Annotated in this window: 44 protein-coding genes and 1 pseudogene; 31 read left to right on the top strand and 14 right to left on the bottom strand. The window is 69.2% G+C overall.

Annotated elements, in window-relative coordinates:
* Both mycP and eccD read right to left on the bottom strand, forming a co-directional pair.
* The coding region (gene mycP / locus A5730_RS06045) for a type VII secretion-associated serine protease mycosin (RefSeq protein WP_304442314.1) at positions 1 to 1,230 on the bottom strand (1,230 nt) is incomplete at its 3' end.
* Positions 1,227 to 2,597: a type VII secretion integral membrane protein EccD gene (gene eccD, locus A5730_RS06040; protein ID WP_067896959.1), complete on the bottom strand. Its 1,371-nt coding sequence runs from the start codon at positions 2,595 to 2,597 to the stop codon at positions 1,227 to 1,229. The genes mycP and eccD, both read right to left, overlap by 4 nt.
* 126 nt (positions 2,598 to 2,723) lie before the next feature.
* Here eccD and eccCa point away from each other — a divergent pair, with 126 nt between their 5' ends.
* The 11 genes from eccCa (at position 2,724) to A5730_RS05985 (ending at position 15,979) form a co-directional block, all read left to right on the top strand.
* Positions 2,724 to 6,401, top strand: coding sequence for a type VII secretion protein EccCa (gene eccCa, locus A5730_RS06035; RefSeq protein WP_067896957.1), 3,678 nt, complete (start codon positions 2,724 to 2,726; stop codon positions 6,399 to 6,401).
* A complete protein-coding gene (locus A5730_RS06030) occupies positions 6,398 to 7,612 on the top strand; it encodes a type VII secretion-associated protein (protein WP_067896955.1) in 1,215 nt (404 codons plus the stop codon). Before eccCa ends, A5730_RS06030 begins: the two co-directional genes overlap by 4 nt.
* Positions 7,613 to 7,661: 49 nt before the next feature.
* Positions 7,662 to 7,979 (top strand): WXG100 family type VII secretion target, encoded by a 318-nt coding sequence (locus A5730_RS06025; protein WP_067896953.1) that lies wholly within the window; start codon positions 7,662 to 7,664, stop codon positions 7,977 to 7,979.
* A 15-nt stretch (positions 7,980 to 7,994) separates the two neighbouring features.
* A complete protein-coding gene (locus A5730_RS06020) occupies positions 7,995 to 8,291 on the top strand; it encodes a WXG100 family type VII secretion target (protein ID WP_055403414.1) in 297 nt (98 codons plus the stop codon).
* A 220-nt stretch (positions 8,292 to 8,511) separates the two neighbouring features.
* Entirely contained in the window at positions 8,512 to 8,955 is a 444-nt protein-coding gene (gene rplM / locus A5730_RS06015) for a 50S ribosomal protein L13 (RefSeq protein WP_066945695.1), read from the top strand.
* Positions 8,952 to 9,440, top strand: coding sequence for a 30S ribosomal protein S9 (gene rpsI, locus A5730_RS06010; protein ID WP_082946722.1), 489 nt, complete (start codon positions 8,952 to 8,954; stop codon positions 9,438 to 9,440). Before rplM ends, rpsI begins: the two co-directional genes overlap by 4 nt.
* Before the next feature lie 149 nt (positions 9,441 to 9,589).
* On the top strand, positions 9,590 to 10,927 hold the full coding sequence (gene glmM, locus A5730_RS06005; RefSeq protein WP_067896950.1) for a phosphoglucosamine mutase: 1,338 nt from the start codon (positions 9,590 to 9,592) through the stop codon (positions 10,925 to 10,927).
* A gap of 111 nt (positions 10,928 to 11,038) precedes the next feature.
* Positions 11,039 to 13,387 (top strand): hypothetical protein, encoded by a 2,349-nt coding sequence (locus tag A5730_RS06000; RefSeq protein ID WP_231994640.1) that lies wholly within the window; start codon positions 11,039 to 11,041, stop codon positions 13,385 to 13,387.
* Between the two features lie 29 nt (positions 13,388 to 13,416).
* Complete coding sequence (locus tag A5730_RS05995) at positions 13,417 to 14,214, top strand: hypothetical protein (protein ID WP_231994639.1); 798 nt, start codon at positions 13,417 to 13,419, stop codon at positions 14,212 to 14,214.
* A gap of 108 nt (positions 14,215 to 14,322) precedes the next feature.
* A complete protein-coding gene (locus A5730_RS05990) occupies positions 14,323 to 14,652 on the top strand; it encodes a type VII secretion target (protein WP_067896946.1) in 330 nt (109 codons plus the stop codon).
* 1 nt (position 14,653) lies between these two features.
* A complete protein-coding gene (locus tag A5730_RS05985; RefSeq protein ID WP_067896944.1) occupies positions 14,654 to 15,979 on the top strand; it encodes a hypothetical protein in 1,326 nt (441 codons plus the stop codon).
* Positions 15,980 to 15,983: 4 nt separating this feature from the next.
* Here the strand turns inward: A5730_RS05985 and A5730_RS05980 are convergent, their stop codons facing one another.
* The 5 genes from A5730_RS05980 to A5730_RS05960 all read right to left on the bottom strand — a co-directional run bounded on the left by A5730_RS05980 (position 15,984) and on the right by A5730_RS05960 (position 19,375).
* Entirely contained in the window at positions 15,984 to 17,027 is a 1,044-nt protein-coding gene (locus A5730_RS05980; RefSeq protein ID WP_067896976.1) for an LLM class F420-dependent oxidoreductase, read from the bottom strand.
* A gap of 52 nt (positions 17,028 to 17,079) precedes the next feature.
* Positions 17,080 to 17,430 (bottom strand): nuclear transport factor 2 family protein, encoded by a 351-nt coding sequence (locus A5730_RS05975; RefSeq protein WP_067896935.1) that lies wholly within the window; start codon positions 17,428 to 17,430, stop codon positions 17,080 to 17,082.
* Positions 17,431 to 17,456: 26 nt separating this feature from the next.
* The gene (locus A5730_RS05970) at positions 17,457 to 18,296 is read right to left on the bottom strand and encodes a dienelactone hydrolase family protein (protein ID WP_067896931.1); all 840 of its coding nucleotides are present in this window, start codon (positions 18,294 to 18,296) and stop codon (positions 17,457 to 17,459) included.
* 23 nt (positions 18,297 to 18,319) lie between these two features.
* Positions 18,320 to 18,535: an Rv1535 family protein gene (locus tag A5730_RS05965; protein WP_067896928.1), complete on the bottom strand. Its 216-nt coding sequence runs from the start codon at positions 18,533 to 18,535 to the stop codon at positions 18,320 to 18,322.
* Between the two features lie 408 nt (positions 18,536 to 18,943).
* Positions 18,944 to 19,375, bottom strand: a complete 432-nt coding sequence (locus tag A5730_RS05960; protein WP_067896925.1) for a DUF2510 domain-containing protein — start codon at positions 19,373 to 19,375, stop codon at positions 18,944 to 18,946.
* A gap of 83 nt (positions 19,376 to 19,458) precedes the next feature.
* Here A5730_RS05960 and glmS point away from each other — a divergent pair, with 83 nt between their 5' ends.
* The 17 genes from glmS (at position 19,459) to A5730_RS05875 (ending at position 36,122) form a co-directional block, all read left to right on the top strand.
* A complete protein-coding gene (glmS, locus tag A5730_RS05955) occupies positions 19,459 to 21,327 on the top strand; it encodes a glutamine--fructose-6-phosphate transaminase (isomerizing) (protein ID WP_067896923.1) in 1,869 nt (622 codons plus the stop codon).
* Positions 21,328 to 21,493: 166 nt separating this feature from the next.
* A complete protein-coding gene (locus A5730_RS05950) occupies positions 21,494 to 22,423 on the top strand; it encodes a DUF4436 domain-containing protein (RefSeq protein ID WP_067896921.1) in 930 nt (309 codons plus the stop codon).
* Between the two features lie 45 nt (positions 22,424 to 22,468).
* A complete protein-coding gene (locus A5730_RS05945; RefSeq protein ID WP_067896919.1) occupies positions 22,469 to 23,308 on the top strand; it encodes a DUF4436 domain-containing protein in 840 nt (279 codons plus the stop codon).
* Positions 23,305 to 24,150: a DUF4436 domain-containing protein gene (locus A5730_RS05940; protein ID WP_067896917.1), complete on the top strand. Its 846-nt coding sequence runs from the start codon at positions 23,305 to 23,307 to the stop codon at positions 24,148 to 24,150. Before A5730_RS05945 ends, A5730_RS05940 begins: the two co-directional genes overlap by 4 nt.
* A 53-nt stretch (positions 24,151 to 24,203) precedes the next feature.
* The gene (locus A5730_RS05935) at positions 24,204 to 24,917 is read left to right on the top strand and encodes a rhomboid-like protein (RefSeq protein ID WP_369829856.1); all 714 of its coding nucleotides are present in this window, start codon (positions 24,204 to 24,206) and stop codon (positions 24,915 to 24,917) included.
* Positions 24,918 to 24,950: 33 nt separating this feature from the next.
* Positions 24,951 to 26,372, top strand: coding sequence for an NAD(P)H-hydrate dehydratase (locus tag A5730_RS05930; protein ID WP_067896973.1), 1,422 nt, complete (start codon positions 24,951 to 24,953; stop codon positions 26,370 to 26,372).
* 14 nt (positions 26,373 to 26,386) lie between these two features.
* Entirely contained in the window at positions 26,387 to 27,769 is a 1,383-nt protein-coding gene (locus A5730_RS05925) for a glutamate decarboxylase (protein WP_067896913.1), read from the top strand.
* A 100-nt stretch (positions 27,770 to 27,869) separates the two neighbouring features.
* Entirely contained in the window at positions 27,870 to 29,036 is a 1,167-nt protein-coding gene (alr, locus tag A5730_RS05920; RefSeq protein ID WP_067896910.1) for an alanine racemase, read from the top strand.
* Positions 29,037 to 29,085: 49 nt separating this feature from the next.
* Positions 29,086 to 30,138: an alpha/beta fold hydrolase gene (locus tag A5730_RS05915; protein ID WP_197506166.1), complete on the top strand. Its 1,053-nt coding sequence runs from the start codon at positions 29,086 to 29,088 to the stop codon at positions 30,136 to 30,138.
* The gene (gene tsaE / locus A5730_RS05910; RefSeq protein ID WP_055404792.1) at positions 30,131 to 30,595 is read left to right on the top strand and encodes a tRNA (adenosine(37)-N6)-threonylcarbamoyltransferase complex ATPase subunit type 1 TsaE; all 465 of its coding nucleotides are present in this window, start codon (positions 30,131 to 30,133) and stop codon (positions 30,593 to 30,595) included. Before A5730_RS05915 ends, tsaE begins: the two co-directional genes overlap by 8 nt.
* Entirely contained in the window at positions 30,592 to 31,215 is a 624-nt protein-coding gene (gene tsaB, locus A5730_RS05905; protein WP_067896971.1) for a tRNA (adenosine(37)-N6)-threonylcarbamoyltransferase complex dimerization subunit type 1 TsaB, read from the top strand. Before tsaE ends, tsaB begins: the two co-directional genes overlap by 4 nt.
* The gene (rimI, locus tag A5730_RS05900) at positions 31,212 to 31,703 is read left to right on the top strand and encodes a ribosomal protein S18-alanine N-acetyltransferase (protein WP_067896905.1); all 492 of its coding nucleotides are present in this window, start codon (positions 31,212 to 31,214) and stop codon (positions 31,701 to 31,703) included. The genes tsaB and rimI overlap by 4 nt, the downstream gene beginning before the upstream one ends.
* The gene (gene tsaD / locus A5730_RS05895; RefSeq protein WP_067896901.1) at positions 31,700 to 32,722 is read left to right on the top strand and encodes a tRNA (adenosine(37)-N6)-threonylcarbamoyltransferase complex transferase subunit TsaD; all 1,023 of its coding nucleotides are present in this window, start codon (positions 31,700 to 31,702) and stop codon (positions 32,720 to 32,722) included. Before rimI ends, tsaD begins: the two co-directional genes overlap by 4 nt.
* Positions 32,723 to 32,922: 200 nt before the next feature.
* Entirely contained in the window at positions 32,923 to 33,225 is a 303-nt protein-coding gene (gene groES / locus A5730_RS05890; protein WP_007167930.1) for a co-chaperone GroES, read from the top strand.
* An 87-nt stretch (positions 33,226 to 33,312) separates the two neighbouring features.
* Positions 33,313 to 34,929, top strand: coding sequence for a chaperonin GroEL (gene groL / locus A5730_RS05885; protein WP_067896898.1), 1,617 nt, complete (start codon positions 33,313 to 33,315; stop codon positions 34,927 to 34,929).
* A 123-nt stretch (positions 34,930 to 35,052) separates the two neighbouring features.
* A complete protein-coding gene (locus A5730_RS05880) occupies positions 35,053 to 35,694 on the top strand; it encodes a methyltransferase domain-containing protein (protein WP_067896969.1) in 642 nt (213 codons plus the stop codon).
* Positions 35,695 to 35,792: 98 nt separating this feature from the next.
* Positions 35,793 to 36,122, top strand: a complete 330-nt coding sequence (locus A5730_RS05875; RefSeq protein WP_156745707.1) for a hypothetical protein — start codon at positions 35,793 to 35,795, stop codon at positions 36,120 to 36,122.
* Between the two features lie 33 nt (positions 36,123 to 36,155).
* Here A5730_RS05875 and A5730_RS05870 read toward each other — a convergent pair whose 3' ends face one another.
* Entirely contained in the window at positions 36,156 to 36,815 is a 660-nt protein-coding gene (locus A5730_RS05870) for a hypothetical protein (protein WP_156745706.1), read from the bottom strand.
* A gap of 214 nt (positions 36,816 to 37,029) precedes the next feature.
* Between A5730_RS05870 and A5730_RS05865 the strand changes: the two genes are divergently transcribed.
* Both A5730_RS05865 and A5730_RS05860 read left to right on the top strand, forming a co-directional pair.
* Positions 37,030 to 37,752 carry a hypothetical protein gene (locus A5730_RS05865; protein WP_231994638.1) on the top strand — a complete coding sequence of 241 codons (723 nt, stop codon included), beginning with the start codon at positions 37,030 to 37,032 and terminating at the stop codon, positions 37,750 to 37,752.
* Positions 37,753 to 37,797: 45 nt separating this feature from the next.
* Positions 37,798 to 39,318, top strand: coding sequence for an adenylate/guanylate cyclase domain-containing protein (locus A5730_RS05860; RefSeq protein WP_067896892.1), 1,521 nt, complete (start codon positions 37,798 to 37,800; stop codon positions 39,316 to 39,318).
* On the opposite strand, the gene A5730_RS05855 is transcribed toward A5730_RS05860, so the two are convergent.
* The 6 genes from A5730_RS05855 to A5730_RS05830 form a co-directional block, all read right to left on the bottom strand.
* A complete protein-coding gene (locus A5730_RS05855; protein ID WP_067896890.1) occupies positions 39,315 to 39,965 on the bottom strand; it encodes a DUF1345 domain-containing protein in 651 nt (216 codons plus the stop codon). The genes A5730_RS05860 and A5730_RS05855 overlap by 4 nt on opposite strands.
* Positions 39,962 to 40,372: a hydrogenase gene (locus tag A5730_RS05850; RefSeq protein WP_067896888.1), complete on the bottom strand. Its 411-nt coding sequence runs from the start codon at positions 40,370 to 40,372 to the stop codon at positions 39,962 to 39,964. The genes A5730_RS05855 and A5730_RS05850 overlap by 4 nt, the downstream gene beginning before the upstream one ends.
* Positions 40,373 to 40,407: 35 nt before the next feature.
* Positions 40,408 to 41,142 carry a superoxide dismutase family protein gene (locus tag A5730_RS05845; protein ID WP_067896886.1) on the bottom strand — a complete coding sequence of 245 codons (735 nt, stop codon included), beginning with the start codon at positions 41,140 to 41,142 and terminating at the stop codon, positions 40,408 to 40,410.
* Between the two features lie 37 nt (positions 41,143 to 41,179).
* Positions 41,180 to 41,659: a hemerythrin domain-containing protein gene (locus A5730_RS05840; protein WP_067896884.1), complete on the bottom strand. Its 480-nt coding sequence runs from the start codon at positions 41,657 to 41,659 to the stop codon at positions 41,180 to 41,182.
* Positions 41,656 to 42,540 (bottom strand): Rieske 2Fe-2S domain-containing protein, encoded by an 885-nt coding sequence (locus tag A5730_RS05835; protein WP_067896882.1) that lies wholly within the window; start codon positions 42,538 to 42,540, stop codon positions 41,656 to 41,658. The genes A5730_RS05840 and A5730_RS05835 overlap by 4 nt, the downstream gene beginning before the upstream one ends.
* 216 nt (positions 42,541 to 42,756) lie before the next feature.
* Positions 42,757 to 43,065: a WhiB family transcriptional regulator gene (locus A5730_RS05830; RefSeq protein WP_055401363.1), complete on the bottom strand. Its 309-nt coding sequence runs from the start codon at positions 43,063 to 43,065 to the stop codon at positions 42,757 to 42,759.
* A gap of 352 nt (positions 43,066 to 43,417) precedes the next feature.
* On the opposite strand from A5730_RS05830, the pseudogene A5730_RS05825 reads away from it, so the two are divergent.
* Positions 43,418 to 43,747 (top strand): annotated as a pseudogene (locus tag A5730_RS05825) (hypothetical protein); the annotation flags it as partial.
* Positions 43,748 to 44,105: the final 358 nt, after the last annotated feature.

Raw genomic sequence — 44,105 nt, 5'->3', positions numbered from 1 at the left:
CCCCCCCCCCCCGGGCGCCGGCCCGCGGCCCGCGCGGCGCAACGCGGTGTGCCGGGGCGGGGGGGCGGGGGGCGGGGCGGGGGGCGGGGGGGCTAGGGGGGGGGGGGCGGGTGCCGGGGTGGGCAGGGACGGGCCGGCATCGGTGCTGACCGCCGCCAACGCGTCGATCATGCCGCTGCCGACGACCGGGTCCCACCCGGCGGGCGGGTGATGCGCCGTCGATTCGATGCGCTGCATCACCTGCCGTGCGGTCAACGTGGGGAAGCGGGCGCGAATCAACGCGGCCAGCCCACTGACCACCGGGGCGGCAAAACTGGTGCCGGACACCGGTTCCGAGCCGAGCGGCGTGACTGCCTCGCCGGGGGCCGCGACATCGACCCACGGGCCGGCAAGGGTGAATGCCGACGGCGCCCCTTCGGGGTTCACCGAACCGACGGTCAGGACGTAATCGTCGTACCAGGCGGGACTGACCGCGACCGTGACGGTCTCCCAGGTGGCGCCTGGACGCTGAGGGGGGCACTGCGCGGCCCCGCCGGTGTTGCCCGCCGCGGCCACGACGACGGCGTTCTTGATGTCGACGGCGTAGGCCAGGGCGGCGCCCAGCGCGCGGTCATCCGGCGCCGATGCGACCGGAACGCACGCAACCGAGGAGATGTTGATCACCGACGCCCCGAGATCGGCGGCGGTGCGGACGGCTTTCGCCATGGTGTCGACGTCGCCAACGCCGCCGCGGGATCGATCGGTCGCCGGGGAGAACTTAGCGCTGGACTGGCGAATGCTGATCAAAGTCGCTTCGGGCGCCATTCCGCTGACACCGGAATCCGATTTGGCGGCAACGATTCCCGCCACCAGCGTGCCGTGCGCGTCGCAATCCTGGGTGCCGTCGCCGTTGGAGACAAAGTCTCCGCCCGCCACCAAGTCCGGCAGCAGGCGGTGCCGCGACACACCGGTGTCGATGACGGCCACCCGTTGCCCGGCGCCGCGGCTCAGCTGCAGGACCCGCGACAGGTCGGGCAGGTCGGCCGGCCGATCCGGTGCGGATCCCGTCGTCATCGTCGCGCAAACCTCGCGTTGCACCGTCGGCCAGGGTGGTGCGGGCCGCGCGGGATTCGGCAGCCATTTGTCATCCACCTGCGGCGGCGAAACCGCTTGCGCCGGAGCGGGTCCGGCCAACGGCGCCCAAACCAACGCCGATACCGCCAGCAGGCGCGCGACGCGCGACGCCCTCACCTGAGATTCAGTCCCCGCGCGACGCCGTAAAGTCCGCAGAGCCAGCATGTCAGGGGCACCAACGCGACGAGCGAAAGCCACTCCAGCGCATCGATGGCTCGGCGCACCAGGAGCGGAGGCGTCACTGCCGGTGCTACGAAGCCGAGATACGTCGCCGCGCCGGCCAGCGTCGCCGTCGCCACGGCGACCCACGGCCCCTGCCCCGGCGCGCCAAAGGCGGCGACACCGAAAGTGACTCCCACGACGGCGATCCCGGCGGCGATGAACGTCACCATCCGGCCGCCGTCAGCGCAACGCGCGCGAAGCAGCAACAGGGCGCCGGTGATGCCGCCGAACGCCATGCACGACGGGCGCGGGGCACCGGCCAGCACGGTGACGATGGCGCCGACCGCCGCCGCGGAGGAAAACCCGGCAAGCAGGCTCGACAGCCAGGCGTCGGCACGCCGCGCCCGTTCCCGCAGGCGCCGCTCACCCGCATCCGTTTCATCCATGGCCGGTGTCTCCGGCAGCCGAGGTGACAGCCCTGCCAACACGATCGACACCCGCGCCGCCGCCGCGACCATGCCGAGCGATGCCAGCCCGGCTGCGGCGCCGATGGCGTGCGGCGGTGCGGCGGTCACCACCCCCACCAACGCGGCAACGGCGACGACCGTCGCCGCGCATGACACGGCGGTCAATGTGACCACGCCGCAGCCCGATACGCGCATAGCCACGACACAGGTGGCGGCCGCCGCCGTCGCGGCCAGCAGCACATTGCAGATGCCCGGCGGCCCCGGCACCGCGAGCAAGCCGGCCACCGCAGCGAACGCGGCGGCCATCGCGCCAAGCGTCAGCCCCGCAACCGCGTCGCGATACGTCCGGTGGGCCACCACGGCTGACAGCAGCGCGACCAGACCCGCGCATGCCAGCACCCCCACAGCGGTGCGCGGCGCGTTGGCCTCCAGGGCATTTCGTGCGAGCGCCAGCGCACCGATGGCGATCACACAGCCCGCCGCCACCGCCCCGGCGAGGCGGGCGGGGAATCCGAACGGTTCGGAAGCCGCTGCCAGCGCCTCGGCCATGGCCTCCGCGGTGTCGTGGTGACGAGGGGCGGGTGGCGCGTCCGGCGGCTGGCTCAGCAGCAGCACGGTGCCGTCCCCGATACCGCTCTGCGCCAGCGACTTCGACGGATCCAGGGGTGAGGAGCCGGGGAGCGACAGGTGGTAGCGCTTCGCGGTCAGACGGTCGTGGGCATGGTTTACCTCCAAGATCTCGACGATGGTCGGGGTGAGGACGGCGAGGGGTATCTCGGCCGGCAGGGCCAGGTCGGCGGCGGCGCTGCCGGCATGGATCGATACGCGGCGAAGCCCTGAATCGGTTGCAGGCAACGACGAAACCCCTTCGGTCGGATTGCCAGAACGTAGCCGGGTTTCCGTCGTCCCGTCTGCGGCTGTCCACAACCGACTTGCCGTGAATGTCGGTGCTACCTAGCGTCGCCGAACTGGAGGGACGAGATGACCCAGAGTTTCGTGCCCGCAGCACGGCGGGGGCCACCGACGGTGGCGACCGGCGATCTCGTCGTCGAGGCGCCGCCGGAGCCGCCGTCGCCGGCTACGGCCGGCTTGCTTTCCCGCTTGCTGCCGGCCGTGCTGGCCGTCGCGGGATGCGGCGTCGTGGCGGCGACGTTGGCGTTGGGGTCGGGCGGCAGCCGCACGCCGATGTTCCTGGCCTTCCCGGTCATGATGTTGACCTCGACGGTGGTGACCGCGATCTCGGCGCGCGCCCGCCAGCGGGGCGGCGGCATCAACGCCGATCGACTCCGTTACCTCGGATACCTCAGTCAACTGCGCGCCACGGCTACCGAAACTGCTGCGGCACAGCACTACTCGCTGATGTGGGCTCACCCGGACCCCGACACGCTGTGGACGTTGATCGGGGGACCCCGGATGTGGGAGCGGCGGTCGACCGACCCCGATTTCTGCCGCGTCCGAATCGGCGTCGGCGCCCAGCTGCTGGCCACCCGCTTGGTAGCCCCGCCGACGACAGAGCCTACGGACCCGGTCACCGCCGCCGCTTTGGACCGGTTCATGCGTGCGCATTCGACGGTCGTCGCGCCCGTCACGGCCGCCCTGCGGGAAAGCCCGTGCGTCAAGCTCGAAGGCGACGCGTCCGCGGCGCGGGGAGTGCTACGCGCAATGATCTGCCAACTCGCCGTTCTGCACCCGCCCGATCAGTTGCGGATCGTCGCCGCGATCCCGGACCAGGGTCAGGGGCATTGGGAGTGGCTGAAATGGTTGCCGCACAACCAACATCCGATCGCGGCCGACGATGCGGGTCAGGTGCGGCTGATGTATCGCAGTGTGGCCGAGGCACGAGCGGCGGTCGGTGAAATCTGCTCGGAGTACACGGTGGTGATCGCCGACGTCGACGAGACCATCGATGTGATCACGGGCGCTACCGTCGTCCAACTCGGCGGCGGCCGCGACGACGCGCCGGTGACGATCAGCCGCTCTGGCGAAACCCGAACGGTGCCGCACCCCGACCGGATGAGCACGGTGGAGGCACTGGTATGCGCGCGCCGATTGGCGATGTACCGGGCCGACGCCGCCTCCCGCGGCGCCGCCACCGATTGGGCGGTCCTGGTGGGAATCGGCGACATGACAGTCTTCGACCCGATCCCGTTGTGGCGCAGCCGCGATCGGCTTCGCGTCCCGATCGGGGTCAGCGCCGACGGGGCACCGGTGGAACTGGATATCAAGGAGGCCGCGGAAAGCGGCATGGGCCCGCATGGCCTCTGCGTCGGGACCACTGGTTCGGGCAAGTCGGAACTCTTGCGGACGATCGCGCTCGGCATGATGGCGCGTAACTCTCCCGCGGTGCTCAATCTGCTGCTCATCGACTTCAAAGGCGGCGCGACCTTTCTCGATTTCGGGTCCGCTCCGCATGTCGCCGCCGTCATCACGAATCTCGCCGACGAGGCACCACTGGTGGCCCGCATGCGCGACGCCCTGGCCGGTGAGATGAATCGCCGACAACAGCTGCTGCGCGCGGCGGGCTGCGTCAGCGCCGCGGCGTACGAACGCGCCCGCCCGGCGGGCGCTACGTCGCCCGCCCTCCCCACGCTGTTCATCATCGTCGACGAGTTCTCCGAGTTGCTCAGCCAACATCCGGACTTCGCCGACATGTTCGTGGCGATCGGGCGGCTTGGCCGGTCGTTGGGCATGCACCTGTTACTGGCCAGCCAACGACTCGACGAGGGCCGGCTGCGCGGTCTTGACGCCCATCTGTCCTACCGGATCTGTTTGAAGACGCTGTCGGCCAACGAATCACGGGCGGTGCTGGGAACGCTCGACGCGTACGAACTACCGAACACGCCCGGAGCGGGTTACCTGCGGACAAGCGGCGGAGACTTGATCCGCTTCTCCGCGGCATACGTTTCCGGCCCGGCACCGTCGCGCGCGCCGGCCGTTGATTCCGTGGGCAATCTTGCCGTACGGCGGTTCGAGCCTTGGAGTGTCGGAGCGATCACCCGCTCCGGCGGCACCAGTGCGCTGTCCGAACCGACGACCCTGCGAGCCGTCCTGGACCGGCTCCGCGGACACGGGCCGCCCGCGCACCGGGTGTGGCTGCCACCGCTGGACCGGGCACCCAGCCTGCACACGCTGCTTCTCGACGTTGCGCCCGCGCCGGATGCCCTGACGGTTCCCGTCGGCATCATCGACCGCCCCTTCGATCAGCTCCGGACACCGCTGATGGTCGATCTGCGTGGGGCAGCCGGCAATGTCGCGGTCATCGGGGCGCCCCAGTCGGGAAAGTCGACGGCGCTGCGCACACTGATTACGGCCTTGGCAGCCACTCACGATCCGGGGCAGGTGCAGTTCTACTGCATGGACTTCGGCGGTGGGTCGCTGACATCGACCCGGGCCGTCCCGCATGTCGGGGCGGTTGCAGGAAGGGCCGAGCCGCGACTGGTCGCGCGGATGGTTGCCGAATGCGAGTCGCTGATCCAGCTGCGCGAGAACATCTTCAGCGACCACGGGGTCACACCGATCGGCGAGTACCGTACGCTCCGCGCGCGGCGCAAGGCGCCAGAGGGCGATGCGTTCGGGGACGTCTTTCTGGTAATCGACGGCTGGGCGCGACTGCGGCAGGAATTCGATGGGCTGGAAGCCTCGATCACGGCCGTTGCCAGACAGGGCCTTTCGTTCGGGGTGCACGTGGTGCTCTCGGCCACGCGATGGGCCGAGATCAGGCCGGCATTGCGGGATCAGATCGGCACGCGCATCGAGCTGCGGCTGGGGGATCCCGCCGATTCCGAACTCGATCGCAAAGCGGCGCAACACGTGGCCCGGGACAAGCCGGGCCGCGGCCTTTGCAGCGACGGATCGCACATGATGATCGCCCTGCCCCTGGCCGAGATTCCTCCCACGGAATCGGTGGCGCCGCCGATCGCGCTTCTGCCCAGATTGGTCGAGCGCGACACCGTTGTGAAGCGGGCGGGTGACCGCGTCCTGCTGGGCGTCGAGGAGCGTCGGCTGGCACCGGTGACGTGCGAATTCGACCAACACGCACATCTTCTCGTGCTCGGCGACAAGGAATGTGGCAAGACAGCGACGCTGCGGACACTGTGCCGCGAGATCGTCCGGACGAAGACCAGCGCGCAAGCCCGCCTCGCGATCGTCGATTTCCGGCGCTCCCTGCTCGGCGTCGTCGCGCCGGAGCGCCTCGTCGGTTATGCCATGTCCGCAGGCGCCTTGTCCGGATTGCTGCCGGATCTGCTTGATGTGTTGCGGCGGCGAATGCCGCCGGCCGATGCGAGCCAGGCGCAGTTGCGGGCCGGCGGGTGGGGTTCGGGGCCGGAAATCTTCCTCGTCGTCGACGACTACGAGCTGGTGGCCGGCTCGGGCGGCAACCCGCTTGCCCCGATCACCGAATACCTGCCTTACGCACAGGATTTGGGTTTACATCTGGTCATTGCGCGGCGCAGCGGCGGCGCGGAGCGCGCGCTTTTCGAGCCTCTGCTGGCGGGAATGCGTGACCTCGGCTGCATGACGCTGATGATGAACGGCTGCCCACGCGAGGACGGTTCGTTCGGCTCCCGTCGCGCGGCGCGGTTGCCGGCCGGCCGCGGTGTTCTTCTCACCCGATCGGGCGACGAGCAACTCGTCCAGGTGGCCTGGAGCGCACCATGAGTGCGCATCGCACCATCATCGAAACCGGGCCGGGCACGATCCGCCGATTATGTTGCGGGACAAGCATCGTCGGCGAGGATGGAAATTCCGAGATCGCCGAGGCGGCACTGCGCGCGATAGACGATCGGGTGGCACTGGTGGGCGATCGCCCGGTCGCCGTTGCTTCCCTGTGGGCTGACGCGCTTCGGTCCGTGGCCTGCCCGCGCGGCGGGGGCGTGGTCGTGGTGCATCCGTCTTGGTGGTCGGCGTCGCGCGTGGGAGTGGTAAGCGGGGCGGCGAAGACCGCGTTCGGCGACGTGCTGGTGCGGCCCCGTTCGTGGTTGTTGGCGCGGGCCGCGGGCGCCGACGCGGAGGTGGCGATCGTGGTGGAGATCGCCGATCGGATGGTGGTGATCGGTGGGCCCGACGTCGTCGCGGTACCGCGCAGGCCCGAACCACATCCCGTCGCCGACGAGGTGGTGGCCGCCATCGTGAGCACCTCCGCCGGTGTCGTGTTGATCGACGCCCCCGGCACGGTCGCCGGGGCGTCGACCCTGGGCAAGTCCGTCGCCGAAGCGGCGCGCGCCAACGGGCGGACGGCGGTGGAAATCGACGACGCCCGGCTGGCCCGGTTGGCGGGCTCCAAGCTCGACGAGCCGCGCGAGCCGGGTGGCCATCGTGTGCGATACGGCGCGCGCACACTCAGCGCGATCGGCGCGGCCACCGTGGCGCTGCTGGTGGCTCCCGCCCTGATCAGCCAGGACCGGCACGGCACGGTCACCCCGCCGGCGGTGGAAGCCGCGCCCACCACCTTTTTGGTGGAAGGCCGGGTGGCGGTGACGGTGCCCGCGGGCTGGTCCACGCAGCGGGTGGTGGCCGGGCCGGGGTCGGCCCGGGTGCAGGTCACCTCGCCATCCGATCCCGAGGTGGCGTTGCACGTCACGCAGTCACCGGTCGCGGGCGACACGCTGAACACCACCGCCGAGCGGTTGAAACGCGCGATCGACGCGGAGCCGGCCGGGGTGTTCGTCGACTTCAATCCCTCCGCGACAAGCGTCGGCAGGCCGGCGGTGACGTACCGCGAAGTCCGCGCCGCCCATGACGTGCGGTGGACGGTGCTGCTCGACGGGCCGGTGCGAATCAGCCTTGGGTGCCAGAGCCGGTCCGGCAAGGAGGAAGCCGTCCGTGGCCCCTGCGAGCTGGCGGTGCGGTCCGCGCATGCGATCGAGTGAACCGAAAATCGGGTGGAACCGAATCAACGGCGCATGGGTCGAACTTGGTATGAACGCACCGAACTCCCTGAGCACCGATTTCGACCTGATGCGGTCGGTCGCGGCCACGACGGACGCCCGCAACGAGGAGATCCGGGCCACGCTGCAAGGGTTCATCGGCCGCATGGGCGCGGTGCCGCCGTCGGTGTGGGGTGGGGTCGCGGCCGCGCGGTTTAAAGAGGTGGTGGATCGCTGGAACGCGGAGTCATTGCGGCTCTATCACGTCCTGCACGCGATCGGCGAGACCATTCGGCACAACGCGATCACCCTGCAGGAGGCCGGCCACGCCCACGCAACCCATATCGCCGCCGCCGGCGGAGACCTGTGATCGGAAGGATGATCCGTGGAATCGGTGCTTTCCTATGACTTCGGCGAAATCGAGTTCTCGGTGCGCCAGGAGATCCACAGCACGTCCGCCCGCTTCAATGCGGCGCTGGACGAACTGAGGTCGCAGATCGCCCCGTTGCAGCAGCTCTGGACCCGCGAGGCGGCGGCCGCCTACCAGGTTGAGCAGCAGAAGTGGCACCAGGCGGCGACGGCGCTCAACGAAATACTGGTCGATCTCGGCAACGCGGTGCGCGACGGCGCGGACGAGGTGGCCGACGCCGATCGGCGGGCGGCCGGCGTCTGGGGACGGTAGCTGCGCCCATAGTCGTCTGTGTGGTCCCGGCGGGGGAGAGCCGCTGGGACCACGCAGTCGTTTTGACCTGCGGGGACGCGCATCGGTAAGCTGCTCGGTTGGCGTGCGGTACGCCGGGGCCTCGGGTCAACGTCGGTCGCCGAGACCAGCCCCACCGCAACCGCCTGACCGGCACCCGGCTCGACCCGGGATCCACCTCGAGAAAGAAAAGGTAAGCGCTGTGCCCACCTACGCGCCAAAGGCGGGTGACACCACGCGGTCGTGGTACGTCATCGACGCCACGGACGTGGTGCTTGGCCGCCTTGCCGTCGCGGCAGCCACCCTGCTGCGCGGCAAGCACAAGCCGACGTTCGCGCCCAACGTCGACGGCGGTGACTTCGTCATCGTCATCAACGCCGACAAGGTCGCCCTCTCCGGCGACAAACTGCAGAACAAGCTGGCTTACCGCCACTCGGGGTATCCCGGCGGCCTGCACTCGCGCACCACCGGCGAGCTGATGGAAAAGCACCCCGACCGCGTCGTCGAGAAGGCGATCGTCGGCATGCTGCCCAAGAACAAGCTCAGCCGTCAGATCCAGCGCAAACTCCACGTCTACGCCGGCCCGGAGCACCCGCACGCCGCTCAGAAGCCGGTTCCGTACGAGATCAAGCAGGTGGCCCAGTGACCGAAACGACCGAGGCCCTGGACCCCACGGCCACCGAAACCCCGGACGTGCCGGCCGAGGCCGCCGCGCCCGCGCCCGCCCCGGAGCCGTTCGTCTTCGACCGGCCCATCCAGACCGTCGGCCGCCGCAAGGAGGCCGTGGTGCGGGTGCGCCTGGTGCCCGGCACCGGCAAGTTCGACCTGAACGGCCGCAGCCTGGAGGACTACTTCCCCAACAAGGTGCACCAGCAGCTCATCAAGGCCCCGCTGGTCACGGTGGATCGGGTGGAGAGCTTCGACATCTTCGCCCTGCTGCACGGCGGCGGCCCGTCGGGCCAGGCCGGTGCGCTGCGGCTGGGCATCGCCCGGGCGCTGATCCTGGCGCAGCCCGAGGACCGGCCGGCGCTAAAGAAGGCCGGCTTCCTCACCCGCGACCCGCGTGCCACCGAGCGCAAGAAGTACGGCCTGAAGAAGGCCCGCAAGGCGCCTCAGTACAGCAAGCGCTGATCAACCATCACTTTCTGGCCGCAACGGGGCCTCAAACTGGGGCGTTCCGCGCTTGTATCGGCGTGTCTGCGCCCAAACGCGCCCCGTTTCGGTCAGAAAAGAACGGGCACGTTAGGTGAACGGCCGCCAACTGTGAGAGGTTTTTCCGCATGGGTCGACTATTCGGCACCGACGGTGTCCGCGGGGTCGCCAACCGGGAGTTGACCGCCGAGCTGGCGCTCGAGCTGGGCGCCGCCGCCGCGCGGCACCTGGCCAGCGCGGGCGGGCCGGGCCGGCGCGTCGCCGTGAGCCGGCGCGACCCCCGGGCCAGCGGCGAGATGCTGGAGGCCGCGGTGATCGCCGGGCTGACCAGCCAGGGCGTCGACGCGCTGCGGGTCGGGGTGCTCCCCACCCCCGCGGTGGCCTACCTGACCGGCGCGTACGACGCCGACTTCGGCGTGATGATCTCGGCGTCGCACAACCCGATGCCCGACAACGGCATCAAGATCTTCGGCCCCGGCGGCCGCAAGCTCGACGACGACACCGAGGACCGGATCGAGGCGCTGGTCACCGCCGAGGCCGGGCCGCGCCCGATCGGGGCCGGGATCGGCCGGGTCATCGACGCCACGGACGCCGACGACCGCTACCTGCGCCACCTCAGCAAGGCCAGCACGCTGCGGCTCGACGGCCTGACCGTGGTGGTCGACTGCGCGCACGGCGCGGCCTCGTCGGTGGCGCCGCGCGCCTACCGCGCGGCCGGTGCGCGGGTGATCGCGATCAACGCCGACCCCAACGGGCTGAACATCAACGACAACTGCGGGTCCACCCACCTGGACTCGCTGCGCGCCGCGGTCATCGACCACCGCGCCGACCTCGGCCTGGCCCACGACGGTGACGCCGACCGCTGCCTGGCCATCGACGCCAACGGCGAGCTCGTCGACGGCGACGCCATCATGGTCGTGCTCGCGCTGGCCATGCGCGACGCCGGCGAGCTGGCCTCCGACACGCTGGTGGCCACCGTGATGAGCAACCTCGGGCTGCACCTGGCCATGCGCGCCGCGGGTATCACCGTGCGCACCACCGGCGTCGGCGACCGCTACGTGCTCGAGGAGCTGCGGTCCGGCGAGTACAGCCTGGGCGGCGAGCAGTCCGGCCACATCGTGATGCCCGCGCTGGGCTCCACCGGCGACGGCATCGTCACCGGGCTGCGGCTGATGAACCGCATGGTGCAGACGGGCTCGTCGCTGACCCAGCTCGCCGCGCCGATGCAGACGCTGCCCCAGGTGCTGATCAACGTCCGGGTCACCGACAAGGACACCGCCGCGGCCGCACCCTCGGTGCGCACCGCGGTCGGCGACGCCGAGGCCGAACTCGGTGACACCGGCCGAATCCTGTTGCGCCCGTCTGGAACCGAGCCCGTCATCAGGGTCATGGTGGAAGCCCCCGAGGCCGACGTCGCCCAGCGCGTGGCGAACCGGGTGGCCGAGGCGGTCAGCTCCGCGCGCTGAAGCGGAACCCGGCCGTCGCACCACGCTGAATTGACGGGATAGCGTGCGGCAGTAGTGTGATGACGTTCGATGGCGGGTGGCGGCAAGCGTCGGGCGGGGAGGAGCTTCGGGTTGGTTCAGCTGGCTAACCTGAGTGTCGGTGAGCTGGTGGCCGGGGCCGGCGGTGATCCGTGGGCGGTCAACCAGACGCTGCAAGCGGGGCAGCCCGCACAGATCGCCAACCTGGCCAACGCCTTTCACACAGCGGGGCGCTCCACTTCCGAGGCCGATCACGCCTTTGAGCAAGCCCGCAAGCGCTTCGACGCCGCCTGGAATCACCAGAATGGGGATCACCCGATCAACGGCTCCGCCGAAGTGCAGCGCACGGCCCAGGCGCTGGGAGCGCAGTCCGAGCAGTTGCCCAAGATCGGCGCGGATTTGGAAAACATCGCCGCCGCGTTGGCCGAGGCGCAAAAAACCGGTGCCGCGGACATCGCCACCCTGGATCGCCGGCTGCAGGTGCTCGACCGAATCATCGGCGCGGCCAAGGAGGACCTGAGGCATTCCGACCTCAGTGCGCAGGATCGCCATGCGCTGGAAACCCTGATCAAGGACGCGAAAGCCGACGCCGTCGAGGACACCAAGGATGCGCTCGACCAGTTGCACGCCACCCGCGACAACTATTCGAACTCGCTGCACCAGGCCCAGACCAATCTGGCCAACGACGGGTACGACCCGGGCCGTGTCCTCGGTGTTGACGGTCACGAGGCCGAGACACCCGAGCAAGCCGAGCGAGACGTCAAGGGCGCGCTGGGCGGCGACAAGGGCGCCGCCGCGCGGGTGAACGGGGTGCTCAACTCGATCACGCCCGATCAGCGGGCGGGGAAGGTGCCGTTGACCGCCGAGCAGGCGTCGGTGTTGAGCCAGCTGCAAGCTCAAGAACACGGCATGTCGATCGATGCCCTCAACACCGCCGAACAACGGCTCGGCGACGAGAAGGGCATGATCGGCAACTCGTGGCAGCTGATGAGTAATCCCAACCTCACGTTCCCCAAGACGCCGCTACAGGTCGGTGCGAAGCAGGGCACCGAAACGGTGAAGGGCGGGGCGGCGCAGCTGCCCGAAAGTGTCCAGCAGGCGCTGAATTCGTCCGGCCTGGAATACATGCGCCAAACCAACGACATCGCCAACATCGTCAAGGACGGCGACAAGTCCTTCCAGACGAACACCGATCTGGATCGGGCGATGATCCGCAAGGCGGGGGCCATGATGGACACCCCGCTCTGGCAGCACGACCCGGCGAGCCAGGGCCAAAACGTCGAACGCGATCCCGCCATGGACCCCGCGGTGTCCAACGTGCTGTCCGCGGCGTCGCCGGATCACCAGGTCGTCCACGACGCCATGACCGGCAGCGATCACGACAAGTTCCTGCGGAATCTGACCCATCACGCGTGGAAGGACAACGGTCAGGCGGTCGGTTCGCTGTTCTCCTGGACCGGCGACGCCGCGCAGGGGCCGGAAGCGAAGATCGCCGGTGAAACCGCCCGCGCCTACGCTGATTACGTCGGCCACCACGCGTCCACGGACTTGCTCCATCTCCCGGGCAACCACACCTTGGGGCAAGTGAACCCCGACCTTGTCCAAGCGATGGGCCACGGTCTCGACCCGTACGTCAACAACATCGCCGGAACATCGGGCGGGCTTTCGGAATTCGGCAAACCGCTCGACACCAACGGCGACGTCCATTCCGGCGCACTGCCTCTCGCCAAGGGCATCTTCTCGGTGATCGACAGCGACCCCACCGCGGCGCGGGACTTCAACAAGAATGCCTACACCCAGGCGTTGCTGCACGACTCGTCATTCGCGTTGAACCCGAATCACGACGGTTACAGCGACCAACTTTACGACGCCGCCACGTTGCGGGGACTGGTCGACGTGGGAACCCACAATGCCTACGAAGCGAACGAACAAAACGGTTACCACCAACAACTTTCGGAATACGACTCGAAGAAGCTGGCCTACGAAGACGGCGTCCAGGCCGCCAGCACGGCCGGTGGTTGGGTCCCGGGGGTGGGCAAAGTCACCGGGCCCGCCATCGGCATGCTCGGGCACAACCTCGAAAACGACATGCTGGGGCCGGCGCCCACCGCACCGGGCCAGACGCCGATCCAGCCCATGGACATCGGAAACGCCGACGAACACATGCTCGATGCGTTGCTCGGTGCAAACCAGCACATCTCGGGAGTGCCGCCCGAATATCTTGTCTACGACCACGACCACCCAAACGGGCGAATCGCGACCCTGGACGAGATGCAAGCCAAACATCCCGATCTCACCGCCGGCCAATACAACAATGTCCTGGGCCCCGCGTTGTCCCAGTCACTGAACCTGCCGCCGAATGAGAAGATGTCGCCGGATCAATACATGGTCGACCGCTACAACAACGTCATCGGCGTACCGGAACCCCCAGGGAAGAAATGACTTACATTCGGCGCGCAGCGCGCTTATTGATGGCGCTGTCGACCATCACGGTTTCGCTGGCCGGCTGCGCTTCGGGCAGTCACTCCGGCCAGCCGGCGTCGCCCACCTCCACGACGCCGGCTGGGTGGCCGCCGACGCTGAACGATTTCAGCGTGGTGTGGAGCGCGGAACCCGACATCGCCATCACCACCTGGCCCGCCGTGGCGGTTCGGGCCTACGCCGAGTCCTACCTGCTGGTCTCCATTACCGGCGAGGACAAATTCCTGTACCCGGGATTCAAGCAGGCGGTAGACGCCAACAAGCCGATCGACAACCCGACGGGCACCCGGTTCCTGTGGCCGAAGACCGACCGTAGGACCGAAAAACCCTGGGTGGGAACCGAATACGACCACATCCTTTCGATCGCGACCGCTGGCCGTGACGTGACGGCGGTGGTCTGTGAATACACGTTCGGCACCGCGCAAGCGCAGGGTCACGGGTACACCCCGAACATCGGCCAGCCTCCCCCCGATTCGGGGATCGAGCCGATGCGAATCACGATGACGGCTCCCGCCACCACCGGCCCGCAACTGCCCGCCCAGCAGGGACCGGCGCGCGCGCCGTCGGTCGACGTTTTCGGCGGCTGGAGGATCACCGGTCATCAGGGTGGGTACTTCGCCGAATACGGGCTCCCGACGGAATGGCCCGATATCGCTCACGACACCGACGCCTGCCGCGCCAAAGCGCCCCCACACCCCGATCTCGTTCGTGGCGGTGAATATCCACGCTCGAACTTTCCCACCCAGCCACCAGCCCCGGGCTGGCCAGCACCAAGCCCAGCATCCTAGCGACCAATAGCACTCGCCCGCAACGGGTTTCACTGTTATTGGATGCGCCACACCGGCCCTGCTGAATCTGCGAGGAACCCGGACGCGTCCCCGGGCGTCGGATTAGGCATGAGATTCGACAGGGGAACACGGCCCGTCACCGTGGCCCGCACTGAGATCGACGTCGCGGCCACGCACCGCATCGCCGGCCAATTCCGCGCCGCCGCGGACATTCTCGACCGCGCGGTCAGCGATCAGTTGGGCCGGCTTTCGTTCGGCGGGGCCGGCGCCGGGCGCGCGCACGCCGCCCGCGGCGAAGCGCTGCGCGCCGAGCTGGAGCGGCTGACCGCGCAGGTCGAGCAGTGGTCGCGGGCGTCCGTCGAGATCGCGGCCGCACTGCGGGCCAGCGCCGACCGCTACGCCGACGCCGAGCTGTACGCCGAGGCGCGGATCGCCTGACATGGCCGACCGGTTGGACGTCGCCGGGCGCCTCGCCGAGGGGCTGCCCGCCGTCGAGCGCACCCAGACTTACGTGCGGGCGTGCCACGCCCTGGGCTATCAACATCCCGATCTGACGGCGCAGCCCTCGCAGATCCGCGACTGGTACGACACCGAAGACGGCCTTGACCTGCGCGCGCTCGACCGCGACTGCGCGGAACTGCGCGCGGCGGCCGATGCGGTCTCCGAAGCGCTGCGCATGCAGCGCGCGCAGGTGGCCGAGTTGGCCGGGGCGTGGACGGGGCCGGCCGGCGATGCCGCGGTGCGGTTCGTGGAGCACCACTGCGACACCGCCGGCGTGGTGGCCACCGAACTGCGCGCGGCGGCGCAACGGTGCGAATCGCTGCGCGACAACCTGTGGTACCTGGTCGATTCGAAGGTGGCGACCGCCATCGCCATCGACGACCGCACACAGGCGCAGCGGCCCGCATGGCTGGGCGCCGCCGCCGCGGTCACGACGGGCGCGGGGGATCGGCAAGCCGCCGAAGGCCTGGTGCGCGAGCAGGTAATGCCGTACGTGGACAACGAGATTCGCGACGACTGGCTGACCACGATGCGCTCGACGCGCGACGGCGTCGGCACGTCCTACGACATGGTCACCGACCGGATGGCCGCCGCGCCGACCGCCCGCTTCGGGTCCCCGGGTGATCTCGGGCCCGGATACCAGCCGCCGCGGCCAACCCCGCCCGCCGCACCGCCCGTGGCGGTCGCGCCCGCCGCCGCGGTCCCGGGCCCGCCGGCGGATCCGGCGCCGACCGCGACGACGCTCGCGCCCGCCCCGATTCCCGCGCCGCCGCAACAGGATTGGGGAAGCGCGCTTGGTGACGCCGCCGGTATGCCGGGGGGAGGCCTGGACGGTGGGCTCGGCGGTGGGGCGGACGGCCTGCTCGGGTTGGCCGGCAGGATCGTCGACGCGGTCGGCGGGCTGATCGGCTCGGCGGGTGACGGGTCGGGGGTTACCGATGCCCTCGACGACGGGGATGCCTTCGACGAGGACCCCTTTCAGCCCGACGACGCGGACGACGAGCCCGCGGAGAAAGAAGAGGCCACACCCGACGGGGCGGTGCAGCCGGTCGAAGCGGCGACGCCGGAGGGTGCATCAGTGCCCGAGGAGGTGCCGGTGCCCGAGAACGCGCCGATGCCGGCTGACGCGCCGGTGCCGCAAGCTCCGCCGCCGGCGGCGCCCGCACCGGATGCGGCGCCGGCGGGCGAACCGCCTCCGCCGGGGACCGATGGCAAAACGCCCTGCGAGATCGCCGCCGACCAGCTGCCGCAGGCGGGGCAGTGAGCGCTCAGGAGGGGCGCAGCTGCAGGATTTCCTCGATAAAGCGCAGGGATTCGGCGCGGTCGTTGCCCAGCGGGCTGAGCAGCATCGTCGTCACGCCGGCTTTGGCGAAGGCGGCCAGGCGTTCGGCGACGTATCCGCGCGGGCCGACCAGCGACATGCCGCGCACCAGTTCGTCGGGCACCGCGTCGATGGCCTCCTTTTTGCGGCCCGACAGGTACAGCTCCTGGATCCGGTCGGCCACCTCGCCGAACCCGTACCGGGTGGCCAGGGCGTGGTAGAAGTTGCGGCCCTTGGCGCCCATCCCGCCGAGGTACAGCCCCAGCTGCGGCTTCACCCACGCCAGCCGGTCGTCGACGTCGTCGCCGATGGCCACCGACGCGTGCACCATCACGTCCAGCGGCCCCAGCGCGGGATCCCGCTTGGCCGCACCGGCTGCCAGCGCGTCGCCCCACACCGACGCGGCCTTGTCCGGCAGGTAGAACACGGGCTGCCAGCCCTCGGCGATCTCGGCGGTGAGCTCGACGTTCTTCGGGCCCAGCGCGGCGATGGTGATCGGAATGCGTTCGCGCACAGGGTGATTGATGAGCTGGAGGGACTTGCCCAGACCCGTTCCGCGGTCGGCGGGCAGCGGGATCTGGTAGTGCTTGCCGTTGTGCTGCAGCTTTTCCCGACGCCACACCTTGCGGCAGATCTCCACGATCTCGCGGGTGCGGCCCAGCGGGGCGTCGAACTCCACGCCGTGAAAGCCCTCGATCACCTGCGGCCCGGACGTGCCGATGCCGAGCCGAAATCGCCCGTCGGACACGAAGTCCAGGCCCGCGGCGGTCATCGCCAGCAGCGACGGCGTGCGGATGTAGATGGGAAACACCCCCGAGGCCAACTCGACGGTGTTCGTCTTGGCGGCCAGATAGCCGAGCTGGCTCACGGCGTCGAACGCGTACGCCTCGGCCACCACGGCGATGTCGATGCCGGCCTTCTCGAGTTCCACCACGCGGTCGACGGCCTGATGAAAGCCGCCCGAATAATCCAGAGCGATCCCGATTCGCATCAACGACAGATACCACGACCGCACCGACGGGCGGCGGGGGCTTCGGTAAACTTCAGCCCGCCGAGGTGCCGGTCCAGTACTCCGCGAACCGTTGACCGTCGCCGGACAGGCGCAGGATGTCGTTGCCGGTGAAGGAGACCGGGCCGTCGGGCCCGCGGCCCCTGGCCACCCAGCGGCCGGCGACCAGGTCACGCTCGGACAGCGGGCCCAGCTCGATGGCGAAGGTCAAGTCCGCCATCATGTTTCGGGTTTCCTCGACGATCCGCTGAAGCTCCTCGGGGCCGTGCACGTCGCGGCCGGGCCAGTGCCCCACGAAGTCGTCGGTCACGATCTCGGACGCGACGGGCCGGCCGGCCCACAGCTCGGCGATCCAGCGGGTGTACAGCGCTTGCACGTTCGGCACAGTTGGGCAATTACCCAGATACCGCGTCACTTCAACAGCGCGACGATCTTCTCTTCCAACGCGACCGGCGGCGCCTCGGGATCCAGCGCGTCGGTCTTGGGCAGCTGCACATCGGGATCGGCGAAGTCGCGGTAGGTCTTGTCGCCGCCCAGCGTGTAGAGCAGGTAACCGGTCAGCAGGGCGCGCACGGTCCGCTGCGTGCGCCGGTGCGGGCTGGCCAGGCCGAACACCTTGGTCAGCCGCCGGCCCTCGACCAGTCCGCCGGGCTGGGCCTTGCTGACGATGCGCAACGTGGCCGCGTCCCACGCGCGCGACAGCGACAGGGCGTTGGAGGTCAGCGAGTGCGGATCGCCCGGCGCGGTCAGGATCAGCCCCGGCAGCTTGAGCGTCCGCGCCGGATCCTCGGCGGGGGGACTGGTGACGGCGGGAAACAGGGCCGCCGCCGCGGCCAGCTTGTTCGGCATGCCGGCCGCGGCGAACACCGCGGCCGAGCCGCCGAAACCGTGCCCGACGGCGCCGAGCTTGGCCGGATGCACGCTGATCTTCCCGGGCCCCAGGCGCACACCCGACACGATGTCCAGGGCCGTGCCGAGGTCGAAGGCGAAATTCAGGACGGACGGGGCCAGGCCGCGCTCGGTGTCGGGGGCGCCGGCGACGATGCCCCACGACGCCAGGTGTTCGAGCAGACCCGCATAGCGGGCGGCCTTGGTGAGCCAGTCGTGGCCGAACGCGATCCCGGGCAGGTTCAGCCCGGCCTCGGGCGTGTACACCACCCCCGGCAGCCCGGCAAACGCCAGGTCACCGCGCAAAACCCGATGCGGGCCACGGCGAGACAGGGCTGCGACGAGCTTGCGGGTGCGGGCCACGCGTCGACGTTAGCGCATCGCGGCTAGGCCCTGACTTCGATCACGCCCACCCGCCAGAGCACCGCGTACACCTGACGCAGCGGGATGCTCAGCAGCCGGGCGGCGGCGTCCACCATCGGGTCGCCACCGCCGATCGGCTCGGGGCGACGCCGACGGGGCGCCGGCTTGGGCGCGGGAGCCAGCGTCAAGGCGGGCGCGGGCGAGGTGGTTACCACGTCGTCGAACAGGACAGCAGTCATGATTCTCCCCTTGAAGGAATACAGAATTTCGGATTAACAGTTATGAACAAGCGGTTTACGCGTAGTTGTAATTTTCTAGCCGAGCCGAATTAGCGGCGTGGCATTAAACGCGGTTACCGGGTAGCTAGACAATCGGCATTGATGTCTGTTTTAAACGGTTATTGCGGAAGAAGATATGGTTGCGCTGCGCGCGTTCTCACCGGCGGATCTGCGATTCCCCCAGGTAGTGATCATCATGCGGGCGTCAACGAGCCGTCCTTTCTGCTGACTTCGGTGGGAGCCAGTCCTAGCCGATAAGCAGAATTCTAAGTAGCTGAATTGCTAGAGCGATGACGCATGCGAAAACGCCACAAATACATCAGGTGAAAAACTTTTCTGCCGTTTATGAAGGCGGTGTGAAGCGGAAGCTCAGCGTCCTTGCGCCGGAAAACCGGGTGGATGCGTCCACGACGTCCACCGGGCCCCGTCCCAGTAGCGCTGTCCGGGCCCCGACGGGTCGCGATACCACCCCGGCGGGGGGCCGGGGGCCGGCGGTGGCGCGGCGCCGTAGCCGGCGGCCGGGGCCTGGGCCGCGCCGTAGCCGGCGGGGGCGGGCTGCGCGGCCAGCCGGCGCACGTCCCGGATCGCGTTCCAATTCGAGATCAGCGCGATCCAGTTCATGACCAGCACCGACAGCAGGCTCCACCAGCCGACCACCAGGTTGAGGGTCTGCGCCGAGCGGTATGCGCGTTCGCACTGTTCGAGGGTGCCGGTGAAGGTGTAGCGACGGTTGTACCAGAGCACGAGGGCGCCGATGTGCTCGGTGAGCCGGACGGAAAATTGGCGGTACGGGTCGCTCAAATCGGGCCTTTCGCGCAGGTGGGCGGCCTAACCCTACCTGCGGAGTGCGGGCTGGGGGTGCGGCCTGCACTACCCTGGTTCAAATGTGCGGAATTGTCGGCTACGTCGGGCAGCAGCCTGCCTGCCAGGTCGTCATGGATGCGCTGCGCCGGATGGAGTACCGCGGCTACGACTCGTCGGGCATCGCACTGGTCAACGGCGCCGGGACGCTGACCGTGTGCCGCCGGGCCGGCCGGCTGGCCAACCTGGAGGACGCGGTCGCCCAGATGCCGGCCGAATCGCTCGGCGGAACCACCGGCCTGGGCCACACCCGATGGGCCACCCACGGGCGCCCGACGGACCGCAACGCGCACCCGCACCGCGACGCCGCCGGCAAGATCGCCGTCGTCCATAACGGCATCATCGAGAACTACCCCAGCCTGCGGCACGAGTTGGAGGCCGAGGGCGTCGAATTCGTCAGCGACACCGACACCGAGGTCGCCGTGCACCTGGTGGCGCACGCCTACCGGCACGGCGAGACCGCCGGCGATTTCCCCGCCTCGGTGCTGGCCGTCCTGCGCCGGCTGGAGGGCCACTTCACGCTGGTGTTCACCAACGCCGACGAGCCCGGCACCATCGTGGCCGCCCGCCGCTCCACTCCGCTGGTGCTCGGGATCGGCGACGGCGAGATGTTCGTCGGCTCCGACGTGGCGGCGTTCATCCCACACACCCGCGACGCCATCGAACTCGGCCAGGACCAGGCCGTGGTGCTCACCGCCGACGGCTACCGGATCACCGACTTCCACGGCAACGATGAGGCCGCGAGTGCCCGCCACTTTCATATCGACTGGGACCTGGCCGCCGCGGAAAAGGGCGGCTACGAGTACTTCATGCTCAAGGAGATCGCCGAACAGCCCGCCGCGGTGGCCGACACCCTGCTGGGGCATTTCGTCGACGGCCGGATCGTGCTGGACGAACAGCGGCTCTCCGATCAGGAGCTGCGCGAGATCGACAAGGTGTTCGTGGTGGCCTGCGGCACCGCGTATCACTCCGGGCTGCTCGCGAAGTACGCGATCGAGCACTGGACGCGGCTGCCGGTGGAAGTGGAGCTGGCCAGCGAATTTCGCTACCGCGACCCGGTGCTGGACCGCAGCACCCTGGTGGTCGCCATCTCCCAGTCCGGGGAGACCGCCGACACCCTGGAGGCCGTCCGGCACGCCAAGGAGCAGAAGGCCAAGGTGCTGGCGATCTGCAACACCAACGGCTCCCAGATCCCGCGCGAGTGCGACGCCGTGCTCTACACCCGCGCCGGCCCCGAGATCGGCGTGGCCTCCACGAAGACGTTCCTGGCCCAGATCACCGCCAATTATTTGGTGGGGCTGGCGCTGGCCCAAGCCCGCGGCACCAAATACCCCGACGAGGTCGAGCGGGAGTACCAGGAGCTGGAATCGATGCCGGACCTGGTCGCGCGGGTGCTCGCGATGATCGAGCCGGTGGCCGCGCTGGCATATCGGTTCGCCCAGTCCTCGACCGTGTTGTTCCTGGGGCGCCACGTCGGTTACCCGGTGGCGCTTGAGGGCGCGCTGAAACTCAAGGAACTGGCCTACATGCACGCCGAGGGGTTCGCCGCCGGCGAGCTCAAGCACGGCCCGATCGCGCTGATCGAGGACGATCTGCCGGTGATCGTCGTCATGCCCTCACCCAAGGGGCAGGCCACGCTGCACGCCAAGCTGCTGTCCAACATTCGCGAGATCCAGGCGCGCGGCGCGATCACCATCGTCATCGCCGAGGAGGGCGACGACACGGTGCGGCCCTACGCCGACCACCTGATCGAAATACCAGCGGTGTCAACACTTCTGCAGCCGTTGCTGTCGACCATCCCGCTGCAGGTGTTCGCCGCCTCGGTGGCCCAGGCCCGCGGCTACGACGTGGACAAGCCACGCAACCTGGCCAAGTCGGTCACCGTCGAGTGACGATGCGCCGCGCACTGCGCGGCGAGGAGGAACGAGACAATCGGTCACCGTCGAGTGACGATGCGCCGCGTCGACAAACGAACGGCTTCGGCCGTATCGCCGCGAGATCCGCGGCCGTTCCATTAGATTGCCCTCTGGATAGCAACTCCATGGGGTGAGGAGCAGCATGCGACCGGCGGTCAGAAGGCTCGCCACGGTGGGAATCATCGTGCTCGTTCTCGGGACATACATCGCGCTGATCGGGCTCTACAAGGACACCGTCGAAGGGTCCGCACCCGGCACCCTGAGCGACAACGCGGAGACGGCCAGCCAGAGCATGGCGACCATGACCGTCGAAGAGATGCAGTCCAACTACAGCGCCGTCGTCGCCAATGTGGCTGTCGCGCCCGGGCCTTCACTGCTGGATCCGGTCACCCATCGCCTCAAGGAAGACCTGGTGCTGCGCATCAGATCTTCGGCCCAGCCCAGTCGCAAGGACTATTCCCCGGGCATGCTTCCCGGCGTCTTCCCGCTGCCACTGACCATCGCCGGTCACCTGGAACGCTGGCCCTTCGACAACTACGAGTCGGGGCCGATCGAGGTGCAACTCTTCCCCGGCGGCGACACGACGAAGCCCCCCATCCTCATCCCGGTCAGGCTCATCGACCACCTGTCGGGCTTCAAAGTCACGATGAGCAAGATCCCGGGCCACGAGGCGTACCGCATGCATGTGCGGCGGGCGCTGAGCACCGCGGTTTTCGGCATCGTCATTTGCAGCGTGCTCATCGCGATCGCCGGTCTGGCCGTCGTCGTCGCCGTCCAGACGCTGCGTAACCGGCGCAAGTTCCAGCCCCCGATGACGACGTGGTACGCGGCGATGCTGTTCGCCGTGGTGCCGCTGCGCAACGCCCTGCCCGGCCTGCCCCCCTTCGGCGCGTGGATCGACGTGACCATCGTGCTCTGGGTGATCGTCGCGCTGGTGACGGCGATGCTGATCTACATCGTCTGCTGGTGGCGGCACCTGAAGCCCGAGGTTCCCGCTCCGGCGCCCGAGCCGGCCCCGGCGGCCGAGGTTCCCACCCCGACGCCCGACCCGGTCCCGGCGCCCTCGGGCTGAAAGCCCGCCCGCTGCAACGCTTTTCGATATCGAGTAGGGGGGGCCGTGAAGTTCGGCGTCGTGGCTCTGATCGTGGGGGTCGTCGGGGCGTACGTCGCCTCGGTCGCGTTGTATGCCAACAGCGGGGGACACCATCACCACCAGGACACCGCCGCGGCGGGTGACCGAAGCACGGCCACGCTGGTGATCGAGGACATCCAATCGAACTACAGCGTGCTGATGGCCAACCTGTCCATCTCGCCCGCGTCGGGCCTGCTGGATCCGCAGACCCAGCACCTCAACCAAGACCTCAGCCTCCGAGTGCGATCCGTGGCGACGCCGACCCGCCGCACCTGGACCAAGGGCATGCTGCCCGGGGTGTTTCCCGTCCCGCTGACCATCGCGGGGGAGATCGAGAATTGGCCGTTCGACCGCTACGGGTCGGGGCCGGTCGAGATCGAGCTCATGCGCGGCGGCAGCGAAACCGTCGCCGAACGGCTGCCGGTGACCTTCGTCAACCACCTTTCCGGTTGGCAGGTGTCCACCGAGGGGTCCGGCCCGTACCGGGTGAGCGTGCACCGCTCGCTGAGCGCCGCGGCGTTCGGCCTCGTCATCTGCGGCGTGCTCGTCGCCATCGCCGGGCTGGGCCTGTTCGTCGCGGTCCAGACGGCGCGCAACCGCCGCAAGTTTCAGCCCCCGATGACGACGTGGTACGCGGCAATGCTTTTCGCGGTGGTGCCGCTGCGCAACGCGCTTCCCGGCTCGCCGCCGTTCGGCGGCTGGATCGACATCACCCTGGTGCTCTGGGTGCTCGTCGTCCTGGTGCTGTCCATGCTGCTCTACATCGCCTGCTGGTGGCGGCATCTGCGACCCGAGGTGGCCGCGGCACAGGCGAATCCAGCATGAGGTTCGCCGTCGTCGGTGTCATCGCGTCCCTCATCGCGGCATACGTCGCGTCGGTTGCGCTGTACGCCCACAGCCGTACGGCGCATCACCGGGCCGAACTCCCGGCGACCGGCAGCACCAGTACCGCAACGTTTTCGGTCGAAGACGTGCAATCCAACTACAGCGTTCTCGTGATCAACCTGTCCATCTCGCCCGGGTCGTCCCTGCTGGATCCGCAGACGCAGCATCTCAACGAAGACCTCAGCCTGTGGGTCCGGTCCGCGGCCACGCCGGTCCGGCGGAGCTGGAGCAAGGGCATGCTGCCCGGGGTGTTTCCCGTCCCGGTGACCATCGCCGGAGAGATCGAACGCTGGCCGTTCGACCGCTACGAGTCGGGGCCGATCGAGGTCGAACTGCTGCACGGCGGCGAGGGGGGCGTCCCGGAGCGCTTGCCCGCGACCTTCGTCAACCACCTTCCCGGCTGGCAGGTCCACGCCAGCAACGGCGGCGGGCTCGGCCCGTACCGGGTGAGCCTGCAACGCTCGCTGAGCGCGGCGGCGTTCGGCATCGTCATCTGCGGGGTGCTGATCGCCATCGCCGCCCTCGGCGCCTTCGTCGCGATCCAGACCGTTCGTGACCGGCGGAAGTTTCAGCCCCCGATGACGACCTGGTACGCGGCGATGCTTTTCGCGGTGGTGCCGCTGCGCAACGCGCTTCCTGGTTCGCCGCCGTTCGGTGGCTGGATCGACATCACGATCGTGCTCTGGGTGCTCGTCGCGTTGGTGATCTCGATGCTGCTCTACATCACCTGCTGGTGGCGGCATCTGCGTCCCGACGCCGAACCACCGGCGAAGTCGGCCTGACGCGTTTGCCGTCTAACCGGGACGGCGCGTCGCGAGCGTGCGAAGGTGATGACGTGACGGATGCACCGGTGCGGTCCCGACTGCGCAGCATGGGCCTCGCGGTATGGCATTACGTCAGCGGCGCGCCGCTGACCTACGGGTGGCTCATCGTCCTGCTCATCACGACGCTCCTTCAGCACTGGCTGCCCCAGCGGCAACTGCACAAGATGCTGATGCACCATTCCACCAACATCCACGGACTGGTGCGCGATCCGCTCGACGTGCTGTTCTCCAGCCTGTTGTGGATCGACGGGTACAACCTGACGCCCTACCTGCTGTTGTTCACGCTGTTCCTGGCGCCGGCCGAACACTGGCTCGGTCAATTGCGTTGGCTCACAGTGGGATTGAGTGCCCACATCCTGTCCACCTATTTCAGCGAGGGTCTGCTCTATCTGGCGATCGAGCAACGCGACGCGTCGGAGCGGCTGGTGAACGCCCGCGACATCGGCGTGAGCTACTTCCTGGTCGGGGTGATGGCGGTGCTGGCCTATCACATCGCGCCGCCGTGGCGGTGGGGCTATCTGGCCGTGCTGTTCATCATCTTCGGCTTTCCGTTGATCACGATGGACCGTATTGAGCTGAACTTCACCGCAATCGGGCATTTCACCTCGATCCTCGTCGGGCTCTGCTTCTACCCGATGACGCGGCACAAGGACCGCCGGCAGCTCAGCCCGGCCCGCCTGCGGGCCGCGATGCGGCGCGGGCGCTCGCCCGAGGCATCGGCCTGAGCCGCGCGGCCGCCGACCCGTAATGTGGCAATGGTGCGGCACTACTACTCCGTAGACGCGATCCGCCGGGCCGAGGCGCCGCTGCTGGCCAGCCTGCCCGACGGGGCCCTGATGCGGCGCGCGGCCTTCGGCCTGGCCGCCGAGATCGTCGCCGAACTGCGGGCCCGCGCCGGCGGAGTGTCCGGCCGCCGGGTGTGCGCGGTCGTCGGCTCGGGCGACAACGGCGGCGACGCGCTGTGGGCCGCCACCTTCGTGCGCCGGCGCGGCGCCGCCGCCGACGCGGTGCTGCTGAATCCGGAACGCACCCACGCCAAGGGGCTGGCTGCGTTCACCAAGGCCGGCGGCCGCGTCGTCGAAAGCGTCTCGCCCACAACCGATCTCGTCATCGACGGGGTGGTCGGCATCTCCGGCTCCGGGGCGCTGCGGCCGGCCGCGGCCGAGGTGTTCGCCGCGGTCGACGCCGCGGGTATCCCGGTGGTCGCGGTCGACATCCCCAGCGGCGTCGACGCGGCGACCGGGGCGATCCCCGGGCCCGCGGTGCGCGCGGTCCTGACCGTCACCTTCGGCGGGCTCAAACCCGTGCACGCGCTCGCCGACTGCGGGCGGGTGAAGCTGATCGACATCGGGCTCGATCTGCCGGACACCGAATTGGTGGGCTTCGAGGCGGCCGACGTGGCCGCGCGCTGGCCGGTGCCCGGCCCCCACGACGACAAGTACACCCAGGGCGTGACCGGCGTGATGGCCGGCTCGTCGACCTATCCCGGCGCCGCCGTGCTGTGCACCGGCGCCGCCGTCGCGGCGACCTCCGGCATGGTCCGCTACGCCGGCAGTGCGCACCGGGAGGTGCTCGCGCACTGGCCGGAGGTGATCGCGTCACCCACCCCGGCGTCGGCCGGGCGGGTCCAATCCTGGGTTGTGGGGCCGGGATTGGGCACCGACGACACTGGGGCCGCCGCGCTGTGGTTCGCGCTGGAGACCGACCTGCCGGTGATCGTCGACGCCGACGCGCTGACCATTCTGGCCGCGCACCCCGACCTGGTCGCGGGCCGCAAGGCGCCCACCGTGCTGACGCCGCACGCCGGTGAATTCGCCCGCCTGGCCGGCAATCCGCCCGGTGACGATCGGGTGGGCGCGTGCCGGAAGCTGGCCGACGCCCTCGGCGTCACCGTGTTGCTCAAGGGCAACGTCACCGTGATCGCCGATCCGGGCGGCCCGGTGTACCTCAACCCGGCCGGCCAATCCTGGGCGGCCACCGCCGGTTCCGGCGACGTGCTGTCCGGCATGATCGGTGCGCTGCTCGCGGCGGGCCTACCGGCCGCGGAGGCCGCCGCAGCGGCCGCGTTCGTCCACGCGCGGGCCGCGGCGCTTTCGGCCGCCGACCCGGGCCCCGGTGACGCGCCGACGTCGGCGTCCCGGATCGTGCCGCACATCAGGGCCGCGCTGGCCGCCCTATAACGAGAGGATCCCAAGTGCCCCAACATCCTTCATTGCCCGCGCACGCCATCGCCCCCGCCTACACCGGCCGGCTGTTCACCGCGCCGGTGCCCGCGCTGCGGATGCCCGACGAATCGATGGACCCGGAGGCCGCCTACCGCTTCATCCACGACGAGCTGATGCTCGACGGCAGTTCGCGGCTGAACCTGGCCACCTTCGTGACCACCTGGATGGACCCCGAGGCCGGGCGGCTGATGGCGGAGACGTTCGACAAGAACATGATCGACAAGGACGAGTACCCGGCAACCGCGGCCATCGAGCAACGCTGCGTGTGCATGGTGGCCGACCTGTTCCACGCCGACGGCCTGAACGACGCCGACCCCTACAGCGCCTGCGGGGTGTCCACGATCGGCTCCAGCGAGGCGGTCATGCTGGGCGGGCTGGCCATGAAGTGGCGGTGGCGGCAGAGGGTCGGCAAAGACTGGAAGGGCCGCACCCCCAACCTGGTGATGGGATCCAACGTCCAGGTGGTCTGGGAGAAGTTCTGCCGCTACTTCGACGTCGAGCCGCGCTACCTGCCGATGGAGGAGGGGCGCTACGTCATCACCCCCGAGCAGGTCGTCGACGCCGTCGACGAGGACACCGTCGGCGTGGTGGCCATCCTGGGCACCACCTACACCGGCGAGCTGGAACCCGTCGCCGAGATCTGCGGCGCGCTGGACAAGCTGGCGGCCGACGGGGGCGTGGACGTGCCGGTGCACGTGGACGCCGCCAGTGGGGGGTTCGTGGTGCCGTTCCTGCATCCGGAGCTCAAGTGGGACTTCCGGCTGCCCCGGGTGGTGTCCATCAACGTCAGCGGGCACAAGTACGGGCTGACCTACCCCGGCGTCGGGTTCGTGGTGTGGCGCAGCAAGGAGCACCTGCCCGAGGAGCTGGTGTTCCGGGTCAACTACCTCGGCGGCGACATGCCGACGTTCACGCTGAACTTCTCCCGCCCGGGCAACCAGGTGGTCGGCCAGTACTACAACTTCCTGCGGTTGGGCCGCGACGGCTACACCAAGGTGATGCAGGCGCTGTCCGGGACGGCCCGTTGGCTGGGCGAGCAGTTGCGGGTCAGCGAGCATTGCGAGCTGATCTCGGACGGGTCGGCGATCCCCGTGATCGCCTTCCGGCTGGCCAAGGACCGGGGCTACACCGAGTTCGACGTCTCCCACGAGCTGCGCACCTACGGCTGGCAGGTGCCCGCCTACACCATGCCCGACAACGCCACGAACGTCTCGGTGCTGCGCATCGTGGTGCGCGAGGGGCTCTCGGCCGACCTGGCGCGTGCGCTGCACGACGATGCAACCTCGGCGCTCGCGTCGCTGGACAAGGTCAAGCCGGGCGGGCACTACGACGCGCAGCACTTCGCGCACTGAGCAGCGCGCCCAACGTCGAATTGTTGGGCCGATCGAGCTGAAACGCCGACGGTAAGTCGACGCTCGACGGGCCGTTCGGCACTTCTGGGACAATGGTGGGGTGGCCGTTACCCCGATATCCCTGACCCCGGGCGTTCTCGCCGAGGCCGTGGTGGACCTGGGCGCCATTGAGCACAACACGCGGGTGTTGTGCGAGCACGCGGGGCGCGCGCAGGTGATGGCCGTCGTCAAGGCCGACGGGTATGGCCACGGCGCCAGCCAGTCCGCCCGCGCGGCGCTGGCCGGCGGGGCGGCCGAGCTGGGCGTCGCCACCGTCGCCGAGGCGCTGGCGCTGCGCGCCGACGGCATCACCGCGCCGGTGCTGGCCTGGCTGCACCCGCCCGGGATCGACTTCGGGCCCGCGCTGCTTTCCGACGTGGAGATCGCGGTGTCGTCCGAGCGGCTGCTGGGCGAGCTGCTGGACGCCGCGCGCCGGACGGGCCGCACCGCGACCGTGACCCTCAAGGTCGACACCGGGCTGAACCGCAACGGCGTTCACCCCGCGCGGTACCCGTCGATGCTGACCGCGCTGCGCCGGGCGGTCGCCGAGGAGGCCATCCGGCTGCGCGGACTGATGTCCCACATGGTGTTCGCCGATCAACCGGCCAACCCCGTCAATGACCTTCAGGCCCAACGCTTTAACGACATGCTGGCGCAGGCGACCGAGCAGGGGGTGCGGTTCGAGGTCGCCCATCTGGCCAACTCGTCGGCCACCATGTCGCGCCCCGATCTGGCCTTCGACCTGGTGCGGCCGGGCGTCGCCGTGTACGGCCTGAGCCCGGTCCCCGAGCTCGGTGACATGGGGCTGGTCCCGGCGATGACGGTGAAATGCCCGGTGGCGCTTGTTAAGTCGATCAGCGCCGGCGAGAGCGTGTCGTACGGGCACACGTGGACCGCGGAGCGTGACACCAATCTGGCACTGCTGCCGGTGGGCTATGCGGACGGCGTCTTCCGCTCGCTGGGCGGGCGGCTGGAGGTGTCGATCAACGGCAAGCGACGGCCCGGGGTGGGGCGAATCTGCATGGACCAGTTCGTCGTCGACCTCGGCCCCGGCCGGCCCGACGTGGCCGAGGGCGACGAGGCCATCCTGTTCGGCCCGGGCAGCGGCGGGGAACCCACCGCGCAGGACTGGGCCGACCTGCTCGGCACCATCCACTACGAAGTGGTGACCAGCCCGCGCGGGCGCATCACCCGGACCTACCGCGAGGCACGAACCATTGAGCCGTGAGAGAGCCCGCAGGCGCCAGAAGGGGGCATGGCTTGCGGGAGGTGCGGGGGTGACTGCCCTCGCCACCATCGTCGGAGCCTCCGCCCGCCGTTCGATGATCCAGCGCACCCACGGCGCCGAAGACCCTTACGCCGACGAGGATTTCGACCGGATAGACGACGACCGCCGTTCGGTGGTCACCACCCCCGACGGCGTGTCGCTCGCCATCCGCGAGGCCGGCCCGGCGGACGCCCCATTGACCATGGTCTTCGTCCACGGCTTCTGTCTTCGGATGGGCGCCTTCCACTTTCAGCGGACGCGGCTGCCCCACCACCTTGGCCCCGGCGTCCGGATGGTGTTCTACGACCAGCGCGGGCACGGCAAATCCGACGAGGCCCCGCCCGAGAGCTACACGCTGACCCAGCTCGGAAAAGACCTGGAAAGCGTGCTGCAGGTGGTCGCACCGCGCGGGTTGGTGGTGCTGGTGGGCCACTCGATGGGCGGCATGACGGTGCTATCGCACGCGCGCCAATTCCCCGACCGGTACGGCCGGCGGATCGTGGGGGCCGCGTTGATCAGCTCGGCGGCCGAGGGCGTCGCCCGGTCGCCGCTGGGCGAAATCCTGAAAAACCCGGCGCTGGAAGCGTTTCGGTTCACCGCGCGGTCCGCGCCGAAGCTGCTGCACCGTGGCCGCAACGTGTCGCGGTCGCTGATCGGCCCGATCCTGCGGGCCGCCTCCTACAGCGACCTGCACGTGAGCCGGAGCCTGGACGCCTTCTCGCAGCGGATGATGAACGGCACCCCGATCCCGACCATGGTCGAGTTCCTGGACGCCCTGGAGGCCCACGACGAGACCGCCGGGCTGTGGACCCTGCTGCGCGTCCCCACCCTGATCGCCTGCGGTGACCACGACCTGCTGACGCCGGATGAATACTCCCGCAAGATGGCGGCGTCACTGCCGCAGTCCGAGCTGGTCATCGTTCGCGGGGCCAGCCACCTCGCGCTGCTGGACAAGCCGGAGGCGATCAATCACGGGTTGGTCCGGCTGGTCAAGCGGGCCACCCCGGGCCGCACCGCGCTGACGGCCCGGTGGCTGCGGGAGAGGCTGCGCCGTCGTGGCTGAGTCGGGCGGCACCGCCACCCTCGAACGCGTCGAGGACACCATCGCGTTCGGGTCGCGGCTCGGCGCGCAGCTGTGTGCGGGCGACGTCGTGGTGCTCACCGGCCCGCTGGGGGCGGGAAAAACTGTGCTGGCCAAGGGGATTGCCGCGGCGATGGACGTCGACGGCCCGGTCACCTCGCCCTCCTATGTGCTGGCGCGGGTGCACCCGCCGCGGCGGCCGGGCGCACCGGCGATGATTCACGTCGACATGTACCGGCTGTTGGATACTGACGGCGCCGACCTGCTGGGTGAGCTCGACTCGCTGGACCTCGACACTGAGCTCGACGACGCCGTCGTGGTGGTCGAGTGGGGCGAGGGTCTCGTCGAGCGCCTCGCCGAGCGGCACCTCGACATTCGCCTGGAGCGCCTCAGCGGATCCGACGTGCGGATCGCGTCGTGGCAGTGGAGCCGGTCGTGAATACCGTTCTCGCCCTGGACACCTCCACCCCGGCCGTCACCGCGGGGATCGTGCGCCGCGCCGATCAGACGGTGCTGGCCGAACGCGTCACCGTCGACGCCCGGGCGCACGCCGAACGCCTGACCCCGAATGTGATTGCCGCCCTTGAGGATGCGGGCTTGTCCATGACCGACCTGGACGCCGTCGTGGTGGGCTGCGGGCCCGGGCCGTTCACCGGCCTGCGGGCCGGGATGGCCACGGCCGCCGCCTACGGGCACGCGTTGGGCATCCCGGTGCGCGGGGTGTGCAGCCTGGACGCGATCGGGGTGCGCACCACCGGCGACGTCCTGGTGGTCACCGACGCCCGCCGCCGCGAGGTCTATTGGGCCCGCTACCGCGACGGCTTCCGGATGGCGGGTCCGGGCGTCAACGCCCCGGCCGACGTGGACCCCGGCCCCGCGCGCGCCGTCGCCGGCTCGCCTGAGCACGCTGCGCTGTTCGGCCTGCCGGTGACCGGGCCCACCCACCCGACGCCGGCCGGCCTGGTGGCCGCGGTGCCCGACTGGTCGCAGCGCCCATTGCCGTTGGTGGCGTTGTATCTTCGCCGCCCGGACGCCAAACCGATGGCGACCCCCCGATGACCGCGCCCAGCGAGCCCGTGACGCTCGGCGCCTTGACGCCCGCCGACGCGGCGCGGTGCGCCGAGCTCGAACGTCAGCTGTTCGACGGTGACGACCCGTGGCCCGCGGCGGCCTTCAACCGCGAATTGGCCAGTCGGCACAACCATTACGTCGGCGCACGGGTGGGTGGCACGCTCGTCGGCTATGCCGGAATCTCGCGGCTGGGCCGCACCCCGCCGTTCGAATACGAGGTGCACACCATCGGCGTCGACCCCGACTATCAGGGCCGCGGCATCGGGCGCCGGCTGCTCGACGAGCTGCTGGCCTTCGCCGGCGGCGGCGTCGTCTTCCTCGAGGTGCGCACGGACAACGAGGCGGCGATCGGCCTGTACCGCAGCGTCGGCTTCGAACAGATCGGCCTGCGCAGGCGTTACTACAAAGCGAGCGGCGCCGACGCCTACACGATGCGCCGGGTGGGGGCACCTCCCGCTTGCGGGGGAGCCCAATGATCATCTTGGCCATCGAAAGCTCCTGCGACGAAACGGGAGTCGGCATCGCCAGGCTCGACGATGACGGCCGCGTGACGCTGCTGGCCGACGAGGTGGCGTCCAGCGTCGACGAACACGTCCGCTTCGGCGGCGTGGTCCCCGAGATCGCGTCCCGGGCGCACCTCGAGGCGCTCGGGCCTACCATGCGCCGGGCGCTGGCGACGGCCGGCGTGGCCAAGCCCGACATAGTCGCCGCCACGATCGGGCCCGGCCTGGCGGGTGCCCTGCTGGTGGGAGTCGCTGCGGCCAAGGCGTATTCGGCCGCGTGGGGGGTGCCGTTCTACGCCGTGAACCACCTGGGCGGGCACCTGGCCGCCGACGTCTACGAGCACGGCCCGCTGCCCGAGTGCGTGGCGCTGCTGGTGTCCGGCGGGCACACGCACCTGTTGCACGTGCGCTCCCTCGGCGAACCGATCGTCGAGCTGGGCAGCACCGTCGACGACGCCGCCGGCGAGGCCTACGACAAGGTCGCGCGGCTGCTGGGGCTGGGCTACCCCGGCGGCAAGGTTCTCGACGACCTGGCCCGCACCGGCGATCGCGAGGCCATCACCTTCCCGCGCGGCATGACGGGCCCCGCCGACGACCCGTACGCCTTCAGCTTCTCCGGGCTCAAGACCGCCGTGGCGCGCTATCTGGAGAGTCACCCGGACGCGATCAACGCCGACGTCGCCGCCGGGTTCCAGGAAGCCGTCGCCGACGTGCTGACCATGAAGGCGGTGCGGGCGGCGACCGGGCTCGGCGTCTCGACGCTGCTGATCGCCGGGGGAGTGGCCGCCAATTCGCGGCTGCGGGAGCTGGCCGAGCAGCGCTGCGCGGCGGCGGGACTGACGCTGCGGATCCCCCGGCCGCGGCTCTGCACCGACAACGGGGCGATGATCGCCTCCTTCGCCGCGCACCTGGTGGCCGCCGGGGCGCCCCCCTCGCCGCTGGATGCGCCCACCGACCCGGGACTCCCGGTGGTAAAAGCCCAGGTCAGCTGATCGCTGGTAGCGAACACCCGATACGCACCGGGCCGCCCTTGAGTGCTAGCACTCTCGTGTATAGAGTGCTAGGTGGCAATCGGCCAAACCCTGTGCCGGCACCCGCGACGACGGCCCTTGGGCACGGACGACTGCCGAATCCCTTGATAATTCCGGGGGACCCACCCCGGACCCGATCTAACTAGTGGAGGGCTCCAATCGTGGCGAAGGTGAACATCAAGCCACTCGAGGACAAGATTCTCGTGCAGGCCAACGAGGCCGAGACCACGACCGCGTCCGGTCTGGTCATTCCTGACACCGCCAAGGAGAAGCCGCAGGAAGGCACCGTCGTCGCCGTCGGTCCCGGCCGCTGGGACGAGGACGGCGAGAAGCGGATCCCGCTGGACGTCTCGGAAGGCGACACCGTCATCTACAGCAAGTACGGCGGCACCGAGATCAAGTACAACGGCGAGGAGTACCTGATCCTGTCGGCGCGCGACGTGCTGGCCGTCGTATCGAAGTAAGCACCGTGTTCCGCCCCGGCGATCCCCGCGCATGCGCGGGTGATTTCCGGGGCGGCATGCGTTAGCGGGTATCAAACAAGGAGCCTGATGAGCAAGGTTATTGAGTACGACGAGACCGCGCGCCGCGCCATCGAGGCCGGCGTCAACGCGCTCGCCGACGCGGTCCGGGTGACGCTGGGCCCGCGCGGCCGGCATGTGGTGCTGGCCAAGGCATTTGGCGGGCCGACGGTCACCAACGACGGCGTCACGGTCGCGCGTGAGATCGAGCTGGAAGACCCGTTCGAAAACCTGGGCGCGCAGCTGGTGAAGTCGGTGGCCACCAAGACCAACGACGTGGCCGGCGACGGCACCACCACCGCGACGGTGCTGGCGCAGGCGTTGGTCAAGGGCGGTCTGCGCCTGGTTGCGGCCGGTGCCAACCCGATCGAGCTCGGGCTCGGAATTTCCAAGGCCGCGGACGCGGCGTCCGAGGCGCTGCTGGCGGCGGCCACCCCGGTGTCCGGCAAGGACGGGATCGCTCAGGTGGCGACGGTGTCGTCGCGCGATCAGCAGCTGGGCGCGTTGGTCGGCGAGGCGATGACCAAGGTCGGCGCCGACGGCGTCGTCAGCGTCGAGGAATCCTCGACGCTGAGCACCGAGCTGGAGTTCACCGAGGGCGTCGGCTTCGACAAGGGTTTCTCGTCGGCGTATTTCGTCACCGATTTCGATTCGCAGGAAGCCGTGCTGGACGACCCGGTGATCCTGCTGCACCAGGAGAAGATCAGCTCGCTGCCCGACCTGCTGCCCATGCTGGAGAAGGTGGCCGAGTCGGGTAAGCCGCTGCTGATCATCGCCGAGGACATCGAGGGCGAGGCCCTGGCGACCCTCGTGGTCAACTCGCTTCGCAAGACGCTCAAGGCGGTCGCCGTTAAGGCGCCGTTCTTCGGCGACCGGCGTAAGGCGTTCCTGGAGGACCTGGCGGTGGTCACCGGCGGCCAGGTGATCAACCCCGACGCCGGCCTGCTCCTGCGCGAGGTCGGCGCCGAGGTGCTGGGCTCGGCCCGTCGCGTGGTGGTCAGCAAGGACGACACCATCATCGTCGACGGCGGCGGCTCGAAGGACGCGGTCGCCGACCGGATCAAGCAGCTGCGCGCCGAGATCGAGAAGAGCGACTCCGACTGGGACCGCGAGAAGCTGCAGGAGCGGCTGGCCAAACTGGCCGGCGGCGTGGCGGTGATCAAGGTGGGCGCCGCCACCGAGACCGCGCTCAAGGAACGCAAGGAAAGCGTCGAGGATGCCGTCGCGGCGGCCAAGGCCGCCGTCGAAGAGGGCATCGTCTCGGGCGGCGGCACGGCGCTGATTCAGGCGCGCGCGGCGCTGCAGGACCTGCGCGGGTCGCTGTCCGGTGACCAGGCGGCGGGCGTCGAGGTGTTCGCCGAGGCGCTCGCGGCACCGCTGTACTGGATCGCCACCAACGCCGGCCTGGACGGCGCGGTCGCGGTGAGCAAGGTCAGCGAGTTGCCGGCCGGGCACGGCCTGAACGCGGACAAGCTCACCTATGGTGACTTGCTCGCCGACGGCGTGATCGACCCGGTCAAGGTGACCCGCTCCGCGGTGCTCAACGCGGCGTCGGTGGCGCGGATGGTGCTCACCACCGAGACGGCCGTCGTCGACAAGCCCGCCGAGGAGGACGACCACGGGCACGGTCATCACCACCATCACTAGAACCGCTCGAGCAAACGCAACAGCCCTCGCACGCCACCCCAGGCGCGTCGGGGGCTCTTGCATGCGGTCGCGAATCAAGCATCATTGGGCCGGGCAGACGGCATTTCGAGTGAGGTAATGGTCATGGGTTTGCGCCAGCGGATGTTGGCGACGGTCGCCGGACAACTCGGCCGGCCCCATGGTCTGGTGGGCCGCGGAGTAGCGCTACTGCTCAACCGCGGTAATCGCCAGGCGGTGGCCGGCGCCGTCGAGGCGACCGAAGTCGCAGCCGGGAATGCAGTGGCCGACATCGGTTTTGGCGGCGGACTCGGGCTTGAACTGCTGCTGCAGCGAGTCGGTCCGCAGGGGAGGGTCCACGGCGTCGAGATCGCCGAGGACATGCTCGCGCGTGCCCGGGCGCGCTTCGCCACGCAGATTGCCGCCGGCTCGCTGGTGCTCGAAAACGGGTCGCTGACCGCGTTGCCGATCGACGAAGGGTCGCTGGACGCGGCGATCACAGTCAACACGGTCTACTTCGTTACCGACCTTGACGCGGCCTGCGCCGAACTCGCCCGCGTTCTGCGACCCGGTGGTCGGGCCGTGTTGGGGATCGGAGATCCCGACGCGATGGCCCGCTTGCCATTTACCGCGTACGGGTTCACGCTTCGCCCGATCGCTGAAGTCGTCGCCTCCTTGAGGAGAGCGGGCCTCGAGGATGTAGAGCAGCGTCGCCTCGCCGATGTGGTGGTCCCACACCATTTGCTCGTTGCTTCCGCCCCGGCGTAGGTCGCTATGTTGATTCCTCGGATCCGGTCTGTTGAGATCGGTAGCGACGCGGGGGTTGTGCACTGGTTGTGACGATCAGACCAGGAAGGACGGCCATCATGCTGTTTGCCCACAGGACCAAGACACTCGCTGCCGCCGCCGTGCTGGCGGGGGGTACCGCGCTAACCGGCTGGGGTGTGGGCGTCGCCCACGCGGACACGATGGAACCGCACCGCTGGTGCCCGGGCAACCCTAAGCAGATGCCCTACGTCGTGAACCAGTACATCGACTGGGACTGGAGCGTCTGCCACACCTGGTACCCGACCCAATACGGGATGGGCAACGTCACCATGCAGGGCCGGCCGACCTCGATCTGGGACGGCGACAACCCGCCGATCGAGGCGATCACCATCAGGCACTGCCCGCCGATCAGCTTCATGTGCCCCTAGCTCGGACTCAAGGCACATCGGCCGCGACCGAGCCTAAAACGGCGGATTCTGGGTCCTGCCGGGATTCGGAAACGCCGGGTTGGTGTAGGCCGGTGTCTCTGGCTCCTGGCCGGCATCGGGAGTCACGACCGGCGCCGGCCCCGACTCCGGTTCGGCCGCCGGAACCGGTTGTGCCCGATGTTCGGGCGGTGGCGGCTTGGGCACCAAGTAGTTCCGCCACGCGCCGGGTGGGTTCGGTGGTGGGCCGATCGTGTTGTCCGGCCAGCGCCATGAACAACCGCCGGAAGCACCCCCGAAATCGCCTGCCGGGATGGTCAACCCAAAACCCATGAACTGTCCACCGATGATGGAGTTACCGCCCGGACCACCCATGTTCCAGCCGCCGTATTCGCAATGCCAGTGGGTGCTGTTCTCCTCGATGGGGAAATCGCAATAGTACGTCGTGGCCCCCGCCTCGAAAGTACTTCCGCCGACACCGGGGTAGTCGCACACCCCGGGGCCGGGAATGTTGCCGCCCGGTCCGGCCCAGGCCGCCGGGGCATTGAGGACTGCCCACAACGTAACCCCCGGTGCCACAAGGAGTTTGATCGCTTTGCTTAGAGTCTGCGTCCTCGATGACAATGTGTTCACCACCAGAATCAAATTCGTTGCGGCTGACTGCAGGGCCAAAATTGCACCGTAATACTGCTGCACGCCTTCTCACGTCGTTTCTGGTGAAATTCAGAGCCGGCCTCGGTGTGGCCCCAAGAGTGCTCAGCCGACCGTTTGGGGGGCACGGAACCTCGAGACATAAACCACGGACACCCGTCACGGCGTGTCGTGTACGCGGGTTATGTGTCGCGGAGGAGGCGGCCCCGAACCGCGGGTATTGCTAAGCTGGCCGCACCATGACGTGGGGGGCGCGAGCGTGAGCTATCCGCAGCAGTGGCCGCCGCAACCACCACAGCACCCCCAGCAATGGCCTCCGCCGTACCCGCCGCCGGCGCCTCCGCCGCGCAAGACCAACGTCGCGCTGGTGGTCGTGCTTGTGGTCGCGGCCCTCGTCGTCATGGTGCCGGTGGCCTTGGTCGGTTTCTACGTGATTCGCGACATCGCCCGCGACGGCCTCGACGGGCGCGGCGGAGTCCAGAAAGCCACCTCCGTCATGAGCTTTGACGTGGTCTGCGAGCGCGGGTCCATCAGCAACGCCGCGGTCTACGGGAAGCCGTACAAGATTGTGGCGTTCGCTCCGGACGACGAGCCGAACCCGATGAACCAGTTGTCAAACACCCACTGGAACGAGGTGACGCTCGACTCCCGCGCCGACTACCGGGTGAATCCGGCGGACTTCCAGTCGACCAATGTGGTTGCGTGCCTTACCCGTAAGCCCGGGAGCGAGGTGAAGTCTCGCACGTGTGACCTCAAGACCGACTCGGGCGAGCGGGTAACCGTCGACTATTACGCCGTTCAGTACGACGTCGAACTGCGCGAGGCGAGGACCGGCAAGCGCATCGAACAGCTGGGCTCGGTGAATGGTCCGGTGACCGGCTGCCCCTTCATGGTGTGGGTCAACAAGCGCGAGCCGAAGGTGTACGCGAGCCCGGACGCCGCGGCGCTCGATGCCAAGCTCGCCGAATTCGCGCACGGGTGACACGTAATCCTGATCTCGAGGGTTACCGGCGTTTAGTCTCGCGCCATGGACCGCTTAATGCAGTGGGCGTGGGACCGGTTCGGCGCGCGGTATTCGTGGGTGATCTTCGGCTTCTCCATCGTGGTGCCGACGCCGATATACCTTTTCTTGTCTTGTGCCATAGTGGCTTTCGAGAAATCGGATCGCTACCTGGAAGCGGTGGCGGCCACCGCCGTCGTGATGTTGGTGTTGGCGTATGGAATCGTCCTGCCCGGCCGGGGCGCATGGCGGCTCGCCGAGCGATGGGCAGCGGGCGAGGCGGTGGACCCGGCGCGCGCGCTGCAGGCCACCTACGCCTGGTCGCGCCGTGCCATTGCCCGAGGGCTGGCGGTGGTCACCGCGTGCGGCGCGGCGGTCTCGGTGGTGGCCGGTGTCATGGCCGGCGCGGCCGGACCGCGGCTGGCCGAGTACGCGCTCCTGGGTGGCGTTCTCGGGGCCGTTTCGCACCTGATCGGTGCGCACACCGTGCCGGACGGCCCGATGCGGCCGGTGCGGGCCGCACTCGCCGGCGATTCGGGGATCGGTGACTCCTTGCCCCGGTTACGACCCACTTTCGCGGCGTGGTCGAACTTGGCGATACTCGCCGTCGCGTTCGGCTTCTCCATGGGGGGCGCGATGGTGGCGGGTGAGTTCGACCGGGCGTGGCAATCTCCCCTGCTGTGGGTGAGCATCGCCTGCTTGTTCACCCTGGGCCTCGCCGTGCCGATCACGGTCATCAGTGTGTTCTCGCCGTCCCTGCAGCCGATCCGCGACCTCGCCGAAGGCACCAAACGCGTTGCGGCCGGTGACTATAGCCAGCGCCTGCCGGTGGTTCAGGACGATGACTTGGGTGCGCTGGCGGCCTCGTTCAATCGCATGCAGGCGGGTTTGGCTGAGCGGCAACGCCTTCAGGCGGCGTTCGGGACCTACGTCGACCCCGCCTTGGCTTCGCGGCTGCTCGAGCAGGGCGATGATGTGTTCACCGGGGAGCGGCGCGAGGTCACCGTGATGTTCGTCGACATCCGCGATTTCACGCCGTTCGCCGAGGCGAATTCCGCCGAGGACACCGTCGCGCGACTCAACGCGCTGTTCGAGATCGTCGTTCCCGCCGTGGTCGAGGCCGGCGGGCACGTGAACAAATTTCTCGGCGACGGCGCCCTCGCGGTCTTCGGCGCCCCGAACGATCTGGCGGATCATGCCGACGCCGCACTGGGCGCCGCCGCACTGATACTGCGCTTGGTCGCCGAGCGATTCGACGGCATGCTGCGGATCGGCATCGGGATCAACACCGGCGTGGTGATCGCCGGCACCATCGGCGGTGGAGGCAAGCTCGAATTCACCCTGATCGGTGACACCGTCAACGTCGCGGCGCGTGTCGAGCAGCTCACCAAGACCACCGGCGACGCGATCCTGCTCACCCAGCAGTCCGTCGACGCCTTGACTTCTCCGCCAATCGGGCTGGCGGACAGGGGATTTCACGCGCTCAAGGGCAAGTCGGCCGCCGTGCAAGTCTTCGGCCTCGACCCCGCGCTCAAGCCGACGCGTTAGAGCTTCGAGCCCAATCCCGCGATCAGGTTGACGGTGACCGCCAAGACGACCGCGCCGAGGAGGTAGGACAGCAACGCGTGGCGCAACACCGTCGCCCTGATGGACGACAACCCGATCTCGGTGTCCGACACCTGAAAGGTCATGCCGACGGTGAAGGCGACATAGGCGAAGTCCCGAAAGCAAGGCCGCTCCGGGTCGTGGAAGTTGATGCCGCCGGGGTCGTCCGAGTAGTAGAGCCGCGCGTAGTGCACGGTGAACAACGTGTGCACGGCGAACCAGGATGCCGCGACGGTCAGGACGCCGACGACGGCGGCCGTTACGGCGCCGGGGCCCGAGCGCGACGCGGCGGCCACCACGTAACCGACCCCGCCCAGGCTCGCGACGCTCGCCGACACGATGACGGCGTCGGCCACCCAGCGGGTGGGGTCCTCCTTCGTCACGTATTTGCAGGTTTGCTCGGCATCCATTCCGCCCAGGATGAGCCGCGTCCACACCACGTAGACACCCGCGGTGACGATCCAGCCGGCGAGCGCGAATCGCCAGCCGATGGTGTTACCCACCCCGAACGCGACGGCGACCCCGAGCACGACCGCAACCCCAATCCGGGCCGCGACCGTATCGCGAAAGAAGTCGGCGAGGGATTTCACGATCGCAAGACCCCGACGATGACGATGACGACGCCGGCAATGACCGCGACGGCGAGGGACAACAACTGGAAGCTGATGATCCACTCCTTCGCCGCCGACGCCTCGTGGTCGCCCGTCGCGATGGGCGCGAGCCTGCGACCGGCGCCCCAGGCCGCCGCGAGCAGGGTCGCCAGCCAGTTCGTGTACGCGGCGTACACGATCAGCGCGGCCGCCGTGACTCCCCATGCGTGGGGCAAATGGATGTGCGGCCACAGCAATCCGAGCAGCACGAGAAACATGCCGTTGAGTACGGCCTCGAGGTGACTCGACAACCCCATGCGCGGGTTCTTCAACGCCGCGACAGCGAACCCGGTGAGGAGACCGAGCAGGAAGAGGACCAGCCCGAGCGTGAACAGCAGCGTCTGCATGCCAGAAGACTAGGCGCGTCGACGCCTTCTGCGGATCAGCGGCTTCCGGGCGGGAGGCTGGGCGGCGTCGTCACCGTCGTGGTCGGCAGTGTCGACGTGTAGCTCGGGGTGACGGTGACGGTGCTGGTGCTCGTCGACGGCGGCGGCACTTCGGTCGTGGTGGTGATCGTCGTGACGCTGGTCGTCGTCGAGGTCGACGACGAGGTCGTCGTCGCGGAAGACGCGGCGATCACGCCGCAGGCCACGATCTTGCCCGAATCGCCGGTGGAGCTACCGCTCAAGTTGTCCGCGTTCTGGTGGATCACCAGCGCGGTCCCGGAGCTGCTGCGCAGGTCCGACGCGGTCAGCAGGCTGGTGGTGGTGACGAGTTTCGCCGCGCCGTCGTTGCGCACCTGCAACGCGGTCAGGTCACCGCTGGCCGGGGAGCCCGTGTGGCCGGGCGCCTGGTAGACGGTTCCGGCGGAGCTGAAGTCCCCTTCGCATTTGCCCACGTTGTGGACCATCAGCGCGTGGAACCCGGGGCTCAGTACCTGATTGGGACCTGCCTCCACGGTCACCGTCGCGTAGCCGTTCGCGAAATCGATGGTGGCGGTGCCGACCTGATTGCCGTCGGCGCTCTTCAACTGCGTCGTCATCCGCTCGCTGCCGGGCGGCGCACTCGAGGACGGCGACGTGGTGGCCTGGCCACCCTGCTGGTTTGCGCATGCGGCCAACGGTGCAATGGCCGCGGCTAGTACCGCGGTCGTGAAGGATACGCCCTTGTTCTTCATGGGCCGGTCGTACCCCGATTGGCCCCGATCGAAACGATTACAGCAAACTCAGCATGGCCGCGCGGCCGCGTACGCGCAGCGTGTTGATGGTGGAACGACGTAACCGATCCATCCGCTCGAGCATCCGCTCGCCCAGTGCGTCGAGCATCTCGGCGCTCAAATCTATTGGGGCGGGACACAAGTCACGCTCCTCTTCGCTGGCGTGAGCGTCCAGGACGGTGACGAAGGAATGCCATTCGTCCTCGTACTGCGACGCCGACGCCGGTGTTCGAAGCAGCACGGCCAGCTGATCCCAGACTTGTCGGTGCTCGGCGTGGGCGATGGCGACCAGCGTGCTCGCCTGCGACACCGCCGGATAGAACAGGTCGTCCTCGATCCGCATGTGGATGTCGAGCTCGATCAGCAAGCCGTCGAGGGCATCTTGGCGCTCGTCGCTGTCCGGGGGCAGCGCGGTGATCTTCTCGCAGAACCCGCGCAAGACCTTGTGGTGCTCGAAAAGCACGTTGTAGGCGTTCATCTCGCGCCTCCCCGCACCTCGACCAAGCCGGCGCGGATGCGCGCCGGGTAGTGGGGGAGCGCCGCCGTCGCCGGCCCCCGCAGCACTTCCCCCGACTCGCACGCGAAGCGCGAGCCGTGCCAGGGGCAGACGATCCGGTCACGATCGATCCAGCCGTCGTCCATCGGCGCACCCAGGTGGGGGCAGTGCGCGCCGACGGCCAGCACCCGTTCGTCGTCCCGGTAGAGCACCACGCCCACGCCGTTCAGCTCGACCCGCCGGGGCCGGCCGTCCAGGGCCGAAGCCGGCAGAACCGGCGTCCAGCGGTTCTCGCTGAGCCGGCTGCCGGAACGATCCACCCCGGTGCCCGATCCGAACACCAAGGCCCCGCCCAGATAGCCGCCGCCCAGGGTCAGGCCGTAGCCCAGCGCGCTGCTCGCCACCCCGCGTCGCCGGCGGCCGTGGCCGCGGTCCCACCACGACAGCGCGTACAACGCGGTCGCGACGCCGTTCAACACGCCATGGATGAGGCCGACCCGTCGGGACTCCTCGTGGGTGTGCTGCCAGTCGGTCAGGCCGGTCGCGGCGGCGCCGACGCTGCCGGCGAGCCCCACGCCGAGCGCGAACCTCGACGCGTCCCGCCACCGGCCGGCGTTTCCGGGCAGCATCGAGGCCGCGTCCATCGCGACCGTCGTCGTCACGGCTCCCGTCGGCACGGACGTCAGCGCCGGGTGCAGCGGATGGCCCAGCCAGGTGCCGTGCAGCGCGTTGCTGATCCGGTCCCGGTGCCGGCCCATGGCCGCGAAGAGGAATGTCAGGCCGTGCTCGAGCCGATAGCTCGGCCGATCCAGCCATTCCTGGCGTCCCAGGGCGGTCACTGCTGCGTGTGATTGTTGCTTCACGGCACCTCCTGTGCGCGTGAGCGAACCGACGCGGGCTCCCCTGCACGACGGAACGCCCGAATTCTGTATCGGTGCGACGCCATTTCGCGCCGCTTCGATGAGAACTCGGCCGGTCGGCGGCCTAGTCCATGACGGTTACACGGATCGCGACGGCGAATCGTTCAACGACGTCGTGGCAGGAGGCGTGCCGCCCCACCGGGGCGGCTGGATGGGCGCTTAGGCCGAGCGGCGGATGCCGCGCGCGCGACCGATGTCGCCCTTGAGCAGCAGGTCGCGCTCGGATTCCGACAGGCCTCCCCAAACCCCGTAGGGCTCACCAACTTCCAGGGCGTGCGAGCGGCACTCCTGAATGACCGGGCACTGCCGGCACATTTCTTTCGCGCGCTGCTCGCGCTGCATGCGGGCTCGGCCGCGCTCACCGTCGGGATGAAAGAACATCGACGAGTCGACGCCGCGGCACAAGCCCTGCAGTTGCCAGTTCCAGATGTCGGCGTTGGGTCCAGGTAGCTGCTCCGGCTGTGGCATTGGTGTTTCCCTCTCTGCACGGCACGCCCAGTAAGGTCAGGATCGCGAAGCGATAGTGCAACTGAAATGAAGCGGCGTCACCGATGACTACCCGTCATGCGTACGTTAGGGCGGACGGTGAATTTGCGTCAATAGCCACTTAGCCCGACAAAGTATGTAATGGTTATAAAAGAATTAACGTCGCGTTCATCTGTCACTCATTGGTGAAACACGCACCGTGCTACCAGGCACTTGACCGAAACGAGATTTCCCAGCTCATGGGCCGACGGAGGGGCGAGCGCGGTTAGTACAGAAGCCATTGTGATTAACAGTTCGGTAACGCGAACTGCACAAAGTGTTTACTACCATCGTGGTGATTGAAACTCGTCACACTTCCGTGATTGGCGGGCAGTTGGCCGCCGCCGCCTTCGGTGACCGGCCCGGCACCTGGCCGCTTCCGACGGCGGTCACGCCGGAGAACCTGTGGCTGCGCGCCGTGGCGGCGGGCGGGCAGGGCCGCTACGGCAGCGCCCACCGCGATTTGGCGGAGCTGCGGCGCAGCGCGCCCGCCGGGCGGTTGGTCTCGCTGGCCCACAGCACGCAGGGATCGTTTCTGCGCCAACTCGGTTGGCACACCTTGGCACGCGGCTGGGACGGGCGCGCGCTCGCGCTGGCCGGGGAGGACGCGGAGGCGCGCGCCGACGGGGCGGCCATGGCGCCGGCCAGGTCCACCGCTTCGTTCGCATGGCGGACGGCGATTTCGCCGTCACCCTGAGCCATCGCCAACTCGGCGGCCACCCAGCCGCGGCGCACCGGCAGGCGGTCGGGCACCGCACCGGCGGCCAGCTCCGAGTCCGCGCGGGCCAAGAGCGTCGCCGCGGCCGCGAAGCGGGCGCCCCCCCCCCCCGCGGGCCCCCCCCCCCCCCCGGGCGCGGGGCGCGCCCCCCCCCCCCCCCCCCCCCCCCCCCCGCCCCCCCCCCCCCCCCCCCCGGCGCCCCCCGCCGCCGCCGGCCCCCCCCCCCCCCCCAAAAAACCTGGCCCCCCCACCGGGTGCGCACGTG

Source organism: Mycobacterium sp. ACS4054 (assembly GCF_001667275.1).
Lineage (GTDB): Bacteria > Actinomycetota > Actinomycetes > Mycobacteriales > Mycobacteriaceae > Mycobacterium.
Note: the sequence above shows the minus strand (reverse complement) of the source record. Positions and strands in the feature narration are given on the sequence as shown.

Excerpts from the sequence above, each read along its gene's own strand:
- eccCa (WP_067896957.1), top strand. The coding sequence starts at position 2,724 with ATGACCCAGAGTTTCGTGCCCGCAGCACGGCGGGGGCCACCGACGGTG.
- glmS (WP_067896923.1), top strand. The coding sequence starts at position 19,459 with ATGTGCGGAATTGTCGGCTACGTCGGGCAGCAGCCTGCCTGCCAGGTC.
- A5730_RS05950 (WP_067896921.1), top strand. The coding sequence starts at position 21,494 with ATGCGACCGGCGGTCAGAAGGCTCGCCACGGTGGGAATCATCGTGCTC.
- tsaD (WP_067896901.1), top strand. The coding sequence starts at position 31,700 with ATGATCATCTTGGCCATCGAAAGCTCCTGCGACGAAACGGGAGTCGGC.
- A5730_RS05965 (WP_067896928.1), bottom strand. The coding sequence starts at position 18,535 with ATGACTGCTGTCCTGTTCGACGACGTGGTAACCACCTCGCCCGCGCCC.
- glmM (WP_067896950.1), top strand. The coding sequence starts at position 9,590 with ATGGGTCGACTATTCGGCACCGACGGTGTCCGCGGGGTCGCCAACCGG.
- A5730_RS06030 (WP_067896955.1), top strand. The coding sequence starts at position 6,398 with ATGAGTGCGCATCGCACCATCATCGAAACCGGGCCGGGCACGATCCGC.
- A5730_RS05990 (WP_067896946.1), top strand. The coding sequence starts at position 14,323 with ATGAGATTCGACAGGGGAACACGGCCCGTCACCGTGGCCCGCACTGAG.
- A5730_RS05940 (WP_067896917.1), top strand. The coding sequence starts at position 23,305 with ATGAGGTTCGCCGTCGTCGGTGTCATCGCGTCCCTCATCGCGGCATAC.
- rimI (WP_067896905.1), top strand. The coding sequence starts at position 31,212 with ATGACCGCGCCCAGCGAGCCCGTGACGCTCGGCGCCTTGACGCCCGCC.
- A5730_RS05980 (WP_067896976.1), bottom strand. The coding sequence starts at position 17,027 with ATGCGAATCGGGATCGCTCTGGATTATTCGGGCGGCTTTCATCAGGCC.
- A5730_RS05850 (WP_067896888.1), bottom strand. The coding sequence starts at position 40,372 with ATGCAGACGCTGCTGTTCACGCTCGGGCTGGTCCTCTTCCTGCTCGGT.
- groL (WP_067896898.1), top strand. The coding sequence starts at position 33,313 with ATGAGCAAGGTTATTGAGTACGACGAGACCGCGCGCCGCGCCATCGAG.
- A5730_RS05840 (WP_067896884.1), bottom strand. The coding sequence starts at position 41,659 with ATGAACGCCTACAACGTGCTTTTCGAGCACCACAAGGTCTTGCGCGGG.
- A5730_RS05845 (WP_067896886.1), bottom strand. The coding sequence starts at position 41,142 with ATGAAGAACAAGGGCGTATCCTTCACGACCGCGGTACTAGCCGCGGCC.
- A5730_RS05985 (WP_067896944.1), top strand. The coding sequence starts at position 14,654 with ATGGCCGACCGGTTGGACGTCGCCGGGCGCCTCGCCGAGGGGCTGCCC.
- A5730_RS05995 (WP_231994639.1), top strand. The coding sequence starts at position 13,417 with ATGGCGCTGTCGACCATCACGGTTTCGCTGGCCGGCTGCGCTTCGGGC.
- A5730_RS05880 (WP_067896969.1), top strand. The coding sequence starts at position 35,053 with ATGGGTTTGCGCCAGCGGATGTTGGCGACGGTCGCCGGACAACTCGGC.
- A5730_RS05830 (WP_055401363.1), bottom strand. The coding sequence starts at position 43,065 with ATGCCACAGCCGGAGCAGCTACCTGGACCCAACGCCGACATCTGGAAC.
- A5730_RS05860 (WP_067896892.1), top strand. The coding sequence starts at position 37,798 with ATGGACCGCTTAATGCAGTGGGCGTGGGACCGGTTCGGCGCGCGGTAT.
- A5730_RS05875 (WP_156745707.1), top strand. The coding sequence starts at position 35,793 with ATGCTGTTTGCCCACAGGACCAAGACACTCGCTGCCGCCGCCGTGCTG.
- A5730_RS06025 (WP_067896953.1), top strand. The coding sequence starts at position 7,662 with ATGAACGCACCGAACTCCCTGAGCACCGATTTCGACCTGATGCGGTCG.